General features: G+C 58.8%; 52 protein-coding genes and 1 other RNA gene (1 of these 53 cut by a window edge). 24 read left to right on the top strand and 29 right to left on the bottom strand.

The annotated features are described in order from the left end of the window. The first annotated feature begins 38 nt into the window (after positions 1-38). Positions 39-1349 carry a hypothetical protein gene (locus RBB75_RS01005; protein WP_179638651.1) on the top strand — a complete coding sequence of 437 codons (1311 nt, stop codon included), beginning with the start codon at positions 39-41 and terminating at the stop codon, positions 1347-1349. 96 nt (positions 1350-1445) lie between these two features. On the opposite strand, the gene RBB75_RS01000 is transcribed toward RBB75_RS01005, so the two are convergent. Together RBB75_RS01000 and RBB75_RS00995 are read right to left on the bottom strand one after the other, a co-directional pair. Then, positions 1446-2579, bottom strand: a complete 1134-nt coding sequence (locus RBB75_RS01000; protein ID WP_179638650.1) for a citrate synthase — start codon at positions 2577-2579, stop codon at positions 1446-1448. Positions 2580-2695: 116 nt separating this feature from the next. Next, positions 2696-3778, bottom strand: a complete 1083-nt coding sequence (locus tag RBB75_RS00995; protein ID WP_353069246.1) for an NAD(P)/FAD-dependent oxidoreductase — start codon at positions 3776-3778, stop codon at positions 2696-2698. 121 nt (positions 3779-3899) lie between these two features. Here RBB75_RS00995 and RBB75_RS00990 point away from each other — a divergent pair, with 121 nt between their 5' ends. The 3 genes from RBB75_RS00990 (at position 3900) to RBB75_RS00980 (ending at position 7870) form a co-directional block, all read left to right on the top strand. Beyond that, positions 3900-4727, top strand: coding sequence for a hypothetical protein (locus tag RBB75_RS00990; protein WP_179638648.1), 828 nt, complete (start codon positions 3900-3902; stop codon positions 4725-4727). 593 nt (positions 4728-5320) lie between these two features. Further along, positions 5321-6502 (top strand): acetyl-CoA C-acetyltransferase, encoded by a 1182-nt coding sequence (locus RBB75_RS00985; protein WP_353069245.1) that lies wholly within the window; start codon positions 5321-5323, stop codon positions 6500-6502. A gap of 171 nt (positions 6503-6673) precedes the next feature. Beyond that, the gene (locus RBB75_RS00980; protein WP_353069244.1) at positions 6674-7870 is read left to right on the top strand and encodes an OmpA family protein; all 1197 of its coding nucleotides are present in this window, start codon (positions 6674-6676) and stop codon (positions 7868-7870) included. Between the two features lie 122 nt (positions 7871-7992). Here the strand turns inward: RBB75_RS00980 and RBB75_RS00975 are convergent, their stop codons facing one another. After that, positions 7993-9456, bottom strand: a complete 1464-nt coding sequence (locus RBB75_RS00975) for an L-serine ammonia-lyase (protein WP_353069243.1) — start codon at positions 9454-9456, stop codon at positions 7993-7995. A 683-nt stretch (positions 9457-10139) separates the two neighbouring features. On the opposite strand from RBB75_RS00975, the gene RBB75_RS00970 reads away from it, so the two are divergent. From RBB75_RS00970 to rho, 4 genes are all read left to right on the top strand, one after another. Beyond that, positions 10140-10994 carry a hypothetical protein gene (locus RBB75_RS00970; protein WP_353069242.1) on the top strand — a complete coding sequence of 285 codons (855 nt, stop codon included), beginning with the start codon at positions 10140-10142 and terminating at the stop codon, positions 10992-10994. A 301-nt stretch (positions 10995-11295) separates the two neighbouring features. Next, positions 11296-12888: a YifB family Mg chelatase-like AAA ATPase gene (locus tag RBB75_RS00965; RefSeq protein ID WP_179638644.1), complete on the top strand. Its 1593-nt coding sequence runs from the start codon at positions 11296-11298 to the stop codon at positions 12886-12888. Between the two features lie 519 nt (positions 12889-13407). Further along, on the top strand, positions 13408-13629 hold the full coding sequence (locus RBB75_RS00960; protein ID WP_179582507.1) for a DNA-directed RNA polymerase subunit omega: 222 nt from the start codon (positions 13408-13410) through the stop codon (positions 13627-13629). A 179-nt stretch (positions 13630-13808) separates the two neighbouring features. Beyond that, positions 13809-15059, top strand: coding sequence for a transcription termination factor Rho (rho, locus tag RBB75_RS00955; protein WP_174336882.1), 1251 nt, complete (start codon positions 13809-13811; stop codon positions 15057-15059). 237 nt (positions 15060-15296) lie between these two features. On the opposite strand, the gene RBB75_RS00950 is transcribed toward rho, so the two are convergent. Then, the gene (locus RBB75_RS00950; RefSeq protein WP_179638643.1) at positions 15297-15956 is read right to left on the bottom strand and encodes a riboflavin synthase; all 660 of its coding nucleotides are present in this window, start codon (positions 15954-15956) and stop codon (positions 15297-15299) included. A 4-nt stretch (positions 15957-15960) separates the two neighbouring features. Beyond that, on the bottom strand, positions 15961-17259 hold the full coding sequence (gene ribD / locus RBB75_RS00945; protein ID WP_353069241.1) for a bifunctional diaminohydroxyphosphoribosylaminopyrimidine deaminase/5-amino-6-(5-phosphoribosylamino)uracil reductase RibD: 1299 nt from the start codon (positions 17257-17259) through the stop codon (positions 15961-15963). 623 nt (positions 17260-17882) lie between these two features. Between ribD and RBB75_RS00940 the strand changes: the two genes are divergently transcribed. The 3 genes from RBB75_RS00940 (at position 17883) to RBB75_RS00930 (ending at position 22159) form a co-directional block, all read left to right on the top strand. Then, positions 17883-18593, top strand: coding sequence for a nitroreductase family protein (locus RBB75_RS00940; protein WP_179638641.1), 711 nt, complete (start codon positions 17883-17885; stop codon positions 18591-18593). Beyond that, positions 18590-19030, top strand: a complete 441-nt coding sequence (locus tag RBB75_RS00935; RefSeq protein WP_179638640.1) for a MarR family winged helix-turn-helix transcriptional regulator — start codon at positions 18590-18592, stop codon at positions 19028-19030. Before RBB75_RS00940 ends, RBB75_RS00935 begins: the two co-directional genes overlap by 4 nt. 432 nt (positions 19031-19462) lie before the next feature. Continuing rightward, positions 19463-22159: a beta-glucosidase gene (locus tag RBB75_RS00930; protein ID WP_353069240.1), complete on the top strand. Its 2697-nt coding sequence runs from the start codon at positions 19463-19465 to the stop codon at positions 22157-22159. Positions 22160-22283: 124 nt separating this feature from the next. On the opposite strand, the gene ftsY is transcribed toward RBB75_RS00930, so the two are convergent. After that, entirely contained in the window at positions 22284-23285 is a 1002-nt protein-coding gene (ftsY, locus tag RBB75_RS00925) for a signal recognition particle-docking protein FtsY (RefSeq protein WP_353069239.1), read from the bottom strand. A gap of 271 nt (positions 23286-23556) precedes the next feature. Here ftsY and RBB75_RS00920 point away from each other — a divergent pair, with 271 nt between their 5' ends. Further along, entirely contained in the window at positions 23557-23976 is a 420-nt protein-coding gene (locus RBB75_RS00920; RefSeq protein WP_353069238.1) for a pyridoxamine 5'-phosphate oxidase family protein, read from the top strand. Positions 23977-24011: 35 nt separating this feature from the next. On the opposite strand, the gene RBB75_RS00915 is transcribed toward RBB75_RS00920, so the two are convergent. The 11 genes from RBB75_RS00915 to RBB75_RS00865 all read right to left on the bottom strand — a co-directional run bounded on the left by RBB75_RS00915 (position 24012) and on the right by RBB75_RS00865 (position 33445). Next, positions 24012-24959: a ketopantoate reductase family protein gene (locus RBB75_RS00915; RefSeq protein WP_353069237.1), complete on the bottom strand. Its 948-nt coding sequence runs from the start codon at positions 24957-24959 to the stop codon at positions 24012-24014. A gap of 47 nt (positions 24960-25006) precedes the next feature. Next, positions 25007-25249 carry a hypothetical protein gene (locus RBB75_RS00910; protein WP_179638633.1) on the bottom strand — a complete coding sequence of 81 codons (243 nt, stop codon included), beginning with the start codon at positions 25247-25249 and terminating at the stop codon, positions 25007-25009. A gap of 72 nt (positions 25250-25321) precedes the next feature. After that, positions 25322-25522: a hypothetical protein gene (locus RBB75_RS00905; RefSeq protein WP_353069236.1), complete on the bottom strand. Its 201-nt coding sequence runs from the start codon at positions 25520-25522 to the stop codon at positions 25322-25324. 169 nt (positions 25523-25691) lie between these two features. Beyond that, positions 25692-26693 (bottom strand): NAD(P)H-dependent glycerol-3-phosphate dehydrogenase, encoded by a 1002-nt coding sequence (locus tag RBB75_RS00900; protein ID WP_353069235.1) that lies wholly within the window; start codon positions 26691-26693, stop codon positions 25692-25694. Further along, positions 26690-27301, bottom strand: a complete 612-nt coding sequence (plsY, locus tag RBB75_RS00895; RefSeq protein ID WP_353069234.1) for a glycerol-3-phosphate 1-O-acyltransferase PlsY — start codon at positions 27299-27301, stop codon at positions 26690-26692. Before plsY ends, RBB75_RS00900 begins: the two co-directional genes overlap by 4 nt. An 84-nt stretch (positions 27302-27385) precedes the next feature. Further along, positions 27386-28657, bottom strand: a complete 1272-nt coding sequence (locus RBB75_RS00890) for a competence/damage-inducible protein A (RefSeq protein WP_179638629.1) — start codon at positions 28655-28657, stop codon at positions 27386-27388. 78 nt (positions 28658-28735) lie between these two features. Beyond that, positions 28736-29188, bottom strand: a complete 453-nt coding sequence (locus RBB75_RS00885; protein ID WP_353069233.1) for a cupin domain-containing protein — start codon at positions 29186-29188, stop codon at positions 28736-28738. Positions 29189-29369: 181 nt separating this feature from the next. Next, positions 29370-31181 carry an ATP-binding protein gene (locus RBB75_RS00880; protein WP_353069232.1) on the bottom strand — a complete coding sequence of 604 codons (1812 nt, stop codon included), beginning with the start codon at positions 31179-31181 and terminating at the stop codon, positions 29370-29372. 171 nt (positions 31182-31352) lie between these two features. After that, entirely contained in the window at positions 31353-32426 is a 1074-nt protein-coding gene (locus RBB75_RS00875) for a Vgb family protein (RefSeq protein WP_179638626.1), read from the bottom strand. Between the two features lie 270 nt (positions 32427-32696). After that, a complete protein-coding gene (locus RBB75_RS00870; RefSeq protein WP_353069231.1) occupies positions 32697-33206 on the bottom strand; it encodes a phosphatidylglycerophosphatase A family protein in 510 nt (169 codons plus the stop codon). Further along, a complete protein-coding gene (locus RBB75_RS00865; RefSeq protein ID WP_353069230.1) occupies positions 33206-33445 on the bottom strand; it encodes a DNA gyrase inhibitor YacG in 240 nt (79 codons plus the stop codon). The genes RBB75_RS00870 and RBB75_RS00865 overlap by 1 nt, the downstream gene beginning before the upstream one ends. Before the next feature lie 133 nt (positions 33446-33578). On the opposite strand from RBB75_RS00865, the gene RBB75_RS00860 reads away from it, so the two are divergent. Continuing rightward, on the top strand, positions 33579-34337 hold the full coding sequence (locus RBB75_RS00860) for a hypothetical protein (protein WP_353069229.1): 759 nt from the start codon (positions 33579-33581) through the stop codon (positions 34335-34337). A gap of 10 nt (positions 34338-34347) precedes the next feature. On the opposite strand, the gene rimO is transcribed toward RBB75_RS00860, so the two are convergent. From rimO to RBB75_RS00840, 4 genes are all read right to left on the bottom strand, one after another. Next, positions 34348-36141: a 30S ribosomal protein S12 methylthiotransferase RimO gene (rimO, locus tag RBB75_RS00855; RefSeq protein WP_353070340.1), complete on the bottom strand. Its 1794-nt coding sequence runs from the start codon at positions 36139-36141 to the stop codon at positions 34348-34350. A 131-nt stretch (positions 36142-36272) separates the two neighbouring features. Next, positions 36273-36689, bottom strand: coding sequence for an OsmC family protein (locus RBB75_RS00850; protein WP_179638622.1), 417 nt, complete (start codon positions 36687-36689; stop codon positions 36273-36275). Positions 36690-36765: 76 nt separating this feature from the next. Next, entirely contained in the window at positions 36766-37557 is a 792-nt protein-coding gene (locus RBB75_RS00845; RefSeq protein ID WP_353069228.1) for a hypothetical protein, read from the bottom strand. Between the two features lie 273 nt (positions 37558-37830). After that, entirely contained in the window at positions 37831-38283 is a 453-nt protein-coding gene (locus RBB75_RS00840) for a putative quinol monooxygenase (protein WP_353069227.1), read from the bottom strand. Positions 38284-38504: 221 nt separating this feature from the next. On the opposite strand from RBB75_RS00840, the gene RBB75_RS00835 reads away from it, so the two are divergent. Then, positions 38505-39068, top strand: coding sequence for a TetR/AcrR family transcriptional regulator (locus RBB75_RS00835; protein ID WP_353069226.1), 564 nt, complete (start codon positions 38505-38507; stop codon positions 39066-39068). A gap of 57 nt (positions 39069-39125) precedes the next feature. On the opposite strand, the gene RBB75_RS00830 is transcribed toward RBB75_RS00835, so the two are convergent. Then, entirely contained in the window at positions 39126-40586 is a 1461-nt protein-coding gene (locus RBB75_RS00830; protein WP_353069225.1) for a GH1 family beta-glucosidase, read from the bottom strand. Between the two features lie 160 nt (positions 40587-40746). On the opposite strand from RBB75_RS00830, the gene ffs reads away from it, so the two are divergent. The 4 genes from ffs (at position 40747) to RBB75_RS00810 (ending at position 43581) form a co-directional block, all read left to right on the top strand. Next, positions 40747-40844: signal recognition particle sRNA small type (gene ffs, locus RBB75_RS00825), an RNA gene on the top strand. Positions 40845-41167: 323 nt separating this feature from the next. Then, complete coding sequence (locus tag RBB75_RS00820) at positions 41168-42184, top strand: beta-ketoacyl-ACP synthase III (protein WP_179638618.1); 1017 nt, start codon at positions 41168-41170, stop codon at positions 42182-42184. 138 nt (positions 42185-42322) lie between these two features. Further along, on the top strand, positions 42323-42895 hold the full coding sequence (locus RBB75_RS00815) for a PadR family transcriptional regulator (RefSeq protein ID WP_257030989.1): 573 nt from the start codon (positions 42323-42325) through the stop codon (positions 42893-42895). Next, complete coding sequence (locus tag RBB75_RS00810; protein WP_179638617.1) at positions 42895-43581, top strand: hypothetical protein; 687 nt, start codon at positions 42895-42897, stop codon at positions 43579-43581. The genes RBB75_RS00815 and RBB75_RS00810 overlap by 1 nt, the downstream gene beginning before the upstream one ends. Positions 43582-43591: 10 nt before the next feature. On the opposite strand, the gene RBB75_RS00805 is transcribed toward RBB75_RS00810, so the two are convergent. After that, positions 43592-44329 carry a YqaA family protein gene (locus tag RBB75_RS00805; RefSeq protein WP_179638616.1) on the bottom strand — a complete coding sequence of 246 codons (738 nt, stop codon included), beginning with the start codon at positions 44327-44329 and terminating at the stop codon, positions 43592-43594. Between the two features lie 80 nt (positions 44330-44409). Beyond that, positions 44410-45252: a menaquinone biosynthesis protein gene (locus RBB75_RS00800; RefSeq protein ID WP_179638615.1), complete on the bottom strand. Its 843-nt coding sequence runs from the start codon at positions 45250-45252 to the stop codon at positions 44410-44412. A gap of 60 nt (positions 45253-45312) precedes the next feature. On the opposite strand from RBB75_RS00800, the gene RBB75_RS00795 reads away from it, so the two are divergent. The 6 genes from RBB75_RS00795 to RBB75_RS00770 all read left to right on the top strand — a co-directional run bounded on the left by RBB75_RS00795 (position 45313) and on the right by RBB75_RS00770 (position 51692). Next, a complete protein-coding gene (locus tag RBB75_RS00795) occupies positions 45313-45507 on the top strand; it encodes a DUF3565 domain-containing protein (protein ID WP_179638614.1) in 195 nt (64 codons plus the stop codon). A 59-nt stretch (positions 45508-45566) separates the two neighbouring features. Further along, positions 45567-46340 carry a hypothetical protein gene (locus RBB75_RS00790; protein WP_353069224.1) on the top strand — a complete coding sequence of 258 codons (774 nt, stop codon included), beginning with the start codon at positions 45567-45569 and terminating at the stop codon, positions 46338-46340. Between the two features lie 97 nt (positions 46341-46437). Beyond that, on the top strand, positions 46438-47622 hold the full coding sequence (dprA, locus tag RBB75_RS00785) for a DNA-processing protein DprA (RefSeq protein ID WP_353069223.1): 1185 nt from the start codon (positions 46438-46440) through the stop codon (positions 47620-47622). 270 nt (positions 47623-47892) lie between these two features. Continuing rightward, complete coding sequence (gene topA, locus RBB75_RS00780; RefSeq protein WP_353069222.1) at positions 47893-50802, top strand: type I DNA topoisomerase; 2910 nt, start codon at positions 47893-47895, stop codon at positions 50800-50802. 18 nt (positions 50803-50820) lie between these two features. Next, the gene (locus tag RBB75_RS00775; protein WP_179638610.1) at positions 50821-51246 is read left to right on the top strand and encodes a DUF4760 domain-containing protein; all 426 of its coding nucleotides are present in this window, start codon (positions 50821-50823) and stop codon (positions 51244-51246) included. A 161-nt stretch (positions 51247-51407) separates the two neighbouring features. After that, positions 51408-51692, top strand: coding sequence for a DUF427 domain-containing protein (locus RBB75_RS00770; RefSeq protein WP_179638609.1), 285 nt, complete (start codon positions 51408-51410; stop codon positions 51690-51692). A 50-nt stretch (positions 51693-51742) separates the two neighbouring features. Here the strand turns inward: RBB75_RS00770 and RBB75_RS00765 are convergent, their stop codons facing one another. From RBB75_RS00765 to ilvN, 5 genes are all read right to left on the bottom strand, one after another. Continuing rightward, complete coding sequence (locus tag RBB75_RS00765; protein WP_179638608.1) at positions 51743-53242, bottom strand: ATP-binding protein; 1500 nt, start codon at positions 53240-53242, stop codon at positions 51743-51745. Between the two features lie 274 nt (positions 53243-53516). Continuing rightward, entirely contained in the window at positions 53517-54542 is a 1026-nt protein-coding gene (gene ilvC, locus RBB75_RS00760; RefSeq protein WP_353069221.1) for a ketol-acid reductoisomerase, read from the bottom strand. 40 nt (positions 54543-54582) lie between these two features. Beyond that, positions 54583-55281 (bottom strand): hypothetical protein, encoded by a 699-nt coding sequence (locus RBB75_RS00755; RefSeq protein ID WP_179638606.1) that lies wholly within the window; start codon positions 55279-55281, stop codon positions 54583-54585. Positions 55282-55382: 101 nt separating this feature from the next. Beyond that, complete coding sequence (locus RBB75_RS00750; RefSeq protein WP_179638605.1) at positions 55383-56390, bottom strand: hypothetical protein; 1008 nt, start codon at positions 56388-56390, stop codon at positions 55383-55385. A gap of 6 nt (positions 56391-56396) precedes the next feature. Continuing rightward, positions 56397-56822, bottom strand: the 3' portion of a protein-coding gene (ilvN, locus tag RBB75_RS00745; RefSeq protein WP_179638604.1) for an acetolactate synthase small subunit. It continues 189 nt past the right edge of the window; only the last 426 of its 615 coding nucleotides appear in the window; its start codon lies off the right edge, out of view — the gene reads right to left on this strand; its stop codon occupies positions 56397-56399.

Raw genomic sequence — 56822 nt, 5'->3', positions numbered from 1 at the left:
CGACACATTTGAAAGAAAGATTTATTGAGGAGTGTGGAATGAAGAAGGTAGTCGTTGCGTCTCTCCTGGCGGTCGCTAGCATGGCAAGTGTTACGGGACCCCTTTTAGCACAAACCCAGGTAAGTCTTGGTTCCAACGCGCAGGCCACGAGCGGCGGCGTACAGATGTCCCCTGCCGAATACAAGGCCTATAACGATGCAATTAGCCAGACGACTCCGCAGACGAAGGCTCCTGCACTTGAGCAATATCTGACGGCTTATCCCCAATCTTCGGTGAAGGCGTCGGTACTGGAGCAGTTGATGCTGTCCTATGCGGCGTTCGATCCAGCTAAGACGCTGGATGCAGCGGATCGGCTGCTACAGGTTGATCCGAATAACCTCCGGGCGCTGACCTTTGAAGTGTACTTCCGCAAGCAGCAGGCGGAACAGGCGACGGATCCAGCGGCGAAGCAGACTGCGTTCGACTCGTCTGCGTCCTATGCGCAGAAGGGACTTGCGGTAACGACCAAGCCAGCGGACATGAGCGATGCGGACTTCGCCAAGGTCAAGGATGCGGCTACTCCCGTCTTCTATGGTGCGATTGCCGAGGCAGCACTGAACAAGAAGGACGATCCGACGGCGATCACGGATTTTAAGGCTGAGCTAGGCAGTGTGCCTGTTGCGCAGACGCAGACTCCGGGACCGATGTTGCAGGATACTTTTGAGCTTGCCCAGGCCTACTATCAGTCGACTCCGCCGGACTATGTAAACTGCACCTGGTATGCCACTCGCGCTGCGGCCTTTGCGCCGGAGCCATATAAGAGCCAGATGCTGCCTCTGGCGAAGTTCTGCTACAAAAAATACCACGGTGCCGACGATGGTTACGATGCAGTGACAACTGCGGTGCAGACGAACCTGAATCCGCCGGCTGACTTCAAAATTAAGCCAGCTCCGTCGCCTGCAGATATCGTTGCGGGGGTTATCTCGGGCACTCCGGATCTTTCTACCCTTGCAATCAGTGATAAGGAGTTCATTCTGACGAATGGCAAGCCTGAGGATGCTGCGAAGGTATGGGACACGATGAAGGGTAAGTCAGTCCAGTTCCCAGACTCGACCGTCATCGCTGTCACAGATACAGCTCTGCAAGTTGCGGTCTCTGACGATGCAGTGCAGTCCAAGACGGCGGACTTTACCTTCCAGCTGGCTGCTCCGTTGAAGACGCCACCTGCGGTGGGAGCGAAGGTTACCGTAAGCGGCACCTATGCTTCCTTCACACCTAGCCCAATTCAGATTACGATGAGCGATGGCGCGGTGGTTGAGCCGAAGAAGACGCCGGCGAAGGCACCTGTGCATCATCCAGCTCATCACTAAACTGCGGATAGCTACAAAAAATGCAGCCCTGACGGGCTGCATTTTTCGTTTGAAGAGATAGACGCATCTCCCCATGGCGATATTAAGTGCTTCAGGTTAACGCTTTTCTATTGGAATGTAGGTCGCCGGGTAGGCTGGGCCGGTGTAGTCGGCGCGTGGGCGTATGAGGCGGTTGTCGTCATGCTGTTCTATGACGTGGGCGGCCCAGCCGGAGATGCGGCTGATGGCGAAGATGGGGGTGAAGAGATCTATGTCGATGCCGAGGGTGGTGTAGGTGGAAGCAGAGTAGAAGTCGACGTTGGCGTTGAGTTTCTTTTCCTGCTTTACGAAGAGCTCGATCTTGCGGGACAAGTCGAACCACTTAGTATTGCCAGCTGCTTTGCCCAACTCCTCGGACATGCGGCGGAGATGGGTCGCTCGAGGATCTTCGGTATGGTAGACGCGGTGGCCGAAGCCTGAGATCTTCTTCTTTTCGGCGAACATCTGTTTGACGTACTCGACGGGGTCAGCCCCAGCCTTGTCGATGGTATATAGGAGTTTCATCGTGGCCTCGTTGGCTCCTCCGTGAAGAGGACCTTTGAGGGCGCCGATGGCACCGGTAATGGCGGAGTGAATGTCGGCGAGGGTAGCTGCGATGACACGAGCAGCGAAGGTGCTGGCGTTGAGCTCGTGGTCGGCGTGAAGGATGAGGGCGATATCGAAGGCGCGGGTCGCGGTTTCGGAGGGCTTTTCGCCGTTGAGCATCCAAAGGAAGTTAGCGGCGTGGGAGAGAGACTTGTCGGCTTCAACAAGAGACTTGCCCTTGCGGATGCGGTCGAAGAGAGCGACGATCATCGGGATCTGTGCTGTGAGACGAAAGGATTTGCGTACGTTGGCGTCATGGGTGCAGTCGGCTTCGTCCGCGTCGTAGATGCTGAGAAGTGAGACAGCGGTGCGGAGAACCTGCATCGGGGTGGCGTTGGCGGGGGCACTGCGAAGGAAGTCGACAATCTTCGAATTGAGCTCGCGCGCGGCGGACAGATGGTGGGTAAACTCTGCCAACTCGCCAGCGGACGGAAGCTTGCCAAACCAGAGGAGATAGGTGGTCTCCTCGAAGCTGGAGAGCTGGGCGAGTTCGTGAATATCGATGCCTCGATAGGAGAGAACGCCGGCGTCTCCGTCAATCCAGCAGATGGCGGACGTGGTGGCGACAATGCCTTCCAGGCCCTTCGGTGCGACAGCGGTAGACATAAGGCGCTTCTCCAGGAGCGAATTCGATGCGGACTCAAACTAAGTACATCTGGTTATAGCGCAGCGGAGAAACGGTTGTCACGACCGCCTGGGCGAATATCGGCGCCGTTGTGCGACTAAGGCGATGCGACCTGTGTGGAGGCTCGAGCTGGAGAGAAGGGCGAGAGGTCTACGGAGGGCTCTTCGCCGAGGATGAATTCTGCCATGACGCGTGCGGTGGCTGGCGCGAGGAGGATCCCGTTTCGATAGTGGCCGGTGGCAATGAAATGATTCGGTTGAGTTGGGAGAACTCCGAGGAGGGGAAGACCGTCGGAGGTTGCGGGACGCAGGCCAGACCAGGCTTCAAGTTGGGAAGCGTTCGCGATGCCGGGAAGAAGAGTGGCGGCGAGAGTACGGAGACGGTCGATGTCGGCTGGATGGACCGTCTTGTCGAAGCCGATATCTTCGACGGTCGCTCCAATGATGGCGCGGCCGGTGGCTGGGCCGGCTGTACGCGGGACGATGTAAATGCCGGGGGTGCGGATGACCAGGTGCAGTGGAAGCGATGGAGGCAAGACGACGGAAAACATCTGGCCCTTCCTTGGAGCTACCGAAATGTTTGACAGGCGCGAGGTGGCGGCGGCCCAGGCTCCTGCGCAGTTGATGAACTGGGCGGTATGGATTGTGCCGTTTGGAGTGGTGATCTCAACTGCGTCGTCGATGGAGTAGGTAGATAAGACGCGAGTGTGCGGTTGGAGGTCGATGTTAGTGGCGCGGACGGCGGCCAGAAGCGCTGGGGCGAGTTGACGGGGGTCGACGCTTTGCTCGTCGAGGAGGAGGAAGCGGTGGTCGCTGGGAGTCAGAGCGGGTAGGAGATGAGCAAGATCTTCCCGGGTGAGCTCACTTTCGGCAGTGCATGTGCCGGGCGGAACCGACTGTAAAGTAGCGTGGGTCTGAAAGGGAACCCGGATGCCGGAGAGAGTGTGGATACGGTCAAGGAAGTTGGAGTAGAGCGAGAGGCTGAGGGAGGCAAGAGGCAAGAGCTCTGGTGGGTTATCGGGATCGTGGGCAGCCAGCATACCCGCGGCCGCAGTGGACGATTCAGCGAGCGGAGCGCCCTGGTCAAACACCGTGACAGGATAGCCGCGGTCGTGGAGTTCAAGGGCGAGAGAGAGGCCGATGATTCCGGCTCCAGCGATACAGAGGTCGGGGTGGTGCATGGAAATAGTTTAGTTGGCTTTGGAGAGAGGTTATAGTTTGGGTGTGTCTGTTTTACGCGGATCATCGTCCGTGAGTTGTTGATTCGCGCTGCGTCAAAGAAAGAGAAGCCAGGAGAGAGTGATGAGCGAAGAGTACGTGGAGCAGAGGTCGATCTCGGGAGCACTGCTTGGAGTGGTGGCGGTCGCGTTGCTGGCGGCGCTGGGTGGACTGGTGTGGTGCTACGGGCTGCAGAATCATCTTGCCGCGGCGGAACAGAAGATCGTGGCGGCCGACCAGAAGAACGCTGAACTAACGGAAAAGCTGGAGGCGACGAATGCGCGGCTCCGAGCGACTAGTGAGACGTTAGGTCAGAGCGTCGGTGTTGCACAAAAGCAGATCGAGATGCGGACTCAGAGCATCATTGCGCAGCAGAAGGTTGCGACGGCGAAGCTGGAGGAGGAGGCGGCGAAAAACTCCAAACAGATTGGCGCGGTGTCAACCGATGTTGCGAGCGTGAAGACGGATGTGGGCGGCGTGAAGACCGACGTTGCCACGACGAAGTCTGACCTGGAGGCGACCAAGACGCAGTTGAATCGCGTCGTCGGCGACGCTGGGGTGATGAGTGGGTTGATCGCAACCAATCATGACGAACTAGAGGTACTGAAACACAAGGGGGATCGGAACTACCTGGAGTTCACCCTGCAGAAGGGCGCCAAGCCTACGCTGTTGTCGACGATCAAGCTGCAGTTGAAGAAGGCGGACGAGAAGCATTCGCGCTACACGTTGAATGTGAGCTCGGACGACCGGACGATCGAGAAGAAGGATAAGGGGCTGGATGAACCGGTGCAGTTCTACAACGGCAAGGACCCAGTGCTGTACGAGCTGGTTGTGAATGTGATTGAGAAGAACAAGGTCTCTGGCTATCTGTCGACGCCGAAGAATGGAGCAAAGGCGACTGCGACCCAATAACGACGAGCACTTTCAGATGCAGAAAGGGGGACGCTTATCGCGTCCCCCTTTCTGTTTGCCTTGGTTGGATTACTTTTTGGTTGCCTTTTTTGCTGCCTTCTTCGCTGGTGCTTTTTTTGCGGCTTTCTTAGTTGCCATGTGCCTATTCTCCCTAGTGATTAGACATTGACTCTACAGCTAGCTGCATTGCAGCTAACGAAGGTATAGATTTACGAAATTTCACTGTCAAGCAAAAAATGAAGGAGAAGCAAATTCTTTTTTGCATAGAGAGTTCAAAACGACGACAAGCTTCGTGCTGGGACATTCGTTTTGGAACCGCGTGGAGCGATGGCAGCTTGCAAATATCGAGAGACAAGACGCCGGTAGAGTACGACCTTTGTGTGATCGAAGTGGCGGGAAGAAATACGAAAGTTGCCATGCGGGCGGAGGCTAATAAGATTTAGTTGGTGAAGGGCGCTTTGAAGAGGAACAAGAAAACCTCGTGTGCATTTCTCCTTCCTTCGTCAGGCTTGATTTGTCGTTGCGAGAGATGAGTTACCGGTTGGTGCGAAGGTCCAGCCAGAGGAGTAGAGTTTCATCGAGGTATTTGATCGATGAAGGATGTTGTGATTGTTGCTGCAGTGCGGACACCGGTGGGAAAGTTTCAAGGGGCGTTTGCAGAGATGACCGCGGTAGAACTTGGTGCGATCGCGGTCCGCGAGGCGGTGAAGCGGGCTGGGATTGATGCAGCAAGCGTGGATGAGTGTTTGATGGGATGCGTTCTTCCTGCGGGGCTGGGACAGAATCCGGCGCGACAGGCAGCATTACGGGGCGGTCTGCCGGATACTGTTTCAGCCATGACGATCAATATGGTGTGCGGGTCGGGTCTGAAGGCCGTGGCGCTGGCAGCGCAGGCGGTGATGGCCGGAGATGCCGAAGTTGTTGTGGCTGGCGGGATGGAGTCGATGTCCAATGCGCCCTACCTGTTGCCGCAGGGGCGAAAGGGATTCCGCATGGGCGACTCCGTCGTGGTGGACTCGATGGTGAAAGATGGCCTGTGGTGCGCTTGTGAGGACTATCACATGGGCATTACTGGGGAGAACGTCGCAGAAAAGCATTCGATTACGCGCGAAGAGCAGGATGCTTATGCGCTGGCTTCGCACCGCAAGGCAAGTGCTGCCTGGAGAGAGGGGTGGTTCGACGCGGAGGTGGTGCCGGTGAGCGTGCCGGGAAGGAAGGGCACAGTAACAGTAGTGTCGCAGGATGAGAGTGTGCGGGAGGACGCTTCCGCGGAGGCGCTTGCTGCGTTGAAGCCGGCCTTCAGGAAAGATGGAACTGTGACTGCGGGAAATGCTCCGGGAGTGAATGACGCGGCTGCGGCGGTGGTGGTGATGTCGGCAGAGCGGGCGAAGGAGCTGGGTTTGAAGCCCATGGTGACTATTAAGGCCCAGGCTACGAGCGGAGTTGCTCCGAAGTGGGTGATGCTCGCCCCTGTAACTGGAGTCCGGAGAGTATTGAAAAAAGCTGGGTGGGAGCGGGATGAGGTGGATTTATTCGAGTTGAATGAGGCGTTCAGCGTTCAGGCTTTGGGGGTGATGAAGGAGTTAGGGCTAGATGCTGAGAAAGTGAATGTGAATGGCGGGGCGGTGGCGATTGGACATCCCATTGGGGCGAGCGGCGCGAGAGTGCTGGTGACGCTGATCTACGAGATGATGCGGAGGGACGCGAAGAAAGGGGTAGCGGCACTTTGTCTGGGCGGAGGGAATTCAGTAGCGCTGGCAGTGGGGCGAGAATAGAGTTTCATTACCAAAATTTCACTAAGGAGGACTACTGTAGTTCGTGAAACAAAAATCTTATGCGTCTATCTCTAGGCTCTAGATATGTGTATCCGAAACCCGGGCCCTGCAAGTTGATTCCTGATTTTGACTCAAAAAAATAATCTAAATTTGGTCTAAAAAGGAGAGTTTATGGCGGGTTCTATCGTGGAAAGCCTCATGGGTCTGTTGGGTCCTCAGGTTACTGGCCCAGTGGCTTCGCAGCTTGGAGAGTCGACTGACACTGTCCAACGTGGTCTGCAGGCGGGGTCTGCCGCTATGCTCGCGGGTCTTGTCGCGAAGGTTGGCCAGCCTGGATTTTTGGGACAGATATTCAGCCTTATTACAAACCCCGCGAACGGTCCAAGCGCTCTTTCAGGCCTTACGTCGAATCTAGGGTCGTTGGCCTCCGGCGCTGCGTCCTCTCCTGTTGCGAATCTTGGCAGCCAGTTTTTATCTAGCATCTTCGGCTCCAATATGTCCTCAGTGACCGATTCGATCGGCCGATCCGTAGGTGTCTCGAGCGGCAAGGCAGGATCCCTCCTAGCTATGGCTGCTCCGCTGGTGCTTGGAGTTCTAGGGCAGCATGTTCGACAAAATAATCTGAGTGCCGCCGACCTTGGTTCGACGTTGAAGGCTGAGGCTCCGAGCTTCCAGAGCTTCCTGCCTGCTGGACTCGGTAGTCTATTTGGCGGCGCTTCGAATGTAGCTTCGAATCTGACAGCCGCGGTTCCGGCGAAGGTCGCGACTGGCAATCGTTGGTTGTGGCCTGTCGTTTTGCTGGCTGCATTGTTGCTTTGCCTGTTCTGGTTCTTCAATCGAACCAAGGCGCCGGTCAACGACGCAGTGCAAACCACTTCAACTGCTGCTTCCTCCGCTGCGTCGGCTCTTGGGGATTTTTTCAAGACGAAGCTGCCGGATGGGGTCGAACTGAATATTCCCCGATTCGGTATTGAGAACAAACTGATCAGCTTCCTGGGAGACTCTTCTAAACCGGTGGATACAACGACGTGGTTTAATTTCGACCGCCTGTTGTTCGACACGGGGAAAGCCACTCTGCAGCCGTCGTCCCAGGAGCAGCTAGGCAATATTGCTGCGATTCTGAAAGCGTACCCCAACGTTCACGTGAAGCTGGGCGGCTACACCGATAACACGGGAGACGCGGCAGCTAATGTTGCTCTCTCCGATGCGCGGGCCAAGAACGTGATGGAGGCTCTGGTTGCAGCAGGGGTTGATCCATCGCGGCTGGAGTCCAAGGGCTATGGGGATCAGTACCCGGTTGGCGACAACGCCACTGAAGAGGGACGGGCTCAGAATCGCCGTATCGCTCTGCTGGTGACGCAAAAGTAGCAATGCTATTCGAGTGAGTGTCTAAAGGGCCGATGCAGAATCTGCATCGGCCCTTTTCTTTGAGAGAACGAAGGCAGTATGTCCGAAGGCGGAGGCTTGTCAAAGATAGTCGAGCGATGTCACTAGCACTCGATGATGTTGAGGGCGAGACCGGCAAGCGAGGTTTCTTTGTATCGGGATTGCATGTCGAGACCGGTCTGATACATGGTGGCGATGATCTGATCCAGGGAGAGTTTGTGGTCGCCGGTTTCGTGCATGGCCATGCGGGCGGCGTTGATGGCTTTGACTGCTCCCATGCCGTTGCGCTCGATGCAGGGAATCTGGACGAGGCCGCCTATGGGATCGCAGGTCATGCCGAGATTGTGCTCCATCGCGATTTCGGCTGCATGTTCGACTTGGGCGTTCGTACCATTGAGTGCGGCGACCAGTCCGCCTGCGGCCATGCTGCAAGCGACTCCGACCTCTCCCTGGCACCCTACCTCGGCACCTGAGATGCTGGCGTTCTCTTTGTACAAGATGCCGATGGCAGCAGCTGTAAGAAAGTAACGGAGAATGCCCTCTTCCTTCTCTGCTTCGGTTCCTTCAATGAAGCGCATGTAGTAGTTGCCGATGGCAGGAATCACTCCGGCCGCTCCGTTCGTGGGAGCGGTCACCACTCTGCCGCCGGCGGCGTTCTCTTCGTTGACGGCCATAGCGTAAACCGTAACCCAGTCGATGGGTGCGAGTGGGTCTTTGGAGCCGATCGTGTTGAGGCGTTCTGCGAGGCGATGGGCGCGGCGGCGAACGTTGAGTCCACCTGGGAGGATGCCTTCGGTGGCGATACCGCGTTCGGTGCACTGCTGCATGGTTTGCCAGAGGGCGAGGATACTGGCGCGGATCTTGTCCTCGGGGGATTGCGCTGCGGTCGAGGCGGTGGCTTGAGGGCGGTTGATGATGTTGTCGGGGTCGTTGAGCAGGGCGACCTCGTTCGCCAGCAGGAGATCGGAGATGGTGAGGTTGTGTCGCTTCGCGGTGGCGAGGAGGTCTTCCGCGCTGCGAAAGGGATAGGGAACGGTGCGAGAGCTAGCAGGCGCTTCGGCGGTGCGCTCGGCTAGGAGCTCCGGGTGGGAGACGATGAAGCCGCCGCCGATGGAGTAGAAGATCTCTTCGGCGAGACTTCGACCGGCGTTGTCGAAGGCGGTGAAGCGCATGCCGTTGGGGTGCGAGTGCACGGCGGGATCGGGGTACATCTGGTTGCGGCGAAAGTTGAGGTCTTCGGCTTCGTGGAAGGGGATGGTTTTGCTTCCGCCGAGAGAGATGGTGTTGGTGTTGCGAATAGCGGCGATCTTGGTTTCGACGGTGTAGGGGTCGACGGTGTCGGGCGCTTCGCCGAGGAGGCCGAGGAGGATGGCGCGGTCGGTTCCGTGGCCGATGCCGGTAAGGGCGAGCGATCCGTAGAGGTTGACTTTGACTCTTGCGGTTGGTTCGAGGAGATTTTTTTCAGTGAGTTCGCGGGTGAAGCGGAGGGCGGCGCGCATGGGGCCGACGGTGTGGGAGCTTGAGGGGCCGATGCCGATTTTGAAGAGTTCGAAGAGGCTGGTGTTCACGAAAGTTATTGTAGGGTGCGGTGGGTGGCTTTGGTCGGAGGCGCTGATTTGTCGGATTTTGGCTGCGACGCGTGGAAGCCGGATGGCGAGGCGGCGGTTATGCGTGATTTTGTTGCCATCTTCGTCCCCTCCTGTCCCTTCTGTCCTGGGGGTACCCCCCCCCCATATTACCCGCGTGTAAGTATCTTTGTTTGAATGGTTTATGGGTAGTCATGGTCCGCAAAATATTGCAAACAAATGAGTTACCCGCAGATATGTGCAAACAAACGAGTTAGCGTGCAATGCTGTCCGGAGCCTTTGCTTTCTTTCGACTACTAGAAGTATAGCCAAGCGGACCTAACTAAAGTGCCAAGTAGATCTCCTTGTGGTTCAGTGGTTTAGATGGGTTTGGGGCTTGACATGCGATTTTTGGGCTAAATTCGAAGAAATATTCGTGGGATTCTCTTGCACCTGTTTGTTTGCGGGCACCGTGCGGATTCTTCGCGAGTGCCAACCCCTCGCTAATTGCCCACCGTCTTGGCGAAGACGATTCGTTTTCTGAACTGTTCACGTGATGAGGCGGTAGAGCGAACCACAAAGAAAAACTGAACGTCAACACAGACTGTAGAAAACGCCTTCTCTATGTTCAAGCGTTATGTCTTTCATTCGATTATCCTAATCCCGGAATAGCGGGGTTAGAGATATTGAGCAAGAATCGGAATAATCGCGGCAATACTAAAGGCAGTCCCAATCGCGGTGAAAATCCAACCCAAACCGAAAAATGTCGGTTCTCCATACCCACCGTTCAGGCTGTAAGAATAGAACCTTCCTCCGAAGACAAGGAGAAATATTCCAACGAAGAGAACTACCGAAGAAAGCAACTCGATCTTTCCGTTTATTTGAACTGGATAACCGCAATCGCGGCTGCTATTAGTCTCCTTGCCCTCGCGGCCCTCTTCATTAGCTTGTGGTTCACTCGTATAGCTACTCAGGCTGCAACTAAACAAGCCACTACTGCTCAAAGAGAATTTGAATCGTCGCAACGGCCATGGCTAGCCACCCAGTACGCGCATGACGCCCTCCTCGTAATAGCTCCTGACTCGATATCTCTCCAAATGGCCGTCTCTATGTCCAACGTCGGTCATTCAATAGCCCAAAACGTTATTTTTCGCCCTATCCTCATGGAGAACTGGAGAGGAAACCTTACTGATTGCGAAACTTGGTCCGAAAATGTGGAGAAACAAGCCGCAATCGTAAGTGGGGGTATCGTAATTTTCCCAAACCAAGTCCTTGGCCCGTTTACTAGAGCAGCATTTCTGACTAAGGATAAGATCGCTGACGCTTTCAGAAATCCCGACCGCCCTGGGAAGGTTACCTTCAAGGTCGTAGGATGCGTCGCTTACACTTCCTCCATCGACGACAAACCTCACCACACTAAATTTGTATTCAACGTCATGCCGAAAGGTTCCAGCATCCAGAACGACTTTGATTTGGCACCGACATCTCAAAATATCCCCGTTGATTTGGAAATGGATATAAATCAAATAACAGCCAACTGAGGCAAGCAAACTTGTGATAGCCGCGCGGTGTCAGGATAAATTCTGAACTTCCGTGCCAAGCAACTATTCGCCAAGCAACTATTCGTAGATGAATCAACCCTCACCCTAACAAAGGAAAATCATTGAAATATTGGTGGGATTCGCTTCCACCTGCTGGTTTTTGCGGGCTCCGCTAGCTGCTACGACTCGCTAGTTGCGCACTGTTCCTGTTGAAGAGTATTCGCTTCCTGAGCCGGGGAGGAAATGAGTCGGGTGCTATACTCGGCAAAATCTTCCGTCCCAAGGGTTCATCGGCTTATCCATGCTTTTCAAGGCCCGTAGTGCTGCTGTATATGGAATTGACGCCCACATCATCGACGTAGAAGTCGATTTTTCCAATATCAAATTAGACCAGGAACAGTTCCACACTGTCGGGCTACCCGATGCAGCCGTGCGGGAGAGTCGTGACCGGGTGCGTTCTGCGATTAAGAACTCCGGATTCGAGATTCCTCCTACGCGGATCACAATTAATCTGGCTCCGGCAGACCTGAAGAAAGAAGGTTCGGGGTTTGACCTGCCGATTGCGATTGGGATACTGGGCGCCTATGGCTCACTGCACATAAAGGATCTGAGCGACTACCTGCTGGTGGGGGAGTTGGGTTTGGATGGCAGCCTGCGGGCGGTGCAGGGGATGCTGCCGATTGCGGTGGCGGCGCGCGCGAAGGGGATTCCGAACCTCATCATTCCGGCGAGTAATGCCCGGGAGGCGGCGGTCGTTGAAGGGGTCAATGTTTATCCGGTGAAGTCGCTGCTGGAGGTGCGAGAGCTGTTGAACTCGGCGGTGATGGGTGGCATCAAGGCGACTCCCCTGAAGGTGGAGACGACCGATCTGCTGAACGAGATGCAGCACTTTCCGTTCGACTTTAAAGACGTGCGCGGACAGCAGGTGGCGAAGCGTGCGCTCGAGGTTGCGGCGGCAGGTGGGCATAACATTTTGATGATTGGGCCGCCGGGGTCGGGCAAGACCATGCTCGCCAAGCGTCTGCCGTCCATTCTGGCTCCGCTCCGGTTTGAAGAGGCGCTGGAGACGACGAAGATCCACTCGGTGGCGGGAGTTTTGGACTCTGAGCAGGGGCTGGTGGCTCATCGGCCGTTCCGGTCGCCACACCACACGATCTCGGACGCCGGGTTGATTGGCGGTGGGATGATGCCGCGGCCAGGCGAGGTGTCACTGGCCCACAACGGGCTGCTCTTTCTGGATGAGCTGCCGGAGTTTCCGCGAAACGTGTTGGAGGTGCTGCGGCAGCCGTTGGAGGATGGCCATGTGACGATCGCCCGTGCGGCGATGAGTTTGAGCTTTCCTGCGCGGTTCATGCTTGCAGCCGCAATGAATCCTTGTCCCTGTGGATATTTTAACGACAAGTCTCGGGAGTGCATGTGCACGCCACCGATGATCCAGCGGTATGTTTCGAAGGTTTCGGGGCCATTACTTGACCGGATTGATATTCACATTGAGGTTCCGGCTGTGCAATATAAGGAGTTGCGGGGCAGTGCGGCGGCGGAGGGGTCGGAGCATATCCGGGCTCGAGTGCTGGCTGCGAGGGAGCGGCAGCATGAGCGATTTGGAGCGGCGGCGGAGCGGACGAAAGGGACGGCGAAGGCGGCTTCGCGGCAGATATTTTCGAACTCCCAAATGAATACGCAGCAGATACGTTCCTACTGTGAACTGTCGTCTGACGCCGAACGGCTGCTCGAACGGGCGATGCTGCAACAGGGGTTGAGTGCACGGGCACATGACCGTATCTTGAAGGTAGCAAGGACGATAGCCGATCTGGGCGGCGAGCGGGATATAGCAGTTAAGCACATCGCAGAGGCGATTCAGTACCGTACGTTAGACCGAAGCTACTGGGCATAAGCGGGCAGATGAGGAAAATTGATCCTTTTGCGTAGGGCTAATGTATACCGTTTCTAGAATTTCATTATTTCGAAGTTCCCGAAAAAAGTATTGACCTTGAGCGTCGAACAGTTTACTTTCCATGAAGTCGCAGTTGGTCTGGGACCATCAGGATCTCTCAAAAAGACGGACCGGCAAGCTGTGATGACCTGCGACTTGCCAGATTTCTGGCGAGCCTCCTGTTTCACACCTGGGCGCGGCGAGCGCCGAATCCTACGGAAGAGACAGATTCGGCAAGAAACGCTAACTAGCAGGCCGGGCAGTCTGTTCGGCTTGCAAACGCGATATGTCAGATATCACGATGTTGAGATTTTTGACAGATTGCGGGAGTCCCCGGACGCATTTTTTGCGTCTAATGCACGAGGCTAATTTACGGCAGCGGTCCTAGAAGGTTCAAAGACTGGTTGCCACATTTGAATCACTTCGAGCGAGTTAGCGCTAACAAGACGCTTCCGCTTCGGAAATTGAAAGGGAGAAACTATGCGCTCGGATCTTATCTTTGGAGCTCTCACGCACGTGAACAATCGTTATGAGCTTTGTCAACTGGCGTCGAAGGCGACGCGTAAGCTGCATAAGCCAAATACGCGGTTGCAGGACACCACCAACGAAGTTCTGGATCGCTTCAAGGACACTATCCCTATGGATGAGTCTGGCGAAGCTGTCGTAGAAAAGGTACAATTGCAAGAGCGCCGCGCGGCTTAACGCGCGGCTGTTTTACCTCAGTAACTTTTAAACAAATTCAACAAAAATTTTCTTATCCGCTTTACCACCCGCCCGCACTCCCAAGCTTCGTCAACTGGCCTTCCGCACGACCCCCTGTCAAGCAGATCCCGCCTCAGTTCCAAACAATCCCTCCTAAAATTCAAATTTCCAGGTAAAACATGACGATTTCCGAGTTAAAAGAACACAATATCGCGGAGCTGGGTAAACTGGCGCGCGGTCTCGACATTGCCGGAACCAGCGGTCTCCGCAAGCAAGACCTTATCTTCAAGATTCTGCAGGCGCAGAGCGAAAAAGAAGGTCATATCTTTGCGGAAGGCGTGCTTGAAATCCTGCCTGATGGTTACGGCTTCCTCCGCTCTCCCGACTACAACTACCTGCCCGGCCCCGATGACATCTATGTCTCTCCTTCACAGATTCGCAAGTTTGACCTGAAGACAGGGGACACGATCAGCGGCAATGTCCGGCCGCCGCATGAGGGCGAGAAGTACTTCGCGCTGGTCAAGATCGAGGCGATCAACTTCGAGTCGCCGGAAGAGACGCGAAACAAGATCCTGTTCGACAACCTGACGCCTTTGTACGCACAGGAGCGGGTGAAGATGGAGACGGTTCGCGAGCATATCTCCGGCCGTGTGATGGATCTGCTGACGCCGGTGGGTAAGGGGCAGCGTGGGTTGATTGTGGCTCCGCCGCGTACTGGTAAGACGATGTTGCTGCAGTCGATCGCGAACAGCATTACGGCGAATCATCCGGAGGTGGTGCTGATCGTGTTGCTGATCGATGAGCGGCCGGAAGAAGTGACCGATATGCAGCGTAGCGTCAAAGGGGAAGTGATAAGCTCCACCTTCGATGAGCCAGCGGCGCGACACGTTCAGGTCGCCGAGATGGTGATCGAGAAGGCCAAGCGGCTGGTGGAGCACAAGCGCGATGTGGTGATTCTGCTGGACTCGATTACGCGTCTGGCGCGTGCGTACAACACGATCGTTCCGCCTTCGGGCAAAGTGCTCTCAGGCGGTGTGGACTCGAATGCGCTGCAGAGGCCGAAGCGCTTCTTCGGTGCGGCTCGCAACATCGAGGAGGGCGGTTCGCTGACGATCATTGCGACTGCGCTTGTTGATACCGGCTCGCGCATGGATGAGGTGATCTTCGAGGAGTTCAAGGGAACCGGCAACATGGAAGTGATTCTGGATCGCAAGCTGGTGGATAAGCGTGTGTTTCCGGCGATCGATATCCAGCGCTCGGGTACGCGCAAGGAAGAGCTGCTGATTCCGAAGGAGGATCTGCAGCGGACCTGGATTCTGCGCAAGGTGCTGAATCCGCTGTCGCCTGTTGAAGCGATGGAGTTGCTGACCGATAAGCTGGCGAAGACTCGTAACAATCAGGAGTTTCTGCACAACATGAGTTCGATCTAACTTCGAGTTCCAAGTTACGAACTGCTAAGAAGCGCGGCCTTTTGGTCGCGCTTTTTTCTTTGTGCTCGATGCGTTGTGATGTTGCTGCGGACGGTTAGAGCAGTGTTCTCGAAGGTGAAGACATAGGAAAGCGCCCTAACGCCGGGCGGCCACCACGGGGCCTTCGGCAGGACCTTCGTGGAGTATTGGACGCTTCGCGTGAGATGCAACAGCTTTACAGCAATGGGGAATCCACAGTTAGTAGCCGTTGGCGATGAGGTACTGCTCGGTCAGGGCGAATTTTTCTGAGGAGTGCTGGCGTTCGGCGTATTTGCTGAGGACATCGACCTCGATGTTGAGGAGGGTGCCGGGGGTGAGGGTGTGGAGGCTGGTGGCGGCGTAGGTGTGGGGGATGATGGCTACCTCTACCTCGTTGCCGACGATGGAGGCCACTGTGAGGCTGATGCCTTCGATGGTGATGGAGCCCTGGGGGACGACGTAGCGGGTTAGTGCGTCGGGGAGCTGGAGGCGTAGACGCCAGTCGGTGTCGGGTTGGTTGGGTGTGATGGGGGAGAGGGATTGAAGGACGGCGGTGCCGTCTACGTGGCCCTGGACGACGTGGCCGCCGAGTGGCGAGCCTGCGGGTGTGGGGAGCTCGAGGTTGACGATGGCGTCGGGGCGCAGGTGGGTGAGGGTGGTGCGGGCGATGGTCTCGGCGGCGAGGTCGGCGGAGAAGCGTGGGGGAAAGGCGTTTGGTTCGATGCTGAGTGCGGTGAGACAGACTCCGTTGACTGCGATGCTGTCGCCGGTGTTGAGGCGCGCGGTTAGCGTGGGCGAGGCGATGGTGATGCGGGTCGCGCCTGCGGTTGGGGTGATGGCTAGAAGCTTGCCGGTGGTTTCGATCAGGCCAGTGAACATGGTGTTAGCTTATCGCTTTCGACGGCGGGGGGACGGGGTTGGGCGGGAGCAGAGGCCAGGGATCGTGGAGGTAGCCGGTCACGCAGGCGTCTTGGCCGTAGGCAGTGCGGGTGACGCGATGCAGGGACTCTTCAAAGAGGTAAGGAGAGCCGATGCCCTGGGCGAAGGGGATGGCCTGGTCGCCGAGTTCGGCCTCGGCGTAGAAGAGCACGGCTTTGTCGACGAGGTTTTGCTGGAGGAAGGCTCCGTTGAGATGAGAGCCGCACTCGAGCAGGAGGCTGAGGATGTCGCGTTCGGCGAGGGTGGTGAGGACGGCGGGGAGGCTGAGGCGTCCGGTGTGGCTGGGGATGTGTTCGACCTCGATGCCGAGTGAGCCGAGGGCGACTGCTTTTGCAGTTGGAGCGAGTTCGCCACAGAGGATGAGGAGATCGTTCTTGGCGGAGCGGATGAGCTGCGAGGTGAGGGGTATTCGGAGCTGGGTGTCGAGGACGACGCGGAGCAGAGGACGGAGGCGAGGCAGACTGCCGGGTGCTGCTGCGTGGCCGCTTTGCGCTGGATCGGGCACTTCGCTGCGCGTTGGATTCTGCACTCCGCTGCGGTCGGTTAGTTGCGGGTTGTCGGCGAGGACGGTGCCGATGCCGGTGAGGACTGCGTCGGAGGCGTGGCGGAGGAGTTGGACCTCGTAGCGGGCGGCGGGGCCGGTGAGCCAGTGGGGCCGGTTGGGGAAGCGGGAGGCCGGCGGCGGTGCGAGTTTGCCGTCGACCGAGAGCGCGGCCTTGAGGGTGACGAAGGGGGTGTGGTGCTGGATGAAGTGGGCGAAGGCGTCGTTCAGGTCGCGGGCTCGATCCTGCAGGACTCCGAGTGTGACCTCGATGCCTGCGGCGCGGAGTTTGGCCAGTCCCTGACCGCTGACGCGGGGGTTGGGGTCCTGGGTGGCGACGACGCAGCGACGGACGCCGGCGGCGATGAGGGCGTCGGCGCAGGGGCCGGTGCGGCCGTGGTGGCTGCAGGGTTCGAGGGTGACGTAGGCGGTGGCTCCGCTGGTGGAGAGGCCACGTTGCGCGGCTTTCTTGAGGGCTACGATCTCGGCGTGGTCACGGTCAGTGTAGAGGTGCGCGCCTTCGCCGATGACCTTCGGAGCGCCTCCGCTGGGTGGCGTCTGGGTGAGGATGCAGCCTACCTGCGGGTTGGGCGAGGCCAGCCCGATGGTCTCCGCGGCGAGCTTGAGGGCTCGCTGCATGAAGGCCTGATCCTGAGAGTCCTGAGAATCTTGGGTGGCACGGGTTGGTGGTGATAGTTCCATTCGGCTTGGATGTTTGCCCTGTCTCCGAAGTCAGCCTGCGGCCGGGGGGTACCCCCCATATTACCCGCGTGTAAGATGCTTTGTTTGAGTTGCTTACGAGAGACTTGCACCTGTAAATACGGGCAAATAAAGAACTTACGGCTAAATAGGTGGCATCGAAAGGGTTAGCGGCTTAATGACGAAAGGGCTCCGCACTTCGGAACCCTTTTTTTGTTCTTGTAGTAAGTATAACGGATTGGGCATAACTCATACGCCACGCGAATGTGCGGGACTGGCGCGGGTTTTCGCGGTTTGGGGGCTTGACAGGATTTTAATCGGCAACGGCTGAGGGCTTTCTTCGAGTCTTTGCAAATGCTGAAGACGAATTGATTCTGGGTGGATTTTTATGGAAGGGAGCGGCAAGGTGCGACAGCAGATTCGAAGTCCCTCAAGCCCCTGACTCTGATTCGATCTGCCGCAGAATCATCCATTCTGACAAGCCGACTTGTCGTTACTGATCTTGCCTTGATGAGTGATTTGGCGATTGGGGCCACCTGACAGCTCGCTTCCAACCAGCTTCGGACGGGTCATGTTGCAATAACAACATTGATATGTTGTTATAGCAACATAAGAGGTAGCGAGCCATGAACGAGACCCTGGACGCGATCTTCCAAAGGCGAGCGGTTAGGATCTTTGAACCCGTAGAGATCTCCGAAGAGCTACGCGAACAAATTATCAATGCAGCCTGCCATGCTCCCTCAAGCTTCAATAGCCAGCCTTACAAGTTTTATTGGGTGCAGTCCGCGGCAAAGAAGGCCCTGGTGGCGAAACTTTGCCTTGGACAGAAACCCGCGGAAACCGCCTCCGCCCTGGTCGTGGCGGTTACAGACCTCGGCTCGCTGTCAGCCACATCGCAAGGCCAGCTAGAGTGGATGCGCAAAAACAACTTCAGCGAAGAAAAAATTCACGCCTATGAGCGCAGAGCAAAAGTCGGCCGGATACTGTTCATGCCTGGACCATTCGGAGTGTTTGCTGCGATCAAACGGGCCTTCTTCCGACTGCTAAATCTGCGGATGGTGATCGGGATGCCGCCGCTGTCCCGACAGGACTTGTTCAAATGGGCGACGAAGAGTACCTCGTTGGCTTGCCAGAATCTGATGATCGCTGCCGAAGCGCTGGGAATGAACACTTGTCCGATGGAGGGCTTTGATACCCGCAGGCTCTCTCAATATCTGAGTTTGTCCGGCCGGCACCATGAGATCGTGATGGTGATTGCGATCGGGAAGAAATCGCTTGCCCACAACGAGCCACCGCAGTGGCGAAGACCTCTCGATGCAACGGTGTCCGTCCTATGAGCATCCTCCCGAGGAAAGAGATTCCCGATGACATTTTGAAAGACTCGGTTCTCGCCCATCTCGCAGCGGCGTATTTCTCGGTGGGGAAGAGACTGGAGCGAAAAACCCAGTGCTCGGCGACACGCGGTTTTATCCTGTCAGCATTGCGTGGCGGAACGACGTTGAATCAGAATCAGATCGCCACGCTTTTGGGCTTCGACCGCACCGTCGTGCACCGGGCTGTCAAGTCACTGGCCCAGGAAGGGCTCGTGTTGGAGCACCGGGCAAAAACGGGCAGAGCAATTCGAGTCCAGCTGACGGCCAAAGGAAGGAAGTATCGAGAACGGCTGATCGAAGCTCGGGAGATCGCAGAAGAGAGTGTCCGGCGGCAGATGACCTCAGAGGAGCGCAAGACGCTTCTTCGGCTCTTGAAACTGGTTGCGGAATGTGATTTCTGAGGCCGTTCGCCGTAGGCACGGGACCAGCAAGGCGAGTTGGTGCTAACAGGTCAAATCACTCATTGACGACTGTTGGAGTTCCAATAGCCGTCAGAGACCCTTCTGTTGATATTGGTGTTCGCAAGTACGGAGGCACGCAACAGTTTGAAAAGCTGCCTGTACGGTAGACCTCGATCTTTTTTGAACAGAAGAAGCCCTCCAGCTTTGTTGGAAGTAGACCATTGCGGAGGCGTTTCGGCTACAATCCTCGAACTTGAAAAAAGCAGTTTGCTTTGTTGCTGAAAGCTCGGCTGTATGCGGGAGGAGTCGCGAATGGCGTTCGGTCGGCATGAAGCAACTGAATTGTAGACAGGCATGCGGGGAGCTTCTTCTTGCTCTCTTGTTAGCGGCAATGGAACACGTTTCAGTCAGAGAGAGAAGGAATATCGGGCTATGGCTTTGAAGAAGAGCAAGTATCTTGCAGTCGCTTTTTGTCTGGGTGCATTGAGCGTTGTGTCTGTTGCCTCGTGGGCGCAGGCGGTTCCGGCGGAGAAGGCGGATGAGGCCAGGGTGGACCGGCTGCTGAAGCAGATGACGCTGGAAGAGAAGATGAACCTGATTCGCGGTGGGCTCGAGGACCCCACTGTTTATCAGGGGCAGGCGGGGTATCTGCCGGGAGTTCCGCGGCTGCATGTTCCTTCGCTGCGGATGGCCGATGGGCCGCCGGGCGTGTTGTCGCGGGTGGCGGGGCAGGCCGAGACGGCGACGATGGGCGTTGCTGCGACCTTTAGTGCGAAGGATGCGGAGGCCAATGGCGCGGTGATTGGGCGCGAGGCGCGGTCGCTGGGCATCGATGTGGTGCTGCAGCCGTTTATCAATATCGATCGCGACATTACGTTTGCGCGCGCGTACAACACGTTTGGCGAAGATCCGATGCTAAGTGGCGCGATGGGCGCGGCGGAGGTTCGCGGGGCGCAGGCGCAGGGTGTGATGGCGATGGCGAAGCACTATGTGGGGTACGACTCGAATGGGTACAACATCTTTATCGACCAACAGACGCTGCATGAGGTGTATGCGGCACCGTTCGTGGATGCGATCGGGGCTGGGGTGTCGTCGGTGATGTGCTCGTACAACCGCATCAATGGGCCGTTTGCGTGCGGGAACAGCGATACGTTGAAGACGATCCTGAAGGATGAGATGGGCTTCAAGGGGTTTGTGACCTCGGACTGGGGCGGCGTGCATAGCGTTCTGTTTCTGAACGAGGGGCTGGATATGGAGATGCCCGGCGCGGCGGCGGACGACAGTCCGTTCAAGGCGTTCATCAATAACTATTTTGTGACGGCTCCGCCTGATAATACGCCGGTGAAGCCTCTCGACCCGGATGCGCTGGCTGGGATTCTTGGCGGTCCTATTCCTGAGGAGCCAAAGGCGAATGGGCTGGACCTGGGTGGTTTCCCGCGCGATAACGACAAGACGACGATGCGGGAGGCGCTGAAGAATGGCACGGTGACCGAGGCCACGATTACGGCGGCTGCGCGGCGTGTGTTGTATGAGATCGATCGGTTCGGCTATCTGGATGGCAAGCAAAAGCATACGGTGACGACGCAGGCTGTTGAAGAGAATGCTGCGGTGATTCGCAAGACGGCGGAAGATGCTGCGGTGCTGTTGAAGAATGAGCATGCGCTGCCGTTGGGCTCCGATGATTTGCAGTCGCTGGCGTTGATTGGGCCGGGTGCCGGGCAGGTTGCGGCGATTGGTACGTTCGGCGAGCGAAGCCCCGGGTTGACGGAGCGGCAGATTAGCCCGATGGTAGCTCTGAAGAAGGGCTTTCCGGAGGCCAACATTACGTATGCGGTGGACGACGATATGACTGGGGTTACGGTGCCTGCGTCGATGCTGTCGCATGATGGCAAGCCGGGACTGCTGCGTACGGAGGCCAGAGGAAGCACCGTAGTAGACGCGCAGTTGGACTTTACACATAGCAACGGCAGGACGCTGCCTGCGAATGAGACGGTGAGCTGGAAGGGAACGCTGACGGTGCCCGCAACGGGTGAGTACTGGATGTACCTGCAGGTGCTGGGTGCGCGCGGAAAGCTGATGATCGACGGCAAGCGTGTGGGACAGACGGGCGCTGCCAAGGGAACGGTGCACGGCGATGTGCAGTACGCGACCCAGGACAACGGGTTCCCGACGACCGATGGGCTGGATAACGTTCGGCGGGCGGTGCAGCTGACTGCTGGGCCGCACTCGATTACGGTGATAGCGAGCGGCGATACTTCGAATGCGCCGGAGCAGATTCGGTTGAACTGGACGACGCCGGAGCTGCGGGAGAGCAACCACAAGGCGGCCATCGAAACGGCGAAGAAGGCGCATACGGCTGTGGTGTTTGTGTGGACGCGAGGGAAGCCGGACTTCGCGTTGCCAGGGGAGCAGGACAAGCTCGTGGATGAGATTGCTGCGGTGAATCCGAACACGATCGTGGTGATGAATGTGAGCCAGCCTGTCGCGATGCCGTGGCTTGGCAAGGTGAAGGGCGTGCTGCAGATGTGGTGGCCGGGCGATGAAGGCGGATGGGCTACGGCGGATGTTCTGCTGGGGAAGGTGAGTCCGGCTGGGCGGCTGCCGTTTACCTGGGCGAAGCAGCTGACCGACTATGCGGCGAATGATCCGGCGCATCCGGAGCGGTCGGCCAAGGGTGTGGATGGGAAGACGACTTACTCCGAGGGCGTGGATGTGGGGTACCGGTGGTTTGATAAAGAGAAGATTGAGCCGCTGTTTCCGTTTGGGTTCGGTCTCTCGTATACGAGCTTTGCGTACTCGGATTTGAAGGTCGCGAAGGCTTCGGATCACGGGTTGGATGTTTCGGTTCGGGTGAAGAATACGGGTAGCGTGGCGGGAGATGAGGTGCCGCAGGTGTATCTGGATGCTCCGGAGCAGCAGCCTGATGGTGTTCAGTTTGCGCCTAAGACGCTGGCGGCGTTTGATCGCGTGACGCTGGCGTCGGGTGAGAGCAAGGATGTGACGATGCATGTGTCGCCGCGTGCGCTCGAGTACTGGTCGGTGGCGGAGAAGAAGTGGGTGCGGTCGGATGCGCGGCGGGTGCGGGTTGGCTCGTCGTCGCGTGATTTGAAGCTGACTGCGGAGAAGTAGAAAGATGCGAGGGGCCTGTCCTGCCGGACGGGCCCACTGCGCGTGGGGCGGTCACTTCGTGACTTGTGTACCTTGTCTTGACTCGGGAATGGTTTCGGTCCTCGCGATGCTCGGAGGGACTGCTTCAGTCGAGTAGGGAGTCGATGAAGCTGGCGCTGTCAAAGGGGATGATGTCTTCGAGCTTTTCGCCGATGCCCGCGTAGATGACTGGGAGTTTCAGCTCTGTTGCGATAGCCAGGACGATGCCACCTTTGGCTGTGCCGTCGAGCTTGGTGAGGACGATGCCGGTAACGTGGGCGGCTTCGGTGAAAAGGCGGGCTTGCGTCAACCCATTTTGACCTGTCGTCGCGTCCATGACGAGGAGGGTCTGGTGTGGGGCGCCGGGGATCAACTTCTCTGCTGTCCGACGCATCTTGTCGAGCTCTTTCATCAGGTCGGTCTTGGTGTGGAGGCGGCCGGCGGTGTCGACGATGAGGATCTGCGTATTGCGGGCTTTGGCGGCGGTGCAGGCGTCGTAGAGGGCGGCTGAGGGGTCGCCGCCCTGCTTGGTCTTAATGATCTGAACGTCGGAGCGCTGGGCCCAGACCTCTAATTGTTCAATCGCGGCGGCACGGAAGGTGTCGGCGGCGCAGAGCAGGACGGTGCGGCCCTGCGCAGTGAAGTGTGCGGCAAGCTTGCCGGTGGTGGTGGTCTTGCCGGTGCCGTTGACCCCGACCATCATGATGACCTCGGGCGGCGTGGGGGGGTGGGTGATGGGGCGGGCTACGTTGTCGAGGATCTGCTTGAGCTCGGCTTTGAGGAGACGCTTGAGGTCGTCGCCGCCCTGGATGCCGACGCGGAGGGCGCGCTGCCGGAGGTTCTCCATGACGAGGGCGGTGGTGGGGGCGCCGAGGTCGGCGGCGAGCAGGAGAGGCTCGAGGTTGACCAGGGTGGTCTCGTCGACCTCACGGGTGAGGGCGATGACGGAGCTTATGGACTCTGAGAAGGACTCGCGGGTGCGGGTGACCGCCTGCTTCATCCGGTCGAAGAGTCCGCGCTTCGGCTCCTGCGGCTCTGGAGCTACTGCGGTGGGCTGGTCGGGTTGCTGGTCGGATTTGTCGCGTTTGCCGAAGATGGAAAAAGCCATGCTACTGCTAGTTTAGCAATGTTGAGGGAGAGGCTCGACTAGCCAGTGTTCAACGCTCGTTAGCGCAAGACCAAAGCAGGCCAACCTTGCAGCTGGCCATATGAAAATTTGAAATACGGGGATCCGTCACTACGTTCTGGATGACGACTTTAGAGGGGACGGAATAGCGAGTGGGATGGGGCGGTTAAGCTGAACGGGGTTTTCGATCGTTGACTTTCGTGGTGACGGGCTTATCGTTGATGACGGGAATCGTTGTTAGTTATGGACGAATATGACGAAGGCGGAGCTTTACGAGTTCCTTGCGGGTCATAAGCTTGCTGTGGTCGGAAGCATCTCGGGCGACGGTGTGCCGCAGTCTGCCCTTGTCGGGATTGCGGTGACGGAAGATCTTGAGATTGTCTTCGATACTCTCAACACCACTCGCAAATACCGGAACCTTATTTCCAATCCGAAGGCCAGTGTGGTGGTGGGATGGGAGGGAGAGAAGACGGTGCAGTTGGAAGGCGAGGCGTCTCTGCCGGTGGGCGAGGAGTTGACGCGGTACAAGCGTGTCTACTTCTCCGCGTGGCCGGATGGGGTGAGTCGTCAGGACTGGGCGGGGCTGGTTTACTTTGTCGTTCGTCCGCGATGGATTCGATATAGCGACTTTGATCAGCGCCCACCGCGGATCGAGGAGTTGGCATTTGATTGAGCTAAAAGCGGTGATCGTGCGGTTGCGCGCGAATGTTATGGCTGTCCTGACTTGAGGTTGTTCTGGTAGACGCGGAGGCGAACGCAGCAGGCCTGGAGCAGAGGCGTTTCGAGGTGATGGGCGTGGCCCTGGTCGAGCAGGTCGCCGAGGATTGTGTCGACCTCGATGGGAGCGCCTTTTTGCAGATCGCGATACAGAGATGAGGTGAGCTTCGAGTCTTTGGCGGTGGCTTGTTTGCGAAGCCATTCGTGCAGGGGCGGTGGGTAGGGGAAGCCACAGGCTTTGCCGATGGCGACGCACTCGTCGACGGCCTGGAGCGCGGTCTGTTCGCCGTCGGGCACGGAGTTTACCTCCCCGATAGGGCCGCCGAGGAGGCAGGTGACGAGGCCCAGGGAGGCGATCATGACCCACTTATGCCACATGGCCTGGGTGATGGTGGCGGAGAGTTCGGTGTCGAAGCTTGCGTCGCGGAGTGCTTCGTCGAGTGCGCGAATGCGCGGGGTGATTTCCCCGCTGCGCTCGCATTCGCCGTTGCGTTCGCCATAGATGAGCTTTTGCATGGGCGTCATCTGGACGATGCGGTTTTGATCGTCGAGTTCGGTCGAGACCATGCAGACACCGCCTAAAACTTTTTGCTCGCCGAAGACTTGGCTTAGCGTCTCCATGTGGCGCATGCCGTTGAGCACGGGATAGATCATCGTGTCCGGCCCGACGGCGGGTGTCAAGTCTTTGATCGCCTGATCGAGTGCCTGGGCTTTTACGCTGAGAAAGATGAGGTCGTAGGGAGTGGTGATCTCGCTGGTGGTGATGGTCTTCGGCTTAAGGGTGGCGTCGCCGTGCGGGCTTAGGATGCGAAGACCGTCTTTTTGAAGTTGCTCTGCTCTAGCGGGTCTGACAAGAAAGGTGACGTCGCGGCCTGCCTGCGCGAGACGCGCTCCGAAGTAACCGCCAACTGCACCAGCGCCGACAACGAGAATCTTCATCTTGCTTCTCCAAGAGGTTAAGCATTAAGACTAAGGATCAATCGAGCTTAGCTTAGTTGGATCTTGTCAGCCGGGCTGAAAGATGGACTGGCCGGCATGATCTGTGAAGTAGGGTGAGGTTCTTTGGGGTTAGGAATCGCTTTGGTCTGCCGTGTCTTGATGAAGATGATGGCGGCGACCATGATGACCAGGATCGCAACTGCGAAGGCTACGACGACTGGAAGGAATGAGGAGTCGCTCTCGCGCTTCTCTGGAGTGGGATCGCTGTTGGATGGGGTTGGCTTGCTCATGAGCCATTGGATGCTTGAGTCAGCCGCTGGATTTGCACGCTGGGAGGCGATTCGATTTGGCCGGGTAGAGGTTTAGTTCGGTGCGGAGGTAGATGCCGGAGCGGCGTGAGACGGCCAGACCGACGGGCGCACGAGCAGGAGGAGATAGAGGAAGAGGATTGCAATGAGGACGAGGCCGCCGATGAAGATGTGCGGACGGAATCCCATGTAGGTCTTGTGCCGGGGAAGGTCGGGGGGAGGGATGTGACCGTGCTCGTGTTCGTGCTCGTGCATGCGTACCAGCTTAGGCGTAAAACAGCCTGTGTGCCAACTGCGGGGGAAGATAGGGCTGGCGTCCTGCCGGACGGGCCGCCTGCGCGGCGCGCGGTCACTTCGTGACTTGTATACCTTGTCTTGGCTTATTGGCTTCTTCGGTCCTCCCTTTAGTCGGAAGGGAATAAGGCTATTCGTCGCGGCCTGGGCGGGCCATGAGTTCGCGGATGGCCTCTTTGGGGCTCTTGTTGTGATGGAGGATGGCGTCGACCTGCTGGGTAATGGGCATCTCGACGGCATAGCGTGCGGCCAGACCAAGGGCGGCGGCGGTGCTGCGAACGCCTTCGGCTACCTTGCCGTTGAGGCCGGCGATGATGTCCGGAAGCTGGCGGCCACGGCCAAGTTCGATGCCGACGGCGCGGTTGCGCGAGAGAGAGCCGGTGCAGGTAAGGATGAGGTCGCCTGCGCCGGAGAGGCCTGCGAGGGTTTGACGGCGGCCACCGCAGGCTACGGCGAGTCGGGTCATCTCGGCGATGCCGCGGGTGATGAGGGCGGCGGAGGAGTTGTGGCCGAGGTTGAGGCCGTTGGCGACGCCGGCGGCGAGGGCGATGACGTTTTTGAGCGAGCCGCCGAGTTCGACGCCGGGGACGTCCTCGTTGGTGTAGACGCGCAGGCTGGGCGAGGTGAAGTCGCGCTGGATGGTCTGGGCGACCTGCGGGACTTCGGAGGCGACGACGACTGCGGTGGGCATGCCGGCTGCGACCTCCTGCGCGAAGGAGGGGCCGCTGAGAACGGCGAAGGGATTGCGCGTGGCGGAAGTGACCGAGGCGACGACCTGCGACATGCGGAGGAAGCTGGTCTCCTCGATGCCTTTGCTGGCGCTGAGGATGATCTGGCCGCGGGTGAGCAGGGGGGCGATGTGGGTGAGGACTCCGCGCAGATGTTGCGAGGGGGTGACACAGAGGAGAATGTCGGCCTCGAAGATAGCGCGTGGGAGGTCGGAGGTGACGTGAATGTCTACGGGCAGGGTGAAGCCTGGGAGGTAGCGCAGATTCTCGCCGGCTTCGCTGAGCTGGTCGGCGAGGGCGGGGGAGTGCGACCAGAGGAAGAGCTCGTGACCTCCGCGACGGGCGAGGGAGAGAGCGAGGGCGGTGCCCCAGGCACCAGCACCCAGGACGGCGATTCGGCTCATGCAACCGCCTTTTTCTTGCCGAAGCGGCTCTCCGTGCCTGCCAGGAGGCGGCGGATGTTTTCGTGGTGTTTGACGGTGACCAGAAGTGGAATGAAGATGAGGCCGGCGATGACCAGGGGAGTTCGTTGCGGCAGAAAGTAGAGGCCGAAGAGCGGGAAGGTGGCGGAGCCGATCATGGAAGCGAGGGAGACGTAGCGGGTGAGGAGAAAGATGACGAGAAAGATGCCGAAGGTGCATGCGGCTGCGGCCAGACTAAGGGCGAGCATGACGCCGAGCGCGCTGGCGACGCCTTTGCCGCCGCGGAAGCCGAGCCAGATGGGGAAGACGTGTCCCACGATGGCGGCGACGGCGGTGATGACGGCGAGGTCGTAGTTTCCGGGTGCGAGATGCAGGGCGATCTTTACGGCGAGGAAGGATTTGCCGACGTCGAGCAGGAGCGTGGCGATGCCGAGGCCTTTGGCTCCGCTGCGGGCTACGTTGGTGGCCCCGATGTTACCGCTGCCGGTGGCGCGGATGTCTTCGTGGCGAAAGATCTTTACGAGCAGATAGCCGAAGGGGATGGACCCAAGGAGGTAGGCGAGCGGAATGGAGAGGAGCCAGGGGTTCATGTCGTCCGAATGAGTTTAGCAAGTGCGTATGAGGATGGTCTTACGGTCGGCGTGTGAGTGCCGCTGGCGGATTGCGGCGTGCGGCTAGAGGATGTGGTGGCGGATCAGTTCGAGGGCATGCTGGCTGGCCCACCAGCGGATCATCTCGCGGTCGCCGCGGAGGTTGAGCTCTTTGACCTGGGTGGTTTGGGCGCTGGCGAGTGCGATGTAGACGAGGCCGATGGGTTTGTCGGCGTCGGGGCCGGGTGCTCCGGGGCCCGGGCCTGCGATGCAGGTGATCGAGACGCCGAGCGAGGCTCCCGTGCGCGAGCGGATGCCTTCGGCGAGGGCGCGTGCGACTTCGGGGGAGACTGGGCCCTTGGTGGCGACGAGTTCGGAGGGAACGCCGGCGAAGGTGGTTTTGAGGGCGTCGCTGTAGACGACTGCGCCGCCGAGGAAGTAACGCGAGCTGCCGGCGATGGCGGTGAGACGCTGCGCGAGGAGGCCGCCGGTGCAGCTCTCGGCGGTGGCGAGGGTGAGGTCACGGAGGCCGAGGTTGAGGAGTACGACCTCTTCGAGGGATTCGCCGTGGGAGGAGAAGATGGAGTCTTCCATCTCGGCTTCGATCTTTTCGACGAGCTCGTCAACGCGGCGCTGGGCTTCGGCGAGGGTGGGTTTGGCGCAGAGGAAGTGGAGCTGGATCTCGGCGGAGCCGGCGAGGATGGTGGTCTCGACGTCGGAGTACTGCTGGTAGATGGGGGCGGTTCTTGCGTCGACGTGCGACTCGGGGATGAGGGCCATGCGAAGGAGACGCTTGGCGAGGTGGCGCGGGGGAAGATCGGCGGCGAGGCGGGGTTTGACCTCGGTGTCGAAGAGAGGCTTTAGCTCCCGGGGCGGGCCGGGGAGGAGGATAACGATCTTGCGAATGGGCTGGCCGCTGGCATCGAGGACGGCGATGTCGAGGAACTGGCCGGGGGCGCTGCCGGTAGGGTTTTCGAGAATGATGGCGCCGTCGAGCACGTCGGCCTGTTTGACGTTGTTGGGCGGCATGACCATCTGGCGCGCGGCGAAGCGCTTGTGAAGCTGGACGAGGATCGCGGGGTCGGAGCGCAGCGTGAGGTTAAGCGCGGCGGCGACGGCTTCGCGGGTGAGATCGTCTTCGGTGGGGCCGAGGCCGCCGGAGAAGAGGACGATGTCGGCGCGCGCGATGGCGATTGAGGCGGCGCTGGTGAGGTGGGAGAGATTGTCGCCGACGATGGTCTTGAATGCGACCTGGACGCCGACATCGTTGAGGCCGTCGGTAAGGTAGAGGGAGTTGGTGTCCTGCCGATGGGGCGTGAGCATCTCGGAGCCGACAGCGATGATTTCAGCGATCATGTGGGGTGATGGGCTTTCCAGGCCTTGCGTGTGGCTCTGTGAATGATGATAGGGCTTGCGCGGGAGTTTTGTGGAGATTCAATACAGGCGCTTGCTTTGGATGAAGCTTTCGGGTGTTCCGTCGGCGGGGTCTACGAGGTGAACGTCGCTGGGATCGCGGCGAGGGGTGTCGACGGCAAGGACGACGAAGGGCTCTTCAAGGATCTCTGGGATGCCGTGGACCGTGCTCTGTTTGAAGAAGATGAGCTGGCCGGGACCGGCTTCGAAGGGCGGGGCTTCGCCGAGGAAAAACTTTGCGCGGCCGGAGAGGACGGAGAGATATTCGTCGCAGGTGGCGTGATAGTGCGCCGCGACTGGACGGTAGACGCGAAAGACGCGGGAGCTGGCGTGAGGCTCGTCGGTGAGACGGGTGTCGATCAGCATGGTGTCGGCGTGGTCTGGAAAGCTGGCGGCGATCTTCTGGATATCGAAGACGGCAGAGGCGGCGACTGCGGTGCCGGCGGATGAGGCGTGGTTGGTGTTGGTCGACATGAGGTGACTCTCCCTATGCCTTAGATGACGCACAGGGGCCTGACGCAGCGTGCAATTTACAGAGTTGGTCGAGTGGATTCCTGTTGAGTAGGATGATCCGTCTGAAGACTCTCTATGTAGAGTCGATACACGGGACATCTGTATCGGCTACAAGATGACCTGCGTCATCGTCAATTTCGCTTTAGTTAACGGCGAGGTTCTGTGGCTGATGTCCGTCAAGTTCGGCGGCTGGGTGTCGCCCTCCCTGGACGGGCAGGAAGATGGAAAAGACGGTGCCGCAACCTGGGGTGAGGGTGCGCGAACGGACGCGCAGGCTGCCGCCGTGTTTTTCAACGAGTTCGCGCGAGACCCACAGGCCAAGTCCGGTACCGGTGTCTTTTTTTGTGGTGAAGAAGGGTTCGAAGACGCTGTTGAGATGTTCGGGGAGAATGCCTTGTCCCGTGTCTGCGACGGTGATGCGGACGCCCGGGCGGGTGGAGTTCCGCGGATCGGTGGCCGCGTTGGCTTCCAGGCGAATGGTGTCTCCCTTGGAGCATGCATCGAGGCCGTTGGCGAGGAGGTTGGAGAGGATCTGGCGAAGCTCTCCGGCAGTGCCAAGGACCTCGCGCTCGGTGGTGGTGTTGACAAGAAGAGTTACCCCAAGAGTTGCGGCACGGGTCTGATAGAAGTCACAAACTTCGTGGATGATGGTGGCGGGCTTGAAGTGCGCGGCGAGAGTGGTCTCGCGATAGAAGCCGAGAGACTGGCGGGTGATGTGGGCGATGCGGGCGAGTTCGCTCTCTGCCTGCGAGAGGAGGTGGCGGATCTCGTCGAGTTCGTCGGAGCGGCGGGCGATGTAGACGAGGTTGGTGAGGCCTTCGAGCGGATTGTTGACCTCGTGTGCCACCGAGGCGGCGAGACGGCCGGCGGCGGCGAGCTTTTCGGCACGCATGAGCGCGCCCTCGGACATGCGCCGGTCGGTTATGTCGCGGAAGACGAGCACGATCCCGATCATGTTCCCGGAGCTGTCGCGAATTGGCGCTCCACTGTCATCGATGCAGATCTCGGAGCCATCTTTGGAGACCAGGTAGGTATGGTTGGCCAAGCCGACGACAGTGCCGAGGCGACGCACCTTATCGACTGGATTTTCGACCGTGGCACGGGTGTCTTCGTTGAAGATGGGAAAGACGGTGTGCAGCGAGATGCCGTGGGACTCTTCTTCCTTCCAGCCGGTGAGCCGTTCCGCGACGAGGTTCATAAAGACGATGTTGCCCTCGGTGTCGCAGGCGATGACGGCGTCTCCAATGCTGCGGATGGTGGTGTTCAGCCATTGCTCGCGTGCGTAGGATTCGTCGGCGCGTTGTTTGATCTCTCTGATCTGCTGGGTGTAGGCGGTTGTGAGCAGCCGGAAGATTCTTCGCGTCTCCCACGCGAGAAGGCCAGCGATGAGTGCGGCAGTGAGGACAAGGATGATCCTGGCGTTTCGATTGACGAGGATATTTTCGGCGGAACGGACGGCGCGGCGCTCGATGACGATATTGAGGAACTCATCCATCTGGGCGCGTAGATGATCCATATCCTGCTTGCGCTGGAGGAGATCCTGCTCGAGGGTGACTGGATCTTTCGGGAAGGAGTCGATCTCGTGGTAGGCGGTGAGCTCCCACTGCTTGTGCTCGGCCTGAAGACGTTGCAGACGGGCGACTTGATCGGGACGCTTGACCAGCGAGAAGAGAGTGTCGAACTCGGGCTCGATCTGCAGGTCAGCGGAGTGTAACGGTTCGAGGAAAACGGGATTGCGGGTAAGGAGAAATCCTCGCAGGCCAGTCTCTTCGTCGAGGATTAACCTGGTGAGCCGATTACCGTGGAGAATGACCACGTCGGCGCGGTCGATAGCGCTTGCGCTTTCTTCGACACGCTGCAGGCCGTACCCAAGGATTAGAGCGAGAACGGCAAGTGCTGCAACGGGTAGAGCGAGAAGCCTAAACAGGAGCCTGTTGTAAAGCCGGGATTCCAAAGTATTTTCCTCACGCGTGCGCTGCACATCCAGATGCGATCCAGAGTAGAGGACTCCTGGTTACTCTTCGATTCTACCGGTACGGGGTCGATCTGGCGACAGGATTGAGGAGGCAGCCGCACCACACTACCAAGGGAAGATGCCTGCAGCGCGGAACGGCCACATGACAGGCTAGATGAGCTTGCGACCTTCGACGTCCATGGCTACGTGATAGAGAGCGTCGCGAGTGGCGAGGGTGGCGTTCCCGTCCTCGAGGAAGGCAAGACCTACGAGATTGCTGCCGGAGACGACAAGGGTGGCCTGGTGATGGCGGTCGATGCGGATGATGCCGCGCTGACCGTGGAGGCTGGCGGCGACGTAGAGGTTGTCGTCGACGTCGACCGCCATGCCCTGGGCGCGTCCGAGGCCCTGGTAGAAGATGGTGGCGTTGCCGTCGCGGTCGATGGCGTGGATGACCTGGTTGGATGAGGTGGTGGGTCCAGTGACGAAGAGGGTTCCGGCGTCGTTGAAGGCGAGATGGTAGGCGGCGATGCTGGGCTCGAGCGTGGCGTAGACGAAGGTCTCACCGCTGGTGCCGTCGAGGTTGGCGCGGCTGATCTTGAAGATGGTGCCGGAGCGGTCGCCGACGAAGAGGTTGCCGTCGCGGTCGAAGGCGATGCCGGTGGCGATGCCCATGCCTTCGGCGTAGGTGGACATGGCGCCTTCGGGGGAGATGCGATAGACGGTGCCTTCGGCGCGGGAGCTGGCGTAGAGGTACCCGTCGGGACCGAAGGCGAGGCCGGTGGCGTTCATAAGGTCGCGGACGAAGGGGCGAATCTGGAAGTCGCGCTGAATCTGGAAGATTGACACCGGGACGGCCTGGCCGCGCGAGCCGGAGACGGTGGCGTAGACGTTGCCGTCGGCATCGACCGCGGGGTTGGCGACGGGGTGGAGATTTTCCGCCATGGGCACGGCGACGCGCACTGGCAGCGGGTTGCTGGACTGGCCGCTGCGATGCAGGATCAGGTCGCCGGTGATGGTTCCCTCGGGGACGCGGATGGTGGCGCGGGTGGGCCGGCTTAGCAGGAGTGGAGCGGAGATGTCACCGATGGTTGCTCGGGCGACGAGGGTGTCGCGAGGTTCGAGGTGGGTGCCGTGAACCTCGATCTCTCCGCCGGGCATGGCCGCGAGGGGCTTGACGCGGTCCAGATGCGGTGCGGGTGCGTCGGGCTTGTCGGGGGTCAGGAGCGATCGAAGTGTGTTCATGGCTGTTTTAGCGTAGACCGGCGTGGATGGGAGTGCAAATGCGACGGAAGATATGTCCTGCCGGACGGGCCCACTACGCGTGGGGCGGTCACTTCGTGACTTGTATACCTTGTCTTGGGTAGGGAACGATGCTGGTCCTCCCGTTGGTCGGGCATAGGCTGATTCCGACCAGCGGGAGGAGCTATGTCGCTGGCGCTGCCTGGACCGGTACACGCGCGTCACGAAGTGACCGCTGCCCGCGCAGGGCGCTCGTCCGGCAGGACAGGATTTCTAGAAGTAAAGGTGGATGAGTTGTGCGATGGCGAGAGCGAAGAGGCCGGCGCCTACGTCGTCAAGCATGATGCCGGTGCCGCCGGGGAGGCGCTCGAGCTGGCGGATCGGCGGGGGCTTGAGGATGTCGAAGAATCGGAAGAGCAGGAGCGAGAGCGCGGCGTGTCGCCAGTCAGCGGGGATGGCGATGAGGGCGATGAGCTGGCCGGCGACCTCGTCGATGACGACGTGGCCGGGATCTTCGCGGCCGGACTCGTGGGCGACGATGGTGGCCGCAGGGATGCCGATGAGCGTGGCGAGGATCGCGGCGATGGTCGTGCCGATCGCGAAGGCGACTGGAGCTGGGTGGAGGGTGTGAGCGGCGGCGTACCAGAGCAGTACGGCGGAGATGCTGCCGTAGGTGCCGGGGCCGGGCTTCAGCAGGCCTGCTCCGAAGAAGGTGCCGATGGCCCACGCCCAGAGGGTCTTTTTTTCGGAGGGCGGATGGGTCTGGATGTTGGAGTTCGCCACTAGTTCACGTCGTCGTCGTTCTGGCGCTTGTGCTTGTTGGAGCGAGCGAGCTCTTCGAGGAGATCGGGATCCTGGATGGGCGTGGAGATCTTGTAGTCGCCGCTGGCCCATTTGCCCAGATCGATGCGGCGGCAGCGGTCCGAGCAGAAGGGGAAGTCTTCGCCGGCGGCAAGGACGATGTTGCGGCAGGTGGGGCAGCGGAGGGTCTTTAGCTTTGCAGCGGGAGATTTGTTCGACATGACATCTCTATTTTAACTCCTCGGAGCGGTGTCGAAGGGAGCATCTAAAGTTTCAGAGGGTGGAGGGCGGAAGATGCCGAGAGCGATCTCTTACTGTATGCGTTTATCTGCAGGTTGGTCAGGCGGCCTCCTCGTGGCATCTCTGCTGTTTTTCGGCGCGTCTTCGAGTGCTTCAAGCGATGCGAGAGCTTCAGGGATTACGCAGCGTAGTGTATCGGTCACGAATCTGGAGCCTTTGCCTGTTGGGGTAACGTTGCCGGTGCGGCTGGGGCGATCGTTGCGTGCCGGAAGAACGCGCGTTGGATCGGCGGTGATTGCGAAGACGACACAGCGAGTTCCGGTGACGGAGGGGACCTACCTTGATCGCGGGGCCGAGTTGGAGGGTAAGGTTGTCGCATCGGTGGCGGGAGATGGAACGACAGCCTCGCCCTCGGTTCTGTCGATTGAGTTCACCAGCTTGCGTTATCACAAGCAGACCGTCGCCGTGATGATCAAAGCGATCGCGATGGCAAACTTCGTGCAGGTGGGCGACACGTTCCTGCCGGTGCAGGGTGGCTCGGACCGTGGGAATTCGAGTGAGGCGAGTTGGACTACGGCGCAGGTGGGTGGCGATCAGGTGGTCCGCTCGGGCTGGGTTGGTCCCGTGGTTGGCAGCGGACTCCGCACGGTTGGACGAGCAGATTACTACGGCGTCTACAGCCTGCCTGCGGGTTCTTCTGCGCCGCGAGCGATGGGGGTCTTTTCGACGACGGCTTCGGGACTCTACGGCTTTGAGACCGGCACTTCGTTGAGCTCGTCCGGAGGGACGATAACGTTGAACAGAATCGCCAAGAGGCTTGGGATGCGGGATGGAGACAATCTGCTGCTGGAGGTTGTCGCATCTTCGCGGTAGTTGCGCGCTCTTATTCGAGGATGCGGGCGACGACGTCGTAGTCGTGGGACTCGGTGATCTCGGCGCGGTAGAAGGTGCCGGGGACGAGGGTTTCGTGGGGGCCGAAGTCGTTGATGAAGACCTTGCCGTCGATCTCGGGGGCGTGGAGCGAGGTGCGGCCCTCCCAGAGGAGTTCGGTCTCTTCGGACTCGCCTTCGACGAGGAGGTCGATCTCGCGGCCTACCCATTCGGCTTTGGATTTGGTGCTGATCTTCTGCTGGAGCTTCATCAGCTTGCGACGGCGCGCCTGGATGGTGCGGTTGGGGACCTTTGTTTCATCGGGAAGGTCAAAAGCCTTCGCGCCCTCTTCGTCCGAGTAGGTGAAGACGCCGAGCCAGTCGATCTTTGCGGCGGTGATGAAGGCTTCGAGCTCTTTATAGTCAGCCTCGGTTTCGCCGGGGAAGCCCACGATGAAGCTGGTCCGGATAACAATGCCGGGGACGATGCGGCGGGCCTTGGCGATGAGGTCGAGGAAGATCTGCGCGTTGCCGCCGCGCTTCATGGTCTTGAGGACGCTGGCGCTGGCGTGCTGCAGAGGGACGTCGAGGTACTTGGAGATGGTGTCGTGCTTCGCCATCGTCTCGAGCAGGCGCGTGGTGACCTTGTTCGGATAAGTGTAGAGGAAGCGCAGCCAGCGCAGGCCGGGGAGCACGGCGAGTGCGGCTAAAAGTTCAGACAGACCCTCGGTGAATCCTAAGTCTTCGCCATAGCAGGTGGTGTCCTGGCCGATGAGAGTGATCTCGCGGACGCCCTGCTTGATGAGGTTTTCGGCCTCGGCGATGATCGACGACATGCGGCGCGAACGGAACTTGCCGCGAAGCTGCGGGATGATGCAGAAGCTGCAGGGATGATCGCAGCCCTCGGCGATCTTGATGTAGGCTGAGGCGCGCGGAGTGGTGAGGATGCGCGGGGTGGCGTCGTTATAGAGATACTCGGGCAGTGCGGCGGTGGCTCCGTCCCACGACTCGCGGGAGAAGCGGCCCTGCTGCTGGCGGAGGTCGCCTTCGGGGCGTGAGGTGTTGCCTGCGTCGATGCCAACAGGCAGGTGCGCGATGTGGTCGCCGGCGTGGTTCAGTGGTTCGTCGCCGTGCGTGGTTCCGGTCTCGGCGAGAGATTGCACGATGCGAAGCTGCGGCGCGATCTCGCGGTCGTGTTCGGGGTCGGCGAGGGGGCGCGAGTGTTGCGAGACGGCGCTGGGGGCGCGATCGATCAGATTTTGTCCAGCCTGCTGCATGCTGTTCGATTCCAGTTGCGCGACTTCGCCGTCGGTCTGGGACATGCTGATGGCGTGGGTGTGGATAGTCGCTTCGGGTGTGCCCTGCGGGAGAATGTTGAAGGGAGAGTTATTGTTCGCGTGGCCGCTGGGCGTGAGTCCCGCTGCGGCGAGGATGGCTTCGAGCTCGCCGGTGCCGACGACTGCGTCCACTTCGGGGATATTCTTCCGAATCTCGTCGCGATAGCGCTCGACGAGGCAGCCGGCGACGACGATGCGCTGGGCCTTGCCGCCGAACTGACGTTTGTGCTGGACCATCTCGAGGATGGTGTTCACCGACTCCTGCTTGGCCGAGTCGATGAAGCTGCAGGTGTTGATGACGATGATCTCGGCGTCTTCGGCGCGGGGCGTGAGCTCGGCCCCGTTGTGGTGGAGCAGGCCCATCATCACCTCGGAGTCGACGAGATTTTTGGGGCAGCCAAGGGAGACGAAGCCCACCTTGGGGCGAGCGACTGCGGGGGCTTCGGTTTCGATGGTTGCCGTAGGAGTCACAGCCTTATAGTCTATCAACCTTAGGTGTTCAGGCGTCAGAGCGCGTGATTTCTATAGTCAGTTCGCTGTAGTCAGTTCGCCGTCAAAATCATCATTCTGTTGAGGTTGCAGCCGGCCTAAGCTTGAAACTCTCAAATTTCGTTGGCTTCGCACTCCGTGAGAACGAGCGATCGAGGGTGTCGTAGCGTGTTCTGGATCTCGGCCACTGTGTCGGTATGACGCATGAGGTCGAGGATCTCTTCGCGAGGTGCTTTCGCGTCGACGGATGCTCGATAGGTGATGTTCTGCGCGGGCTCTCCTTCGCCCCCGAACTCCCCACTCACATGCGCCTTCACCGACGTGACGCTAATTCCGCGTTTCTTTGCCTCGCGATAGATATCGTTGCAGTAACAGGTAGCGAGTGCAAGAAAGAGCAACTCGCCGCCGTTCGCGCTGGAGCCGTAGCCCTGTAGTTTGGAAGGGACTGTCAGAGCCGATTCACGACCATCGGTACTGAGAGTGACAGTGTGCTCCCCCAGACGGTTCGTAATTCGAGCGGAGATATTCATGAGTGCTCCTCGGAAACCTTCCGTTCCATGTCGAAGAGGAGGGAATCGATGTCGCTGGCATTCGGATCTCAGTCCATCACTTTCGCACGGGCATTGGTTCTGCCGGCTGGGGTGACGAATCTATTTCAGGAGGATTCTCATCGACGATCTTGTAGTTGGCGGGGATTACGAAGATGGAGGCGGCGGGTTCGTGGCGTTCGACGTTGCCGACGGCGACGAGCTGCTCGCCGGTGCGCGGGTCGTTGTGCTTGATGATCATGTAGATGGAGAGCTCGGGGGAGTACCAGTACTCATCGACGATGGCGACGTCTTTACCGGTGGTGCTCATGGCCGCGGGGATGATGTGGGTCTTGCGGATGCCGGTGAGGGTGAGGCCGTCGAGCGGCTGGGTGCCGATATCTTCTTGTTTGAAGTAGGGATTGTTTACAGGCGTGCGCGCGGGAGTGGTGTTTGGCGGCGGGGCAGGCGGACCGGTGTAGATGCTCTCGCGGGCGATGTGCTGGAAGGGGTTGTAAAAGATATTGAGGCGACTCGACGGGTCGTAGATATGAGCGGAGAGAAGCTGGGGTTCGCCTTTGAAACTAGTGGGGACAAGCTGCCGGCGCTCGTTGTAGATGCGCCCTGAAGAGGCGCGGGCGATGTGCGCCGTGGTGGTGCGGGTGTTTACTGTGCCGTCGGGCAGGTTCTCGTGAGAGAGGATCTCGATGGTGGCGGTGAAGGGAGCGTTGGGGACGGGCGTGACGAAGATGCCGGGAACGATGGTCTCGACTCCGCGATAGTCGCGGGGCATCTGCTGCTGGTTCTGTGCGTGGGCTGGAATCGCGAGAAGAAGACTGACGACGGCGTGGCAGGAACGGAAGCAGCGCATGACAAACCTCCCGATGACGAAGAGGATAGCGCAAATAGTGTGGATGGACAGGTGAATTTTGAGGTAAAGGGCGCATTCGGCAGCTCTATGAGTGATTTGCCTGTTCGCAACAGTGAACAGGTTCAGGCTCTGGAAGGTGGCAGACCCTCGTCGACTTATGCGGACTGTGAGCGGGCGTATTCGATTCCATTGATAAAGATGTTCTCAGAGAGTTCAGTCGATCGTCTCGAGATCATGAGACGACCGACATTCTCTAATGCCATTTCGGAGGCTTTACTTTGAGGTAATTGTCTTTCCAAACATGACGCTGAATTTTCCAAACATCACATCGAGCCGATAGAGATGTGCTGGATAGGCCAGCATCTCATCCAGTTCTACGGACCGAAGAAAGTTACTGCCGCCCGGACCGATGTCATGCGCGTTTCGTGCCGCAGTGTCCGGAAAAGCTTCAAAGATTCCAAAAGTGGTGTCGGAGAACCGGCAGCCAAACCATGGACCGGTGCCTGGTTCCTTTTCTACTCCGGCTAGAATGTCCCGGAGGAATTGTTCCACTTTGTCGCCCTTTCCGGGCTTGGCTTCAAGATTGATGTAGTACGCTTTGTGCCCCGGAGTGTTATCGACGCCACTCCGCACCCAGCCCGGGTGGACCTCAAGTTGCTCAGAGTTGGAATTGGGATTGGGACCAGGTGATATTTCGGCTTGCAGGTTTGCGGTAGCGACGGCCATGTTAGTCTCCTTGACGTTACTTTCTAGTTAAGATGCAACTCTGCGTTTGTGCGGGAGCGCTGCGCTTAATGTTGCTTGTCTTCCCGGTCGTCTACCTGCCACTTGGTAGGTATAGTAGTTAGACACTACCTGCCACTTGGTAGATTCTTAATTCGGACATAATCTTTTATTAGTCGACTCCTTGGTCGCTTATAGGGAAGTTGGCAGTGAGGCAGTGAAGTGTGAGCTCAGATTCTCGAGAGAAGATCCTGTTCGCCGCCACAAAGGTTGCGCAGGCGCATGGCTACAACGGACTCAACTTTCGTGATCTCGCGGAAGATGTGGGCATCAGGGCCGCGAGCATCTACTACCACTTTCCAAGCAAGGGTGATCTTGCAGCCGCGGTAGCGAAGCGCTATTGGGAGAACGCCGCAGCTGCTCTTGAGAGTCTGCTGGCCGAATCCGCCGATTGGGTCAGTGCCCTGCGCCGCTATCCTGAGACGTTTCGCGGGGCGCTTGAGAATGAGAACCGTATGTGCCTGAGCGGCTTCATGGCTGCGGAGTATGACGATCTGCCGGAACCTGTAAAAAAAGAGGTTCAGACCTTTGCCGATGTCAATGTAGCGTGGCTCAGCAAGGTTCTCACGGCTGCGAATGTAGTCAGCTCCGAGGAGAGCGAAGGGCGGGCTCGCGCTATCTTCGCCGCGGTTGGCGGCGCTCAGCTGATGGCGAGGAGCCGCTCGGATATCTCGCTGTATGACGCGGTGATAAACAGCTACCGCGTGGCTGGGCTTCTACCGGCATAATAGGTCGATCTGACGGGCAATCCGGAGATAATCGTCCGGCTTGCCCGTCGAGCGCATTTAAGCGAGGCCGTTGCGTGCGATGACTTCGCGGTAGAAGTGCGCGCTCATCTTGGGGGTGCGCTTCTGCGTGGCGAAGTCGACGTAGTGGATGCCGAAGCGGTAGGCGTAGCCGTCAGCCCATTCGAAGTTGTCCATCAGGCTCCAGAGGAAGTAGCCGCGGACGGGGACGCCCTCGGCGACTCCGCGATGAAGCTGCGTGAGGTAGTTGCGGAGGTACATGACGCGGTCGGAGTCGTAGACGTGGCCGTCGGGCGTGAGGACGTCGGTCGAGGAGGCTCCGTTCTCAGTGATGTATATCTCCTTGATGTTCCAGAGCTGCGCGGCGAGCTTCGGTCCCCAGTAGAGCGCCTCGGGGCCAACATGCAGCCAGGGGCTCATCATGTGCGGGTACGACTCTGGTGATGGAACGAGGTCGAAGCCGGCGTGGGAGTCGTCGGCGCGAACGTAGGTGGGGGTGTAGATGTTAAGGCCGATGAAGTCGAGCGGCGTGCCGATAGCCTTCATGTCAGCGTCCGTAAACTTCGGCGCGTCGGCACCCGCATGTGCGAGGTAGGCGTCGGTATAGCGGCCTTCCATGATGACGGTCAGGTATCCAGCGTTGATCTGACGCATAGCCTTTGCAGCGGCGGCGATGTGCTCTGGCGTTTCGATGACGGGCACGGCGGCTCTTGCATTTTCCGCCAAGCCAACCTTGGTGCCTGCTTTTGCGTGGGCGCGGATCGCCTGCACCCCAAGGCCGTGGGCGAGCACCGCATGATGACGAACCTGATTGACGCCTGCGGGTGGAAGCGTGAGGCCTGGGGCATGGCGAGGTGAGGCGTATCCGCTGACGAACGAGCTCATCTCGTTGAGGGTCATGAAGTACTTGACGCGGTCGGAGAGATGTTCGGCGACGTAGCCGGCGTAGTTCGCGAAGGCCTCGGAGGTGTCGCGCGACTGCCATCCGCCCTTGTCTTCGAGGGCTTGCGGGAGATCCCAGTGGAAGAGTGTGCAGTAGGGTTGGATATCGGCTGCGAGCAGCTCGTCGACGAGGCGGTTGTAGAAGTCGAGGCCCTTTGGGTTGGGCGTGCCGGTACCTTGCGGAAAGACGCGCGGCCATGCGACGGAGAAGCGGTAGGTCTTGAGGCCGAGGTCCTTCATCAGCTTCACATCGTCTTTGTAGCGATGGTAGTGATCGTCGGCAACGTCGCCGGTGTCTCCATTTTTAATCTTGCCCGGAGTGTGGGAGAAGGTGTCCCAGATGGATGGGCCGCGGCCGTCTTCATTGACGGCGCCCTCGACCTGATAGGAGGCGGTCGCAGAGCCCCAGCGAAAGCCTTGGGGAAATGTTCGCGCAGCAGGTGCGGAGGGAGTGACTTCAGCTAAGGCCGGGGTGGCGACGGTTGTGAGTGCGGTGGGGGCGAGTGCGGCGGATCCGAGCAGGCGGGCGAAGGTGCGACGGCTAAATCGATTGAGCAAAGTAGACCCTCGTGATATCTCAAAAATTGTAGCTGCTTCAAAGAAGAGATGACAACGACGAAGGGTGAGAGATCTGCTGAAAGTACTCCTCGAAGTTTTGCACTGGATGGAGATAGCGGCGTCAGCACAGTTCGGGTTTGAAGTGCTAAACTAGCTCATGTGCCGGGTCCTACGCGACGTAATCCCGCCAACCCCGCCAGGTCCGGAAGGAAGCAACGGTAACGGGTCATTACGGGCGCAGTAGGTCGCCCGGTGCACTATCCTCGCCTCCATGTACTTCGCCACAGCTTCCCGCGATGGCGGTAGCCCGGTGCATTATTTCGCACTCCATCTGCTTTCGCCGCAGCCTCTTGTGGTGGCACAGTAGGTCGCCCGGTGCACGATCCCCTCTTGTTCTCCCGTTTGCGACATCACGAAATCTTCCTTCGGCGGCCGAAGTGTGTCTTTTTCAGCACCCTGCTCGTCAATGCAAAGGTGACATGCGTTCGCTTCTCAGAGAGAATGGTCTCCGATGGTGAACGACGGTTCATTTTGAATCAGTTTTTTTTATTAGCTACTGCGACATTAGATGAGGTGAGAGTTTGAGTTTGACGTTGAAACCGCAGACGCGGGTACGCGCGAAGATCAGTTCGGTAGGGACCTATGTTCCGCCGCGTTTATTGACCAATGCGGATCTGGAGAAGATGGTCGCAACCAACGATCAATGGATTGTCGAGCGGACGGGAATTCGTGAGCGGCACATCGTGGACCCAGGGGTTGCGACCAGCGATCTGGCGGTGGAGGCGGCGAAGAAGTGTCTCGCGGCTCGCGGCATCGAGGCTAGTGAGCTGGAGGTGATCATCGTTGCCACGGTGACGCCCGATATGTTTTTTCCGGCGACAGCCTGCCTGGTGCAGGACAAGCTCGGCGTGAAGGGCGCTTGGGGGTTCGATCTTTCGGCGGCCTGCTCGGGATTTCCTTATGCCCTGCAGGTGGGAGCGAAGCTGGTCGAGAGCGGGATGCACAAGAAGGTGATGGTGATCGGAGCGGATGTGATGAGCTCAATCATCGACTACACCGACCGGGCGACCTGCGTGATCTTCGGCGACGGCGCGGGCGCGGTGCTGCTCGAGCCCTGCGAAGACGGGGAGATCGGGATGGTCGACTACTGGCACGAGATCGACGGCTCTGGTGCGGCGGCTTTGAACATGCCCGGCGGCGGCAGCTTGCATCCACCATCAGCCGAGACGGTCGCAGCGAAGATGCACTACGTCCACCAGGACGGGCAGGCGGTGTACAAGTTTGCGGTCCGCAAGATGGCCGAAGCTGCGGAGATCATCCTGTCGCGCAACGGCGTGGAGGGCAAGGACCTTAGCTGCTTCATCCCGCACCAGGCGAACAAGCGGATTATTCTTTCGACAGCGGAGCGGCTGGGCATGCCGGAGAGTTCGGTGATCATCAACATCGATCGGTATGGCAACACCACGGCGGCTACGATTCCGATGGCCATGCAGACGGCGCTTGAGGAGAAGCGGCTAAAGAAGGGCGATCTGGTTCTGCTGGCGAGCGTTGGTGCTGGCTTCACCGTGGGAGCCACTTTGTTGCGGTGGGAGTTCTAAAGCATAGGCTCTAAAGAATTTCGAGCGGGTGAAGCCGAGATGCTTCACCCGTTTTCTTTTAGCCTCTGATCTTTGCTAGGCCAAAGTTTCTAAGAATTTTCTTGTTCAGTGTATCTTTTAGATATATATCTTGAAGCTATGAAGATGGAAGGCGGGTCGACCCCGAATGCTTTGCTTGGACTGCTGAGCCTGAGGCCGATGTCCGGATACGACATTCGCCAGATGGTCTCGCGCTCCATCGGGCACTTCTGGAGCGAGAGCTATGGGCAGATCTATCCAGGATTGAAGCGGCTTGCGGCAGCTGGTCTGGTCGAGAAGAAGACCGAGCGCAACAAGGGGAAGCCGGACCGCAACCTGTATTCGCTTACGGCGGACGGACGCGAGCGACTTCAGGAATGGTTGAAGATTCCAGTCGCGGAAGAGACGGCGAGGAACGAGTTGTTGCTGAAGCTCTTCTTCGGTGTGCACGTCGCGATGAGCGTCAACCGCGAACACGTGGCTTCGAATATGGAGTTTCACCAGAGGGCGTTGAAGGTGTACACCGCTATGGCGAAGCAGCTGCGGCGGGATAAGGCGAACGACCCGAATCTGCCCTACTGGCTGATGACGCTGAACTATGGACGCCACCATAGTGCAGCCATATTGAAGTGGTGCAGAGAGACGCTGGCGGAGTTGGATGAGATAGAAAGCAAGGGAAAAAGGAGGAAGTGATGCATGCACTCGATCCGCTGTGGGTAAAGATCTTTCTTGCGATTCATATTGCGGCTGGGGCCTCGTCGTTTCTACTCGCTCCCGTCGCGCTGGTCACGGCAAAGGGTGGCAAGCAGCATAAACGCTGGGGGATGGTCTATCTGTGGTCGATGGGGATCGTAGCGGCCACTGCGATACCGATGGCCTTCTTCTTTCCAGTGCGGTTTCTGGCCCTGGTGGCGGTGTTCAGCTTCTACTTTGCCTTTTCGGGCTATCGTGTTCTGCAGTTGAAGGAGCTGGCGCGCGGAGGAGGAGCGGAGCCGATCGACTGGATCGCCGGTATCGTCACCTTCGCGACAAGTGCGCTGTTGGCCTGGATGTCGTGGTTCCGTCCCGCCTCCATCGAGGTGATTCCGCTGGTAGGTGTGGCGTTCGGATTCATCGGAATGAGAGGCGCGGCGACCCAGTTGCTCTCGTTCGTGCGCAAGCCGAGGGAGAAGATGTTCTGGTGGTACACGCATCTGGGAAACTTTATCGGGAGCTACATTGCGGCGTGGTCTGCCTTCAGTGTAGTCACGCTGACGCGGGTCGTTGGCAATCACTGGTACGTGTGGCTGTGGCCCGTGATGGTGGGGGTGCCTGCAATCATCCTCACTACGGCGTACTACCAGCGCAAGTTTGCTCCGCGGGCAAAAGCTGCGGCTTAAAGAAGTGGACTCAGGCAGCCGTGTTGGAGTGCTTGGCGATTGCTCGCGAGCCTGGATGGACGGTGCGCGAGGTCTTATAGAGCTTCCAGAAGGCAAAGGCGCAGCTTGCGATGATTCCCGTCCAGATGACAATGAGGACAGGAGTTGCGTACTTTGCCGAAAGGCTGTTCCAAAGATGCAGGATGTGCCGTCCGTAGTAGATTCCGAGCCACGCAGCGACCGAGTGGCGCAGGCATCGGCTGATGATGAAGGTGGTAAGAAATTTTCTGCGCGACATCTTGAGCGCGCCGGCAGCGAGCACGAAGGGGCTGAGCGGCATGGGAGGCGGCAGAATCGCCGGCAGAGCCACGGAGAGGATGGCGTGATTTTCCATCCAGTCGCAGACGCGTTTGAAGATGCGCGGCGGAATGTGCTTTTCGATAAAGGCCATGCCGCCCGACTGGCCTACCTGATAGCTAAACCATCCGCCGAGTCCTGAACCGACTGTAGCGAGCAGAATTAACAGGAACCAGCTCTGATGCTGCGCGGACATCACGATGATCATGATGTCGGTGACGCCGGGCAGAGGCAGTGGAACGAAGGAGCTGTCGACGATTGAGACCAGAAAGACGCCGAACAGGCCAAAGCTGAAGAGCAGATGGAGGAAGGGACTACGCGCATGATGCGTGGAGCCAGCCGTCTGCAGGGCTGCGACGAGGCTCTTGACTGGGATCTCGATTAGGATCGTGGCAGCTGCGCGCAGGCTCATAGAGGTTAAGACGCGACCCACGGAGAAGAAGTCGCTGAAATTCTAAAAAGATTGGTGGAGCGGCGAGTATAGCAGAGGACTTACAGGAGGCGAAGATCGGGCAGAGCGGGAAGAACATCGACCTCCGCGGCGTACTGCCGGAAGAGTTTAATGGCATGCATGCAATCCGTATTTAGAACGTAGTGGATATTGCTAGAGAGATAGTGACGAATGACAGCGGGGCTCAGGTTGATTCGCGGAGCCCACTCTTCGACCAGATCTTCGATGTGCAACAGGCCGTGATTGCGCGAGGCTTCGAGGTCTTCGACGAGTTGAATATCGGTGATTCCAGGAGCCCCCAGAGACTCTGGCCGCACGGCCCACACCGCGGCGACCCAGGGTACGTTGGTGCGGATGTGCCACTCATGAGCGAGATCGAACCACTGGCATGGACCAACCACGGCCTCGATATGTTCGCGGCGTTCGAGGGCGAACAGGGCCGGATCGCCGATCAGGATCGCAGCATCTGCCTGCTGCAGCATGGCCACAGGATCGGCTGAAGCGGGCAGGAAGGCCGGATGATTGTTGGCGAATCTGCGGAAGAGAATCTCCGCATACGCGAGCGAGCTGCGAGAGGCGGTGTCGGCCGAGACCGTCTTCACTGTGCTGAAAGTGTGAGGCGATTTGATGATGAGCTGAATAGAACGAACTTCATTCAACGAAGCGATGGTGCAGCCCGGGACGACGGCGAGCTCCGGCGTAAGCGCTGCGATAGGGATGAGGCCAAGGTCGGCGCGGCCTGCGAGAAGCTCTGCGGCGCACTGCGAGGGCTGGGTGTAGTGCAGCGAATAGCGCTGTGCCAGCTCCTGCGCAAGCGGTGCGTGTTCGAAGTCCCACATCAGCGGTGCGGGATTGAGAAAGTTGATGGCAGCGACACGAAGCATGGAAGATGAAGACGAAGTGTTCAAAGGACTAGTTTATTGGATGTCAGGGGGACGCGCTCGATGCAGAGGCGGGTGGTGGGGTTTTATCAGGATGAACAGCAGCACTGGGCGGCCCGGTTGGACTGCGGGCATGGGCAGCATGTGCGGCACGATCCCCCTTGGATTCTGCGGGAGTGGGTGACGACGAAAGAGGGCAGAGCGGCGCACATCGGAAGCCTGATGGAGTGCAAGCGGTGTGACGAGGAGGATAGATAGCAGACTGGTAGTAGGATTCTCACGACGCAACCAGGTCATTCGGAAAGGGAGCAAAAAGAATGGATGGATTGTTGAAGGTCGGTCGTCTCTTCTTTGCCATCGCGCTGGTGTTCTTTGGTGTAGAGCACTTCATCTACGTCGGCGGGTTGAAGGGGCCGATTCCTGGCCCTCCGTGGATTCCGGGGCCGCACCCGATGGCGGTGCTGGCTGGAGCTGTGCTGATCGCGGTTGCAGTCTGCATTGTGACTGAAAAAATGGCACGACTGGCGGCGGCGTTTCTGGGGGTTGCTCTGTTTTTGTACGTCCTGTCTCTGCAACTCCCCAGACTTATCGCGCACCCGCATAGTCCCGATCCCTGGACCAGCGGCTTCGAGCTTCTGGCTTTGATGGGTGGTGCCTTCGTGCTGGCTCGGATCGAGACTCCGGACGGACTTAGGTTCGAGCCGACAAACAAGACCTTGTCGCATCTAGCCACCTTCGGGCGCGTTGCGTTTGCCGTCGCGCTGGTGGTCTTCGCCGTGCAGCATTTTTTGTATGCGAAGTTTGTGGCGACGATTGTCCCCGCATGGATTTCCGCGCGCCTCTTCTGGTCATACTTCGTCGGAGTCGCGTTCGTTGCCGCTGCTCTAGCAATAGTCACGAAGCAGATGGCACGAACCGCGTCAATCCTGTTGGGCACGATGTTTCTTATCTGGGTTCTCATCTTGCATCTGCCGCGCGTGGCAGCCCAACCGCGCAATGGCGACGAGGTCACTAGCCTGCTAGTTGCATTGGCGATGAGCGGCGTGTCCTTTATCCTTGCCGAGAGTTTTGCCTCCGACTCTGTCGCGTGAGATGCGATACAGTGACGGTGAGCCTCTGCCGGTCGGCGATATTTGGAGTCGCAGACTCGGAGAGGCCCGCGAAGCATACCGACGAAGAGGATCATGAATGGCTTTGGCGCAGCAGGATGCAACAGTGGTAAAGGAACAGGCGCGTTTGGCCTGGGTGGCGTTGACGCTGACGCCGGGAATGGGCCCCACAAGAATCTGGAAGGCGATGAATCGGCTGGGTGCTGCGGAGCGTGTGCTGGAGGCGTCGCTGACCGAGTTGGAGGGCGCAGGGATGCCGGCGCAGTCGGCGCAGTTCGTCTTTGATGGCAAAGCCAAAGCTGCGGCGGAAGAAGAGCTGAAGCGTGTCGCCGAAGCCGGCGGTAGTTTATTGACACCCGAAGATGAGGCCTACCCCGAGCGGCTGCGCGAGATCTACGATCCACCGTCGGCGCTCTGGATTCGCGGGGAGGCGTCGTTGCTGGCGCGGCCGGGAATTGCAGTTGTCGGAACGCGTCAGCCTTCGCCCTACGGTGCAGGCATGGCCGAGCTGCTCTCGCGCGATCTTGCGAATAGGCGGATGGTGATTCTGAGCGGCATGGCTCGCGGGGTCGACACCGCAGCGCACAAGGGCGCGATCGAGGCAGGCGGCAAAACCGTTGCTGTCTGGGGCACGGGCATCGACGTCATCTATCCCAGGGAGAACAAGAAGCTGGCCGAGCAGATCGTCGCAACCGGCGGAACCATCGTAAGCGAGTACCCCCTCGGAACATTTCCCGCGCCGCAGAACTTTCCTATCCGCAACCGGATTCTGAGCGGAATGAGTGTTGGGGTGCTGGTCATCGAAGCGGCTGAGTACAGCGGAACCAGAATTACGGCGCGGTGTGCGATGGAGCAGAATCGCGATGTCTACGCCGTCCCCGGCAATGTAACGAACAAGAATGCGTGGGGGCCTAACACGCTGATAAAACAGGGCGCTAAGCTCACAGCGACGTGGGAGGATATCTGGGAGGATCTGCCCTCCGAGATCAGGCTGGCCTTGGAGGATGAGCAGGCGGCGACTGGGGGAGGCTCTGAATCGAAACCGGGAGGGGCTGCATCTCTATTTAACGATACGCCGCTTCCTGAGCACGAAAGGATCGTCTTCGAGCGTTTGCGGCACGACGAGTCAACGCAACTGGACGAGCTGATCGAACAGTTGGAGGCAGAGTTAGGCTCTGCCGAGATCTTCACTGCGCTGTTCGAACTGGAGCTTGCAGGCCGCGTTCGGCAACTTCCGGGAAAAAATTATGTGCGGGCGTTCTGAGCCGCAGTGGCAAGGTTGATTCCCGCGGCCAAGCGGATGCGGCGAAGATAAATGTAAACTCAGAGTTTCGTTTGACTTGGCAGGTTATCCACAGCGTGGGCCGGCTCGTCGGTTTTGCTTGCTGTGCTATGACCTTCTCAGTTCGATTTCGTCAGTTGAGGAATCAAAGCGGGATGACGCGTTTGCGAAACTCGTGTTAGGTTCGCAATGGAATAAAGAAGTGTGGAACGTTTTGCCTCGGCAATACGTTCTGGTGGATGAAGGGAACAAATGGGTAAATCATTAGTTATCGTCGAATCGCCGGCGAAGGCGAAGACGATTGGGAAGTATCTCGGCAGTGACTACGTGGTGGAGGCCTCGATCGGCCACATCATGGACCTGCCGAAGAACGACATCGGCGTAGAGCTGAAAAAGCGGACGTTTGAGCCGACGCTGATTGTATCTCCAGGCAAAGAGAAGGTGGTGGATCGGCTGAAGAAACTGGCGTCGAAGGCCGACATGGTCTACCTGGCGCCTGACCCTGATCGCGAAGGCGAGGCCATTGCCGCGCACCTCTCCATCCAGTTGCTGCCGATGATGAAGGACAAGTCGAAGGTTCGGCGTGTCACCTTTAATGAGATCACTAAAAAAGCGGTGCAGGCTGCGTTCTTGCACGCCCGTGATATTGACGAGGATTTGGTGGATGCGCAGCAGACGCGGCGCGTGCTGGATCGGCTGGTGGGCTATAAGGTCTCTCCGCTGCTCTGGGACAAGGTTCGACGTGGACTCTCAGCAGGACGTGTGCAGACCGTCGCGCTGCGGCTGATCGTCGAGCGCGAGCAGGAGATTAATGACTTCAATCCAGTCGAGTACTGGACCATCGATGCACAGCTTGAACCGACTGCCAACAAGCAGAGCTTCACCGCACGCTTCGTCGGTGTCAACGGCGTGCCTGCACGCGTCGCCAACGGCAAAGATGAAGAGGGTAAAGAGCTCTTTCTGTCGAACGCGCTGCCCGATCAAGAGGCCGTCGACGAGGTGGTCAGCGAACTGAAGGTTGCGAAGTGGAGCGTCCGCTCGGTCGAGAAGAAGGAACGCAGAAGCAATCCGAAGGCTCCCTTTACGACGAGCAAACTGCAGCAGGATGCAGCAGGGCGTCTCGGCTTCAACGTGCGGCGCACGATGGGCGTGGCGCAGCGTTTATATGAGGGCGTGGAGATTGGCGCAGAGGGCACTGTCGGTCTTATCACCTACATGCGTACCGACTCGACCCGCGTCAGCGCAGATGCGATTGCCGAAGCTCGCGAGTTCATCGGCAAGCTGGGCGCGAAGTATCTGCCGGCAACTCCAAACGAGTATGTCGGCAAAAAGCAGCAGGTGGAGGCGCAGGGTGCGCACGAGGCGATCCGGCCGACCAGCGTAAAGTACACACCGGACTCGATCCGGAAGTATCTGAGCGACGAGCAGTACAGACTCTACAAGCTGATCTGGCAGCGTTTTGTGTCGAGCCAGATGACGCCAGCGGTCTTCGATCAGACGACCGTAGATATTGTTGCGCAGGCAAAGCTCGCCTATGACTTTCGCGTGACCGGCAGTGTGCTCAAGTTCGAAGGTCACCTGAAGTTCGAAGAAGAAGACAAGCGCGCACGCCAGGCAGCCAAAGACAGAGCAGCGAAGGAAGAGGCAAGCGCGAAACCGCCTGTGGACGCTGATGCCGCCGCGCAGGCTGGAAGTGAAGAAGAGGATGAGACAGAAGCAAGGTTGCCAGAGTTGAGCAACGGCGAGGCGCTGCGTCTGCAAAAGCTGGACCCTCTGCAGAAGTTTACCCAGCCACCGCCGCGCTTCAACGAAGCGAGCCTGGTCAAGACACTCGAAGAGAAGGGAATCGGCCGGCCTTCCACCTACGCGTCCATCATTAATACGATTCAGGATCGCGACTACGTGAAGAAGATCCAGTCGAAGTTCGTGCCAACCGAGATTGGCACCGTCGTGACGAAGCTGTTGGTGAAGAACTTCCCCTACATCTTCGACACGGCCTATACCGCGACGCTTGAGGGCGAACTCGACGCGGTGGAAGACGGCACGGAGCGCTGGACCGATCTGCTGAGCGGCTTCTACGACCACTTTGAGAAGGAGCTGAACGTCGCCAGCGACAACATGGAAGACGTCAAGCGCATGGAGCAGAAGACTAATGAAGTCTGCGACAACTGCGGCAGCCCTCTCATCTTGAAGTGGGGCAAGTTTGGCAGCTTTTACTCCTGCAGCAACTTCACCAAGGTAAAGCCGATGACGATTGCGGCTGGCCCCTGGAAGAAGGATCCTAAAGCTGTAACGAAGAAGGTTACAAGTGCGTTTGCCTTCCCGCTGATCGTGAAGTCGACTACCGAAGATGTCGTCGAATATTCGAAGGAGGTCGGCGATGCCAAGGAGATGGCGTCGGCCATCGCCGAAGCTGCGGAACAGGGCAAGAAGGTCACGGTCGAGCCGATAAGCTGCGACTTCACCAAGGAGAACTTCGCCGCAAAGCCTGATCTGAGCGCACCCGGAGCCGACGAGGCGCCCGAGGAGGAGGCCTGCGACAACTGCGGACGCACGATGGTGCTGCGCAATGGTCCCTGGGGGCCGTTCATGGCCTGCCCCGGCTACAACGAAGATCCGCCCTGCAAGACGATTCGCAAACTGAATCAGAAGGTGCAGCAGAAGCCGCCGGTCCAGCTCGCAGAGTCCTGCCCGAAGTGCGGCAAACCGCTGCTGCTTCGCAACGGCCAGTACGGCGAGTTCGTCAGCTGCAGCGGCTATCCCAAGTGCAAATACATCAAGCAGGAGCTGCTCGACGTAAAGTGCCCAAAGGATGGCGGCGATATTGCCGTCCGCAAGACCAAGCGCGGCGACCTCTTCTACGGCTGCGTGAACTATCCTAAGTGCGACTTTGCCTCAAACCTGAAGTTGGTCGACCAGACCTGCCCGAAGTGTGACAGCGCGTATGTGCTTGAGGTCGTCAACGACAAGGGAAGTTACCTCATCTGCCCGAACAATCGCGAAGCTCTACCCAAGCGCCGCAAGAAGAAGGGTGCGCCCGAGGAAGAGCCGACGACTCCCCTTTGCACCTACCAGAAGAAGATCGCAGGACCGGCTCCCGCGCCCGTCCTCGAACGGCCCGATCCCGAGAAGACCCGGGCGATTGTCGAGAGCGTAGCTTAACTAAAGATAAGGAACGGCATGGCCACAGCAGCAGACGCAGAGTTGATTATGAAGCTGTACGAGATCCGCCGGGAAGAGACGCTCCGCAAGGCTCGGAGGTTTCTTGTCTTCGAGTTTCAACCCACGACGCTCGAGGAGCTGCGCGTGGTCTCGAGGGACCCCAAATCGGAGCACAATCCATCGTGGCGTCAGGCGCTGAGCTACTGGGAGATGGCGGCTTCGCTAATCATGCGCGGCGCGCTCGACCCGGACCTCTTTCTGGATTCGAACAACGAGGGGATTCTTCTTTACGCCAAGTTCCACCACTTCCACGCCGAAACGGAGAAGGAGAGTGGCAACCGGTTCATGGCCCAGACCGCCGCTCTGATCGACGCCTACCCCGCAGCCAGATCGCGGTACGAGGGGTTTCTCAAGAACTTCGGGCGGCCCACACCCTCCGTCTGAGTCACGACCTGAGCCATACCCGAAGACCCGAGACTTTCCCTTTTTGCATCGTTTCTGTTACAAATGCATCACGGCCCCAAGCTTCCCCGAATGCTCCCGGCACAGGCGGCCTGGCTCGGCTCGTGAACGTAACTCGTTGAAAAGAATGCAGGTAGTGGATTATGGCGAAGGCAGTTTGGAATGGCCAGACGCTGGCCGAAAGCGAAACCTTTGAGACCGTTGAGGGGAACATCTACTTCCCCGAAGAGTCGGTAAAACGGGAGTTTTTGAAGCCCAGCTCGACGACCTCCAGTTGCCCTTGGAAGGGGCAGGCCCGCTACTACACCATCGTCGTGGACGGTCAGGACAACCCCGACGCAGCCTGGTATTACCCTGATCCTAAGCCTGCCGCCCGCAATGTGAAACACCACATTGCCTTCTGGCGCGGCGTCGAAATCACAAAATAGCTAAAGCGAAAGTTGCAATAGGGAGATCTAAATGACTCTTCCCACTGATTTTAGTAAGCCTGCAGACGATCCAGCGGCAACCGGATCTGGAAACAGGTAGCACCCGGCTTCGACTCCACCGTGACAAACCCAGAGTGCTTATTGACGATGCGCTGAACCGTGTCGAGTCCCAGCCCCAGCCCACGGCCCGGCGCCTTGGTGGTGAAGAAAGGCTCAAAGATCCGCGACCGAATCTCCGGATCGATCCCCGGCCCCGAGTCCCAGACCTCCACCAGCGCCATCTGGCCGCCGCCCTTGGTCAGCAGCCGCAGCGTCCCCCTATCGTTCATCGCGTCCAGCGCATTCTCGATCAGCGCCGTCCAAACCTGGTTCAGCTCGCTGCCATAAGCGCTCACCGTCTCCAGATTCGGATCGAACTCCAGCTCCACCTGGACGTTCCGCAGTCTCGAGTTGAACATCACCAGCGTATTTTCCAGCGACTGCGCCAGGTCGACATCCTGAATCGGCGCCTGGTCCATATACGAGTAGTCCTTGATCGCGCTGATCAGGTCAAAGATCCGCACCGTCGAGTCAACCACCGTCTCCGCCATCCGCTCCACCCGCAGCGAGCTGGCCACCGTCGCCACCGCGATCGGCAGCACCTCCGGGCCAACCACCTCCGCCAACTCGTCGAGCAGGTCGAACGCCAGCGTCGTCTCCGAGAGCGCCGGTGCAATCGTCCACGGATTCGGCACGTTGTGGGCGTTCAGCCACTCCACCAGCATCTCCTCGCGATCCGTATTCGCCAACGGATTCTGCGAGCCCTTCGGCAGGTTTGAGTAGGCGGACATCCGCGCCCGTGCATTCTTGATCCAGGCCTTATACTTCTCCGTCGTCTCATCCGGCAGACACATGTTGCCAAGCTTGTACTTCTGCTCGCCATACTCCTTGAGCTCTCCGAATAGGCTCGCGGCCGAGCGTTGAGCAGCCGAAGCGGGGTTGTTCAACTCGTGCGACAGGTTCGCAGCCAGCTTGCCCAGCGCATTCAGCTTCTCGGACTGTTGCTCCATGCGGGTCACCTCGCGCACCCGGTCCAGCAACTGCGAGACGCAGCGCTGCGCCATCGACGGGATCGCCGTCAGCATCTCGGGGAATAGCGACTCGGGAACATCGATCGCCCACACCGAGCCGACCGAGTAGCCTTCACCGCCATAGGTCTTCATGCGGGAGAAGGGAAGCTTGCCCGTCATCGAGCCCGCCCGGCCGATAAATAACGCAGCATTCGAGCGGCGACGGCGTACCTGCACCTCTCCCTGGAGGATGAAGTTCATATTGCAGGCGGGTTCACCCTCGCGGAACACGATCGATCGATCCTGGCCGACGCGCTCGCTCCCCTTGGTCGCAATCCAGGTGTACTCCTCCTCCGTCAGGCCATCCAGCGGCGTAATCGTACGGAGCCCGGCGACAATATCCGAGATAGAAGATGGCTGGGCGGGGGGACCTGCCAATTGATCCGCCGGAGGGACGGGAAGTGTCGGGAGAAGGCTTTCGTAGCTGTCAACAGTGGCCATTCCTGGAGCTCCTTCTGTCGCGAAGACGTCTGAACCAGTTCAGTAGATCTTCCCCTCCATTGTTACAGAGGTTCCGCCTCGCGGTAGTTCTCTGCTCCTGAATTTCAAGCAGAACCTTGGCCAGCCAAGCGACCATTACGGATTTGAGGATCATCTGAGATTGAAACGGAGGTAGCGACACCAGATTGGATGCCGCCCCTGCCGTTTTGATTTGTAAATAGATCTATAAAAAGTTACGCCAACCCTTACAGGTACAGACTTTAGACGTGCCGGCTCACGCTTTGTGCACCTGGCCATCTTTTACCACGACCGGATCGAGGAACGGCATGGACTTTCTCAGCTCGGCCCCTACCTTTTCAATCTGATGAGCGGCCTCCTGCTTGCGTATGCGGGTAAACTCGTGGCGGCCCGTCTCATTCTCCGCGATAAACCTCTTCGCAAAGCTGCCGTCCTGGATGTCGTTCAGCAGACCCTTCATTGCCTTCTTCACTTCAGGGGTCACGATGCGTGGTCCGGCCACGTAGTCGCCCCACTCCGCGGTGTCCGAGATGGAGTGGCGCATGTACTCCAGCCCGCCCCGGTACATCAGGTCGACGATCAGCTTCAGCTCATGCAGCACCTCGAAGTATGCCAGTTCAGGCTGGTAGCCGGCCTCGACCAGCGTCTCGAACCCTGCCTTCACCAGCGCACTGGTGCCGCCGCACAGAACCGCCTGCTCGCCGAAGAGGTCGGTCTCGGTCTCTTCAGTAAACGTGGTCTCGAGCACGCCAGCTCGAGTGCAGCCGATGCCCGTGGCATAGCTCAACGCCAGCGCAAGCGCATGTCCGCTCGCATCCTGCTCCACTGCAACCAGCCCCGGAATGCCGCCGCCCTCGGTGAACACCTCGCGAACGCGATGCCCAGGGCCCTTCGGCGCAACCAGCGAGACATCGGCCGTCGCAGGCGGAGTGATGGTGCGGAAGCGAATGTTGAAGCCATGCGCGAACATCAACGTCACGTTCGGCTTCATATTCGGCTCAATCTCCGCGTGGTAGACCTTCGCCGCCGTCTGGTCCGGCGTCAGGTTCATGATGACGTCGGCCCACTTCGAAACCTCGGCGACGGTATCGACCTGAAGCCCGGCCTTGCGTGCTCGGTCCGCATTGGGCGAGTCCTTGCGCAGCCCCACGCGAACATCAACGCCCGAGTCCTTGAGGTTCAGCGCGTGCGCATGGCCCTGCGAGCCATAGCCGATGATGGCAACTTTCTTTGCCTGGATAAGAGAGAGGTCTGCGTCTGCGTCGTGATATGCCTTTGCCATTGTTCTATTGTCTTCTTTCAGTTTTGGAGTAATGAAATCTTCAACGCTGGGAACGTGTGGTCGAAGGGGTGAACTTTGTCCAGGTGCGTCCAAAGCGAACATTCGCGCCGCCGCACCTTTGATTATCGTAAGCGCTAAACTGGCGAGTGGAGACATCGTACTTCAGATCGATGACACAGCCGGAGAGTTCGTCTCCTTCAATGATGTGCATATACGGGCCGACCACAAAGCCTTCGGCCTTCACCTCGCCGAGGTGTACGTTGTCGTTAAGTCCATACCAGTAGGCCCTGCCGCTCACGTGAAAGCTGTTTGGAGCGTCACCCTTAGTGATCAGCAGGCGGTCGTTCCTCATGCCTGGGCGACTCTTCCCTTGCTGCCACCACCCAATCCACGCACTCGGCGAAATCCGCGGCGTCGTGGGCAACTCACCAAGACTCGTCGAAGGAACCCAGCCGCTCGTCGAGTCGCCCCCCGTAATGCAGGTCCAGCCACTCTTCTCCGCTCCCACGCTGACAACAATGCCGGGCTTGATCGGCAACGAAACGCACACGCCCGCAGGCCTGTTCACCCCGCACGCAAAGTTGTAAGGAACTGGAGCGGTACCCAGCAGCAGCCGTACTGGCGTACTCGCGGGTGCGCTATCGAAGCTGCATGGGTCTGTCGGCGCGGGCGGCAGGGCGCTCTGGCACCAACCAGGAATCGCCGCAAGCGCGACAACAGCGAAAACCAAAATCTTCATCGCACCAATCCTTGGCTAGGAGCATGCCAATACACTGCGTCTACGTCGTGGTATGCCTTTGCCATTGTGTTTGTTCTTTCCCTTTGATTTGTGTTTAGAGTTTACGTGTGCTCGCAGCGGTGTTGAATCACTTTAAGAATACTGATTTGGAGATTCTGCATGACTGCGTCCGACCATAGTCCGGCGTAGCTGTTGAAGTCAGTAGATAGTCTCTGGTGGCTGGTCAGGTGCAAAAGAGTATCGCCATTCGGTAGTGATTCGAGACGATACTCTCCATCAAGAACGTCGAAGTAGGGACCACCGATGGTCACGTGTTCGTCGAGCGTTGTAGGAGGAATGTGAGCCGTATCCGCCTTAATGCTGAAGGCGATGCGATGCTCAGGCTCCCAGGCCGTAACGGTCTCAATAAAGACCAGACCGCGTTCGAAACTTGCGTGACGAATGCCGCCTGCCCCCTCATACGAGAGCGTAGCCTCGACGGGACGAGGAAAGCCGATCTGGTGTGTCCAGGTCGATTGCAGTTCTGCCGGGGAGATAGGGGGAACGCGAATTATGTTGTGCCAAATAACTGAGGGAGAAGCGTGAATGACGATTTCGCTGGCAACGGTATGCGTCTGCACAGGCATAGTGAGATACGTTTCAGCAGGTGCCAGCAAAAACGGCACGAGTGCCACGCAGGAAACCGTACGGAAGTTGTCGGCAGACTTTCGTGCGACGGCACCGCCGACCAGACCCCCAACAGACGAGAAGACAAGAGCGATAGGCAAAGCAAAGATAAGGCAAATCAAACCTTCTATCCGAAAGACAACCGAGAGAAGGCTTGCGAGCAGAATGCTCGGCCAAGGAGCAACGATCCATAACACTGCGTTTCGATGTACTACCCTCTCCGAGAGATAAACCGTCAACAAGCCTACGAAGAAGGAACCGAGAACGAGGAAAGACAAGGTCATCGTTGATGTGTGGTTTGACCTTTGAGCCAAATTTGCGTCTGTGGAAAGCCGGAACAGTAATCCGTAAACAACTCCGAAGACTATTCCAGCTAATAGCGAGAATCGGCTCGCTCTTGAGGCTTTGCTTTGTAGTTTGAGTTTCTCGTAAAAATCCGGCATAAAAGACTAAGCCTCTTCCTCATGGACATCGGTGAACTCATTCGGCAGAATCTCATCAGCCTCCGGCTTTTCAGGGAACGACGTCTCATTGCTGTGGTCATGGTCAGGCGTGCCGAGCGCCTTCAAGACGCGGCTGGTGTGGTGGCCACGCCGCATCGCCATGCGCCCCGTGCGCGAGACCTCAAGGATCGTATATCCGCTCTCGGTGAGCACCTGGACCAGCCCTTCAATCTTGCTGGCCGCCCCGGTCATCTCAAGCATCACCGACTCAGGCGCCAGATCGACCACACGCGCCCGGAAGACGGTGGCAAGCTCGAAGATCTGCGAGCGAGTCTTTGGCCCGGCCGCAACCTTGATCAGGCAGAGCTCGCGGATGACGGCGTCGGCCCGGCCCACCTCGTCCACCTCCACCGTGATCTCAAGCTTATAGAG

This window comes from Tunturibacter empetritectus (assembly GCF_040358985.1).
In the GTDB taxonomy this organism is placed as follows: domain Bacteria; phylum Acidobacteriota; class Terriglobia; order Terriglobales; family Acidobacteriaceae; genus Edaphobacter; species Edaphobacter empetritectus.
Note: the sequence above shows the minus strand (reverse complement) of the source record. Positions and strands in the feature narration are given on the sequence as shown.

Coding starts and splice junctions, on each gene's coding strand:
- RBB75_RS00900 (WP_353069235.1), bottom strand. CDS start 26,693: ATGAGCCGAATCGCCGTCCTGGGTGCTGGTGCCTGGGGCACCGCCCTC.
- RBB75_RS00995 (WP_353069246.1), bottom strand. CDS start 3,778: ATGCACCACCCCGACCTCTGTATCGCTGGAGCCGGAATCATCGGCCTC.
- RBB75_RS00800 (WP_179638615.1), bottom strand. CDS start 45,252: ATGCTTCGTGTCGCTGCCATCAACTTTCTCAATCCCGCACCGCTGATG.
- RBB75_RS00845 (WP_353069228.1), bottom strand. CDS start 37,557: ATGCGCTGCTTCCGTTCCTGCCACGCCGTCGTCAGTCTTCTTCTCGCG.
- RBB75_RS00795 (WP_179638614.1), top strand. CDS start 45,313: ATGCAGAGGCGGGTGGTGGGGTTTTATCAGGATGAACAGCAGCACTGG.
- RBB75_RS00985 (WP_353069245.1), top strand. CDS start 5,321: ATGAAGGATGTTGTGATTGTTGCTGCAGTGCGGACACCGGTGGGAAAG.
- ribD (WP_353069241.1), bottom strand. CDS start 17,259: ATGGAACTATCACCACCAACCCGTGCCACCCAAGATTCTCAGGACTCT.
- RBB75_RS00915 (WP_353069237.1), bottom strand. CDS start 24,959: ATGAAGATTCTCGTTGTCGGCGCTGGTGCAGTTGGCGGTTACTTCGGA.
- RBB75_RS00910 (WP_179638633.1), bottom strand. CDS start 25,249: ATGAGCAAGCCAACCCCATCCAACAGCGATCCCACTCCAGAGAAGCGC.
- RBB75_RS00810 (WP_179638617.1), top strand. CDS start 42,895: ATGCATGCACTCGATCCGCTGTGGGTAAAGATCTTTCTTGCGATTCAT.
- RBB75_RS00770 (WP_179638609.1), top strand. CDS start 51,408: ATGGCGAAGGCAGTTTGGAATGGCCAGACGCTGGCCGAAAGCGAAACC.
- dprA (WP_353069223.1), top strand. CDS start 46,438: ATGGCTTTGGCGCAGCAGGATGCAACAGTGGTAAAGGAACAGGCGCGT.
- rho (WP_174336882.1), top strand. CDS start 13,809: ATGACGATTTCCGAGTTAAAAGAACACAATATCGCGGAGCTGGGTAAA.
- RBB75_RS00790 (WP_353069224.1), top strand. CDS start 45,567: ATGGATGGATTGTTGAAGGTCGGTCGTCTCTTCTTTGCCATCGCGCTG.
- RBB75_RS00805 (WP_179638616.1), bottom strand. CDS start 44,329: ATGAGCCTGCGCGCAGCTGCCACGATCCTAATCGAGATCCCAGTCAAG.
- RBB75_RS00775 (WP_179638610.1), top strand. CDS start 50,821: ATGGCCACAGCAGCAGACGCAGAGTTGATTATGAAGCTGTACGAGATC.
- ftsY (WP_353069239.1), bottom strand. CDS start 23,285: ATGGCTTTTTCCATCTTCGGCAAACGCGACAAATCCGACCAGCAACCC.
- RBB75_RS00765 (WP_179638608.1), bottom strand. CDS start 53,242: ATGGCCACTGTTGACAGCTACGAAAGCCTTCTCCCGACACTTCCCGTC.
- topA (WP_353069222.1), top strand. CDS start 47,893: ATGGGTAAATCATTAGTTATCGTCGAATCGCCGGCGAAGGCGAAGACG.
- RBB75_RS00890 (WP_179638629.1), bottom strand. CDS start 28,657: ATGATCGCTGAAATCATCGCTGTCGGCTCCGAGATGCTCACGCCCCAT.
- RBB75_RS00865 (WP_353069230.1), bottom strand. CDS start 33,445: ATGTCGAACAAATCTCCCGCTGCAAAGCTAAAGACCCTCCGCTGCCCC.
- ilvC (WP_353069221.1), bottom strand. CDS start 54,542: ATGGCAAAGGCATATCACGACGCAGACGCAGACCTCTCTCTTATCCAG.
- RBB75_RS00940 (WP_179638641.1), top strand. CDS start 17,883: ATGAACGAGACCCTGGACGCGATCTTCCAAAGGCGAGCGGTTAGGATC.
- RBB75_RS00990 (WP_179638648.1), top strand. CDS start 3,900: ATGAGCGAAGAGTACGTGGAGCAGAGGTCGATCTCGGGAGCACTGCTT.
- RBB75_RS00905 (WP_353069236.1), bottom strand. CDS start 25,522: ATGCACGAGCACGAACACGAGCACGGTCACATCCCTCCCCCCGACCTT.
- RBB75_RS01000 (WP_179638650.1), bottom strand. CDS start 2,579: ATGTCTACCGCTGTCGCACCGAAGGGCCTGGAAGGCATTGTCGCCACC.
- RBB75_RS00875 (WP_179638626.1), bottom strand. CDS start 32,426: ATGAACACACTTCGATCGCTCCTGACCCCCGACAAGCCCGACGCACCC.
- RBB75_RS00755 (WP_179638606.1), bottom strand. CDS start 55,281: ATGAAGATTTTGGTTTTCGCTGTTGTCGCGCTTGCGGCGATTCCTGGT.
- RBB75_RS00815 (WP_257030989.1), top strand. CDS start 42,323: ATGAAGATGGAAGGCGGGTCGACCCCGAATGCTTTGCTTGGACTGCTG.
- RBB75_RS00965 (WP_179638644.1), top strand. CDS start 11,296: ATGCTTTTCAAGGCCCGTAGTGCTGCTGTATATGGAATTGACGCCCAC.
- plsY (WP_353069234.1), bottom strand. CDS start 27,301: ATGAACCCCTGGCTCCTCTCCATTCCGCTCGCCTACCTCCTTGGGTCC.
- RBB75_RS00960 (WP_179582507.1), top strand. CDS start 13,408: ATGCGCTCGGATCTTATCTTTGGAGCTCTCACGCACGTGAACAATCGT.
- RBB75_RS00920 (WP_353069238.1), top strand. CDS start 23,557: ATGACGAAGGCGGAGCTTTACGAGTTCCTTGCGGGTCATAAGCTTGCT.
- RBB75_RS00930 (WP_353069240.1), top strand. CDS start 19,463: ATGGCTTTGAAGAAGAGCAAGTATCTTGCAGTCGCTTTTTGTCTGGGT.
- RBB75_RS00950 (WP_179638643.1), bottom strand. CDS start 15,956: ATGTTCACTGGCCTGATCGAAACCACCGGCAAGCTTCTAGCCATCACC.
- RBB75_RS00935 (WP_179638640.1), top strand. CDS start 18,590: ATGAGCATCCTCCCGAGGAAAGAGATTCCCGATGACATTTTGAAAGAC.
- RBB75_RS01005 (WP_179638651.1), top strand. CDS start 39: ATGAAGAAGGTAGTCGTTGCGTCTCTCCTGGCGGTCGCTAGCATGGCA.
- RBB75_RS00885 (WP_353069233.1), bottom strand. CDS start 29,188: ATGTCGACCAACACCAACCACGCCTCATCCGCCGGCACCGCAGTCGCC.
- RBB75_RS00750 (WP_179638605.1), bottom strand. CDS start 56,390: ATGCCGGATTTTTACGAGAAACTCAAACTACAAAGCAAAGCCTCAAGA.
- RBB75_RS00840 (WP_353069227.1), bottom strand. CDS start 38,283: ATGGCCGTCGCTACCGCAAACCTGCAAGCCGAAATATCACCTGGTCCC.
- RBB75_RS00850 (WP_179638622.1), bottom strand. CDS start 36,689: ATGAATATCTCCGCTCGAATTACGAACCGTCTGGGGGAGCACACTGTC.
- RBB75_RS00980 (WP_353069244.1), top strand. CDS start 6,674: ATGGCGGGTTCTATCGTGGAAAGCCTCATGGGTCTGTTGGGTCCTCAG.